Below are 56768 nucleotides of genomic sequence, written 5' to 3' on the forward strand. Positions count from 1 at the left end.
CACGACATATGTTTGAAGAAATCTTTGCCGCACACCCTGATGTCGACACGGTGCACTCCGATAACGGGGCAGCGATGACCAGTCGCAGCCTTGGCAGACTTTTTGATGCCCACCAGGTCAAACGCTCCTTCAGCAGGCCGTCGATTAGTAACGATAATCCGCATATGGAGTCGTTGTTTCACACCATGAAAGGTATGGCCTACTACCCGAGGGCTTTTGCCAGCATTAAACATGCAGCGGCCTGGGTTGATGAGTTTACAACGTTGTATAACCACCGGCCCCACAGTGGGATTAATGGGTACACACCGCAAAGCGTGCTAGACGGCACGTGGCAAAAGCTGGAGGCTAACCGGCGAAGTGCCGTCGAGCAAGCCCTTGCTGATGGGGTAATTACCGCGCGACCGAAAACACCGATTGGGTTGCCTGAGAAAGTCACAATTATCCGCACAACAACTAAGACAGCGCCGATGCCGCGTGCATTGATGATGCATTGTTAACCATGAATCTGGCCCACAACCACTTGACACAGAGCGTTCGAGCAGGCGCTGAGGCGTTTCCCCAGGTCGCGAAAATCCAATGAGGGAATTTGGTGTCACCCCAACCGGGCCGAGTGCCAAAGGACGCAACCGCTTATTTGCGACCTGGGCTTTTCCCGAGTTCCTCGGAACGAATTGCGTCCTTTGGCACTGGCTCCTAGAGCGCTAGCGGCAACCTACCTGAGGCGCTCCTTGCGCAGCTGGTCCACCTCGGGCAACGCGAGTGGGGTGAGTTCCTGGGCGTGGATGCCGAGGGCGCGGGCGAGGAGGAGGTCGGCAAGTTCGGGGTTGCGGGCCAGGGCGGGGCCGTGCATGTAGGTGGCGATGACACTGCCCTGCACAACGCCCTCAACGCCAGCCCGAGAACCAGCACCCACGTTGTTGCCCACGCCGCGTTTCACCTGGCCGAGTGGGGAGGCGTCGGGGCCGAGGGTGGTGCCGCCCATGTGGTTTTCGAATCCGGTGAGGGGGGCGGAGAGGCCGTCGAGAAGTGGGTGGGATTGGACTTCCCCGATGGCGCGCTCCGACATGGGGGAGGTGCGGACGTCGAGGACGCCGATGCCGGCGACTTCCTCGCCGTGGGCGGTGAAGCTGTGGCCGAGGACCTGCATGCCGGCGCAGACGGCGAAGACGGGGCGGCCGGCGTCGATGGCGCGCTGCAGGCCGGGGGATGCTTGCAGGCGGGAGGCCGCAATGATTTGGGCGGAGTCCTCGCCGCCGCCGAGGGTGTAGATGTCGCAGTCGGAGGGGATGTCCTCGGTGAGGGGGATGGGTCGGATGTGGGTGTCGATGCCTCGCATGCGGGCGCGTTGGCGCAGGACGAGTGCGTTGCCGTCGTCGCCGTAGGTGCCGAGTACGTCGGGCAGCAGCAGGCCGATGGTCAAAGTGTTAGTCACGGTCCAGCTCCTTGTGTAGGTCCTTTTTGAGGTCGCGGAAGGCGGTGTAGTTGGCCAGCACTTCGACGCGGCCGGGTGGGCAGGCGCGGATGGCGTCGACGCAGTTGTGGATCAGTTCGTGTTCGATGTCGGCGTAGAGCAGGCGCACGGCGAGGTCGGTGCCGCGTTCGCCGGCGGCTTTGACGGCGATGCCGTGGAAGTCTTCGAACTTGACGTCCCAGAGCCAGGAGAGGTCTTCGCCGTCGGCGACTTGGCCGTTGACGGCGATGACGAGGCCGTCGGCGGTGCGGTCCACCATGGAGAGGGCCTCTTGCCAGCCTGCCGGGTTCTTGGCCAGCAGGAGGCGGACTTCGTGGTCGCCGAAGTGGATGGTGGAGTAGCGCCCGGCGACGTCTTGGACGTCGGCGACGGCGGCGAGCGCGGAGGCGAGTGGTACACCGAAGACGTCGACGGCGCAGGCTACGGCCTGTGCGGCGTTGCCGCGGTTGGCCCGCCCGGGTAGCGCCAGGTCAAGCGTGACGACGCCCCCATCCGGGCAGCGCAGGCCGTCGTCGGTGACGGCGTAGGTGGGGGTAGGGCGTCGAAACTCGGAGCCATCGGGGAGGGGCTCGACGGCGTACCAGTCGTCCTCGGTGCGTACGACGTGGCCGCCGCTGCGGGGGTTGGTGACGGAGTCTCCGAGCCAGCCAGCGCCCGCGGAAACCCAGATGACGTTGGGGTGGTCCCAGGCGACGGAGGTCATCAGCACGTCGTCGCAGTTAGCGATGACGGTGGCCTCCGGGTGGGCGTTGACGGCGCCGCGGAGGGCGCGCTCGATCTTGTTGATCTCGCCGACGCGGTCCAGCTGGTCGCGCGACAGGTTGAGCAGCACGAACGCCTTCGGCTGCAGCCGGTCGGCGACGTGGGGGACGTGCAGCTCGTCGACCTCGAGGGCGATCGTGGAGGCGTCCTTGCCCGCCATGAGCGCGGAGATGATGCCGGCGTCCATGTTGTCGCCGCCGTCGTTGGTGGCCACGGTCCTGGTGGAGCGCAGCGCCGCCACCAGCATCTTTGTGGTGGTGGACTTGCCGTTCGTGCCCGTCACCAGCACGGCCGGGCGCCCCTTGGACAGGCCTGCCATGATGTTCGGGTCGATCGCGTTGGCAACGAGCCCGCCGATCATGCCGCCGGCGCCGCGGCCGGTGGCGCGCGACGCGAACGTGGCGGCCTTCGCGGCGGCCAGCGCAACAGAGGTACGCAGTTGTGAGAGCATGCCTCTACGTTAGTCGCGCGCTACGGCCTGGAGAAACTCCTGCGCGCTGAGCACCGGGATGTTTTTGCGGTGCGCGTGCATCGCTTTGCCACGCAGTTCTGCGCCGCGGGAGGGGGCGTCGGATACTACGAGGGATGCGGTGCGTGTGAGCTTTTCTTGGTAGTTCAGCCCGGCGTCGAGCGCGGCCTGGATGAGCTCGTCGGGGTCGACGGCGACGTCGTCGGAGATGGAGATCTCCATGCCTGGCTTGAGGCCCGCACCCGTGTAGACGCCCAGATTATCGACGTCCCCTTCGCGCTTATGCGCGTCCACCCGCAGTGCGGAGCGCTGCAGGCCGAAGCGGTCCGCCTTGAGGTCCTCCGGGTCAATGCTGGTCAGCGTGCCGTTTTCGCGCAGCTGCAGGTACACCGCGACGAGCTTCAGTGTGGCCGCCCGGGAAAGTTCCTCCTCGGGGACGCTGGCGCGTTCGACGGTGGCGGTGGCCGGTTCGGAGAGCACGCCGACTTGGTTGGCCACGGCGTTGAGTCGCTCGTCGATGAGGATGTGGCCCTGGCGGCGCGCGCTGCCGAGGATGTCCACGATTGCTTCGGGGCGCGGGATGTGGCCGACGCGCTGGCGGCGCCGGTTGTGTTTGCGGGCGCGTTGGCGGTTGGCGCGGGCGGCGGCGTTCATGGCGCGGCGCGACTCGGAGACGAGGTACCCCCACTCCGTGGGGCTGTCGAGCACGATGAGGGTGCGGTCGTCGATAAGCTTGTTGAGTGTCTTGAGGTGCCGCGCGAACCGTGGCGCCTGAGCGAAGTCGCTCTTCTCCAGGTTGTGCAGGTGGCGTGGGCCGGCGTCTTTGACCGGGTTGAATACGGCGTGGAAGTCCTCGCCGACCTCGCCGTTTTCGTCGAACGTGACCGCATCGAGGGTGAGCAAACGCCCCGTGGAGGGGTGGATGCTTGTCGAAAGGGCGCTTACCGCGACGAACGGAAAGAGCTCGTGGTCAGGTGTTGTCATCACTCTGATAGTAGCTATGGCCACTGCACGCGGTGTAATGGCCCGCCGAGCGGCGTGTCTGACTGGATCTGCAGGCCGCCGAAATTGTACTGGTAGTCGGGGGCAGGCGCTGGTGCAGGGGCCGGCGCGGGCTGTTCCTGCACGGGAGCGGGCTGCTGCACAGGCGCTGGTGCAGGCGCAGGGGCGGGCACGGGCGCAGGCGTTGGGGCCTGCCACACCGGGGCCGGCTGTGCTGGCATCTGGTACGCCGGTTCCTGTTGCGCCGGGGCTGGCGCCGAGGCCGGCTCAGACGCGGGCTCCGAAGAAGGCGGTGTGGTCTCCTCGGTGGTCTGTTCCGTCGACCGCTTCGAAGGTTCCGGCTTCTGGCCGGACTTGCTCGGGGAGTGCGCAGGCTCCGTCATGTACGTGGAAACTGTGTCCGGCGAGCCGCTCCACTGCTCGCTGAACGCCACCGAGCCGATCAGTGCGATCAGCAGCGCGCCGATGACAGCGGCTACCCAGCGCATCGGGTGGATCGGCTGGTTCTTCTTCGGCTGCGCCTCCGGGGCCTTCTCGTCCGCCGGGGTCTCCACGGCGGGGAACTCCTCCGAATCAGCCTTCGCTGCGGCGGACTTGGCCACCGCGTCGGCGCTGTCTTCCAGCTCCTCTGGGCGTACCACGGGGATCACGGTGGTCGCCGACATCGCCGAGGTATCCGGGTGGCGCGGGTGGACCTGCACCGGCGGAATCGGGGAGAGGGGCGGAAGCACGTCCGGGGCGAGTGGGCCAACGGTCACGCTCAACGACGGCTTGCCACCCAGCGGCGCGAGGTAGCCGTGAGCTACCGCCAGCAGGCCACGCTCGCTGAGGGACTGCAGCGTCGGCAGCAGCGCGGTGGCCACTGGCCCCACCAGGGTGCCGACGGCCCGATCCCCAATCGCGACCTGCACAGTATCTTCGGCAGCATCCTCAGTGGCGCTCAGCGTGAGCAGGTAATGCTTCCGGTCCAGCACCGAAACTTCCTGGGCTTCCTGCGCGTCCGGGAGGAAGGAGACGTCGTAGGTGCGGGTGTCGTCGAGAAACACCCACGGCTCGGTCGGGGGCTGGTTGGTGGGGATGCACAGGCCGGGGCGTGGCAGGCGGAGGACGGTTTGCAGGGAGCCGTCCGCAAGGCGGGTGGCGCGCACCGTGACCTGCGGGATCATCGAGGCTTCCACGATCCAGGACAGCTCCGCGTACTCGCGCGCGTCCGAGGCGCTCATGCTGCCGAGCACCGAGTCCTGGAAGTGAATGTCGAACCCGCCGCCCTCAGCGCGCGGGATAAGCAGCGCCGCGAGGTCCGCAACGTCCGTATCGGCGGAATCGAGCAGGTGAATGATGTGCTCTTGCTCCGCCTCGTGCACCGGGATGTTGCGAACAGCACCAAGCCCGTGGTCTGGAACCACGTATGTTGTTGCCATTTCGCCCTGCCTTACCCGGTGCTGCCTCGCCAGTAGATAAATCTCCGAGCAATGAGTATAAGGCGCGCACCTGGGTAAACACATGTCGACCTGTGGAGGCGTGTGACACGTCACGTTCGTACGCAGCGCGGATTCTTATTCGCTGAGAGAGGCGTAAGAGAAGCGAGCGCGCTTTATCACTCGCATCTCAGTCCGCCAGGCAGAACGACCCCCCTAACGGGGGTGGTGTTACGCGACCGTCGAACGGTTCACCGCGGACACGATGGCCTGCATCGACGCCAACGTCGTCGATCCTGCCACGCCAGCGCCCCACGCACACTTGCCGTCGACATCCGCGTAGATGTAGCAGGCCGCGTCGGCGTCGTCACCCGCGGAGCGGGCGCGCTGCGAGTAGTCCTGCACCTCGACGTTGATGCCGATGTGCTCCAGCGCGTTCGCGAATGCCGCGATCGGGCCGTTGCCGACACCCGTGACTTCGTGGTCCTGGCCGTTGTAGGTCACGCGCGCGCGGATCCCGGTCGTCGTGGCGTCCGTGCCCTCCTCATCCGACGTGCGGAAGGAGTGCAGCTCCAGTGGCGAATCTGGGTCCAGGTAGGTCGTGGCGAAGATGTCCCACATGTTCTTCGAGTTGACCTCGCCGCCCTCGTTGTCGGTGATGTTCTGCACCACCGCGGAGAACTCCGGCTGCATCGCCTTCGGCATATCGATGCCGTGGTCCGTCTTCATGATGTAGGCAACGCCACCCTTGCCGGACTGGGAGTTGACGCGGATGACAGCCTCGTAGTCGCGGCCCACATCCTTCGGGTCGATCGGCAGGTATGGGACCTCCCAGACCGTCTCGCGCAGCTCTTCCCACTGCACCTCAGTGGAGTTCGCGCCGGGGCGCACCTTGCTCGCCAGTGCGTCCAGGCCTTTATTAATAGCGTCCTGGTGCGAGCCGGAGAACGCCGTGAAGACCAGGTCGCCGCCGTATGGGTGGCGCTCGGGGACGCGCAGCTGGTTGCAGTACTCCACGACGTCGCGGATGCGCTGGATATCAGAGAAGTCGATCTGCGGGTCGACGCCCTGCGTCAGCATGTTCAGGCCCAGTGTGACCAGGTCGACGTTGCCGGTGCGCTCACCGTTGCCGAACAGGCAGCCTTCGATGCGGTCCGCGCCCGCCATGTAGCCCAGCTCGGCCGCGGCGATGCCTTCGCCGCGGTCGTTGTGGGGGTGCAGCGACAGGATGATGGAGTCGCGGCGCTTCAGGTTGCGGTGCATCCACTCCACCGAGTCCGCATACACATTTGGGGTAATCATTTCGACGGTCGCCGGCAGGTTGATGATCATCGGCTGCTCAGGGGTCGCGTCCATGATCTCGACGACGGCGTCGCACACCTCAACCGCAAAGTCCAGCTCAGTGCCGGTGAAGGACTCCGGCGAGTACTGCCAGCGCCAGTTCGTGTCCGGGTAATCCTTCGCGATGCCCTTGATCAGCTCCGCCGCGTCCGTCGCCAGTTTCTTGATCGCCGGGCGGTCTTTCCGGAACACCACTTCGCGCTGCAGCTTCGACGTCGAGTTGTAGAAGTGCACGATCACGTTCTTCGCGCCCGAGCACGCCTCGAACGTGCGATGAATCAGGTGCTCACGGGCCTGCACCAGCACCTGGATGGTGACGTCATCCGGGATCATGTCCTGCTCGATGATCTCGCGCACAAAGTTGAAGTCAGTCTGCGAGGCGGACGGGAAGCCCACCTCGATCTCCTTGTAACCCATCTCCACCAGCAGGTTGAACATGCGGCGCTTGCGCTCCGGGTTCATCGGGTCAATCAGGGCCTGGTTGCCGTCGCGCAGGTCCACCGCGCACCACTGTGGCGCGTGCGTGATGGTGGCGTCTGGCCAGGTGCGATCCGGCAGGCGGATAGGCTCTACCTCCTGCGCAAACGGCAGGTAGCGGTGCGCTGGCATCTTCGATGGCTGCTGCTTATTCCAGGCTGGTTGGGTGGTCATTGTGGCTGTTCTCCTTCGTGGCGAGTTTCACGGTCGGCGTGCACAAACTCCGCGACGGGCGCCGGCCGTGTTACAACGAGGCCTGTATCCCGCCGCGGCAGATTAGGAGCAGCAGCTGATGTGACATGCGCCAAAGCATACACGGTTTGGGCCTATCCCACTTGAATACTGACCCGTGTGAGCATCGCCGCGCTGGCCAGCATCATAATTATCGACGCCACCATCGCTACCCAACCCCCAACACTGGACACGGCGAAGTTCTCCCCAAGCAGCACGATGCCCAAGGTGAGTGCAACCAGCGGCTCAACAACCTTCATGGCCGGCAGCGTGGTGGCCAGCTTGCTGGCGCCGAACGCGAACTGCTGCACTGCCGTGCCCAGCACCGCGCAGGCCAGCATGGCCCAGAACTGCCACGACTCCACAAGTCCAACGACTCCGCCGTGTACGTAGGCGTCCACAGCCACCTTGGAAAACACCGCCAGGTAGCCGAAGATCGCGCCGCACAGGATGCCGTAGGCCAGCGCCTGCGTAGCGGCGCCACGGGTGCGGGCGAACGCGACCGTCCCGACCATCCAGGCCAGCCCAACCCCGATTGCCAGCACCCAGCCGACCATCCCCGGCGGGGCGGTGCCCGGAACCGGGCGGCCCACCAGGATCACCACCGCAACGAAAATGGTCAGCAGCGTCGCCCACGCCGTGCCCTGCGGCGACATTGTGCGGTGCTCCACGCGCGCCGAAAGTAGCAGCGTGAACATCAGTGACAGCACCAGAATCGGCTGGACTACCAGCAGGGATCCGAACGCCAGCGCCAGCGCCTGAAATCCGTACGCGGCCAGCGCAAGGGTGAGCGATGCCCACCAGGCGGGGCGTCGCAAAGAAGAAAGCGGTGAGGGATTGACCTCCGTTGTGGAGCGGCCGGCGCGCAAGATGCGGTGGCGCCACACCGTCCCCACCGCGATGAGCAGCGCAGACGTGAGCGCAAAGCTAATCGCAAGGAAGTCGTTCTGCATGGTCAACGATAATACTAATTTTCTGTGCCATGTCGCCCCATAGTCGTTTTTGGGACGCTATTCTTATAGTGCGGATTTTCACGCGACAGTTTTTACACCGATGGAAGGTTCTACCATGGCATTGATCGTGCAGAAATACGGGGGCTCGTCCCTCGAAAGCGCCGACCGCATACGCGCGGTTGCTGAACGCATCGTTGCCACTAAGAAGCAGGGGCACGATGTCGTGGTGGTGTGTTCCGCAATGGGCGACACCACCGACGAGCTGCTGGACCTCGCCGCCCGCGTCAACCCAACCCCACCCGCCCGCGAGATGGACATGCTGCTCACCGCAGGCGAGCGCATCTCGAACTCGCTGGTCGCGATGGCGGTCGCATCCTTCGGCGCTGATGTGCAGTCCTTCACCGGCTCGCAAGCGGGCGTCATCACCACCGAGCGCCACGGCAACGCCCGCATTATTGAGGTGACGCCGGGCCGCGTCCAAGAAGCTATCGACGCCGGCCGCATCGCCATCGTCGCCGGCTTCCAGGGCGTCAACCGTGACACCAAGGACGTCACCACCCTCGGCCGCGGCGGGTCCGATACCACCGCCGTCGCCCTCGCCGCCGCCCTCGGCGCCGACGAGTGCGAAATCTACTCGGACGTCGACGGCGTCTACACCGCCGACCCACGCATCGTCCACGATGCCCGCAAGCTCGACAAACTCTGCTTCGAAGAGATGCTTGAGCTCGCCGCGTCCGGCTCGAAAATCCTTGTGCTGCGCAGTGTGGAATATGCGCGCGCATTCAACGTACCCATGCGGGTGCGTTCGTCATACAGCAACGATCCCGGCACCCTCGTCGCCGGAGCATTGGAGGATATCCCCATGGAAGAAGCAGTACTGTCCGGCGTTGCCACCGACGCCTCCGAAGCGAAAATCACCATCCTCGGCGTCAAGGACCTGCCAGGGGAGGCCGCCAAGGTGTTCCGCGTCCTCGCCGACAACGAGATCAACATCGACATGGTGCTGCAGAACATCTCCAGCCTCCACAACCTGACCACCGACATCACCTTCACCCTCCCAATTGCCGACGGCCCCCGCGCCATGGAACTGCTCAAGGCCCTCCAGGCGAAAGAAGGCTGGGACAACATCACCTACAACGACCAGATCGGCAAGGTGTCCCTCATCGGTGCAGGCATGAAGACCCACCCGGGCGTCACCGCCGACTTCACCGAAGCACTTCGCGACGCCGGCGTGAACATCGACATGATCACCACCTCCGAAATCCGCATCACTGCCGTTGTACGCGAAATCGACCTTGAGGAAGCCACCCGCGCTATCCACGACAAGTTCGAACTCGGCGGCGACGAACCAGCCATCGTCTACGCTGGCACCGGACGCTAAGAAAGGACACACTTCATGACCACCATCGCAGTAGTAGGTGCAACCGGCCAGGTCGGCCGCGTCATGCGCGAAATCCTCGCCGAACGAGACTTCCCAGCGGACAAAGTGCGCTTCTTCGCATCACCACGCTCCGCGGGTAAGCACCTCGAATACCGCGGCCAGGACGTCGTCGTCGAAGACCTCACCCAGGTCACCGAAGACTCCGTCGCCGACGTCGACATCGCGCTCTTTTCCGCAGGCGGCGGCACCTCCAAGCAGTGGGCCCCAGTCTTCGCAGCCGCCGGCGCCACCGTCGTAGACAACTCCTCCGCGTGGCGCAAGGACGACGACGTCCCCCTCATCGTCTCCGAGGTCAACCCCGACGAAGCCAAGGCGCCAGCCAAGGGCATCATCGCGAACCCGAACTGCACCACCATGGCAATCATGCCCGTGGCCAAGGCACTCCATGACGCCGCCGGCCTTCACACCATGCGCGTAGCCTCCTACCAGGCCGTATCCGGCTCCGGCCTCGCCGGTGTGCAGGCGCTTGCAAATCAGGTCGCCGAAATCGGCGAGCGCAACACCGAACTCGCCCTCGACGGCTCCCTCCTCCAGCCCGAGGAGCTCGGCCCATACGTCGCACCGATCGCCTTCAACGCGCTGCCACTCGCCGGCAACCTCGTCGACGACGGCACCGAAGAAACCGACGAGGAGCAGAAACTCCGCAACGAATCGCGCAAGATCCTCTCCATCCCAGATCTGCGCGTCTCCGGCACCTGCGTCCGCGTCCCAGTGTTCACCGGGCACACCATGGTCGTCCACGCCGAGTTTGAGAAGGAAATCACCCCTGACCAAGCTCGCGCCGTCCTGGAGGCCGCGCCGGGCGTCTCCGTCGTCGACGTACCGACCCCTCTCGCCGCCGCCGGCAAGGACGATTCCCTCGTCGGCCGCATCCGCCAGGACCAGGCCGTCGACGGCAACCGCGGCCTCGTGTTCGTCGTCTCCGGCGACAACCTGCGCAAGGGCGCCGCACTGAACACGATTCAGATTGCGGAGCTGCTTGTGAAGTAGCTTTTCTGGCTTCTTGAGGGCGCTTGAGGGCGCTTGAGGCGGTCCCCTGGGGTTTGTTCCCTGGCGGGGCCGCTTTTTGCTGCGCTTTGAGCGTGTTGCTGGTGGTGGTGGAGACACCACATTCCTTTGAGCAGCGCCAACGACCTGGGGAAACGCTCAGGGCTGCTCCTGAAAGCGGGAATTTGGTGTCGGACCGGGTGGTGGGGACACCACATTCCATCAAGTACTGCCTACGACCTGGGGAAACGTCCCGACCCCTCTCCGAAAAACAGGAATTTGGTGCGCTCACCCTTGTATGAGCCAAAGAAAAAGTGCCAAAGCACGCATCTTGCGTCCCTTGGCACTTGGCGGAGCAGGATTATTTAGCCTGGCTCTCAGCCTCTTCCGTCTCGAGGACTTCTTCCGCTTCGAGGGCCTGCTCGGCCTCTTCGATCATGGCTTCCTTGAAGTCCTTATTTTCCATGACGGACTTCTCGGTAATCTTGTCCAGCTCGCGCTGGTCGTGGCGGGTGAACTTCACGCGCGGATCGAGTTTGTCCTTCATGAGCTCGAGGGCGCGGCGTCGCAGGCTGCCTTCGTGGCGCAGGGTTTCCGAGCCGCGGATGCGGGCTGATGTGACCACGACGATGAGTACCAGGCCCAGGTAGCCCAGGATCGGGTAGACGAACGAGATTAAGTCCTTGAAGCCGACGAAGGACAGGACGAACCCGATCAGGCACGCGGAGATGTAGATGACGCGGAACTTCTGCTGGCGACCGCGTGCCAGGCGCTTGCCTAGGGCGTAGAACATGCCCAACGAGGTGGCGAAAATCATGCCGAAGATCACGAACGTCATGATGAGGCCGAGTGTTGGGTTGATGTTGTTGATGAGGGTGAGCATCGGCATGTCGTGGCCGTTGACGTCGCTGATGCTGACCATGAGGCCCATGCCGAGCAGGAGCAGCATCGCGAGGTAGGCAATGCCGCCGAAGAGGCCGCCGAGGCCGGTTTCGCGCGGATCGAGGTAGTTGCCGCCGATGACGACCGCCATGGACACAACGCAGATGAAGTTCAGGCCGGTGTAGTTCAGTGCGGCGATCCACCAGTTTGGCAGCTCGGTTGCGACGTCCTGGGCTGCGATGTTGATGCTATCCCAGTCTGGCTGCGCGTTGACGATGGTCCAGGTGCAGCCGCCGATCACGAAGATCAGGAGGAATGGGGTGAGGATGCCGATCGCGCCGGTCACCTTATTGACGTCCAGCATGCCAACACCGAGCACCATTGCCAGCATGATGACGGCGCCGATCCAGACCGGGATGCCGAACTGCTGGTTCAGGTTCGCGCCCGCACCTGCGAACATGATGAACCCGATGGAGAACAGCGTGATGATGGTCGAGATGTCGAGCACCCAGCCCATGACCTTGCCCGTGATGTTGCCGAGCACTTCCATGTGTTCAGTCGCCTGGAAGTAGGAGCCAAGCTGGAGGATGGAGATACCGCCGACCAGCATCAGGGCCGAGCTCAAGAGTGCTCCCCAAATGCCTTGCGTGCCGAAGGCTACAAAGTACTGCATCGCTTCCTGCCCGGACGCAAACCCGGCGCCGACAACGATGCCGATGAAGGCAAAGGAGATCGCTATTGCGTTTCGAATCATAAAAGGCAGTGTAGTTGATGGGTTGGGCCTGGTCGGTGAATTCGGAACCTTTTTGGTTTGGTTCCAGGTGGATCATTCGTCCGTGTTGGCGCGCTGCGCTGCGTCCCTTTTGCGTATGAATGCGAAGACGTCGTCGGCGTAGAGGCGCCGGTGCGCCCCGACTTTGTGGCCGGCTAATTGGCCGGTGTCGATGAGCTTCACGACGTGAGGCCTGGACACGTGGAGGAGGTCCGCCGCCTGCTGGGTGGTGAGTTCTTTACGTACGGGCACTATTTCAACCGGCCTGCCCTCCACCTCGTTGGCGAGCACTTCGCGTAGTGCAGAGGCGGCGGATCGTGGAATCCGTAGCGGCTGCTGGGACCCATCGACGACAATGTCGACGCTGCTCGAGTGGGGTTGTGAAAGCGCGATGTCAAGGTCTTCGAGGGCCTGCTGTGCAATAAACGAAAAATGGGATTATGAACTAGGTCTGTTCAGTGAGTCGCATGATGTCTTTTCGGGCGCGGGCGACGCGGGAGCGGATGGTCCCGATGCGCACGCCAGCGATTTTGGCGGCTTCCTCGTAGCTGTAGCCGAGCACTTGCGTGAGGACGATGGCTTCGCGCCTGTCGGGGGCGAGTTCGTTGAGGAGGTTGTGGGCGTCGATAACTTCGGGCCACAGGTTCGGGTCGTCGGTGCTGGGCTGTTGGTTGGCGACGTCGTCGTAGTCACTGTTGGTGGCGCGCGGGCGGCTGCGGTCGTGGCGCACGGAGTCGATCCAGGTGCGGCGCGCGATGGAGAGGAGCCACGTGCGGGCGGTGGAGCGGCCGGCGAAGCGTGGGAGGGCGCCGAGGGCGCGCAGGTAGGTTTCCTGGGTGAGGTCGTCGGCGGCGTCGTGTCCTGCGAGGTGGGCGAGGAGGCGCCAGACGTCGTCTTGGGTGGCGGCGATGAAGTCGGTGAGGGCAGCTTTGTCGCCCCGACCTGCCCGGAGGGCGAGGTCGGTGACGTACTGGCTATCGCTGCTGTTCACGAATAAAAAGGGTACCAGTATTGGAAAAACCCTTGATGCCACTCTGATATTCGCGTACTGTATAAATCGAACCCTAACAATAAGGAGGGACTAACAATGGCAGAGAAGAACGTAGACCACATCCTTTCGAACGGCGAACGTCCAGCGGGCAAGGGTCAAACCACCCAGCTCAGTGGCCAGCCCGTCCCATCGGAAAACGTGAGTGTTACGCAGGGCCGTCAGGGCGCGAATGTCCTGGATGACATTCACCTCATCGAGAAGCTTGCGCACTTCAACCGCGAGAATGTCCCCGAACGTATTCCACACGCGAAGGGCCACGGAGCATTCGGTGAGCTGCACATCACCGAGGACGTGTCCAAGTACACGAAGGCGAAGCTCTTCCAGCCTGGCACCGTCACCCCGATGGCTGCACGCTTCTCCACCGTTGCTGGTGAGGCAGGCTCCCCAGACACTTGGCGTGACGTCCACGGCTTTGCGCTGCGCTTCTACACCGAAGACGGCAACTACGACATTGTCGGCAATAACACCCCGACGTTCTTCCTGCGCGACGGCATCAAGTTCCCGGACTTCATCCACTCCCAGAAGCGCCAGCCGAACTCCGGCCTGCGCGATGACGAGATGCAGTGGGACTTCTGGACCCGCACCCCTGAATCTGCTCACCAGGTGACCTACCTGCTCGGCGACCGCGGCACTCCGAAGACCTCCCGTCACCAGGACGGATTCGGCTCCCACACCTTCCAGTGGATCAACGAGGAAGGCACCCCAGTTTGGGTCAAGTACCACTTCAAGACCCGCCAGGGCTGGGAATGCTTCACCGACGAAGAAGCCACCGAGAAGGCCGGCACGGACCCGGACTTCCAGCGCGAGGACCTCTTCAATGCCATCAAGGAGGGGGACTACCCAATCTGGGACGTCAAGGTCCAGATCATGCCGTTCGAGGAAGCGAAAGACTACCGCTTCAACCCGTTCGACCTCACCAAGACGTGGTCGCAGAAGGACTACCCGCTTATCGACGTCGGCTACTTCGTCCTCAACCGCAACCCGAAGAACTTCCACGCCCAGATCGAGCAGCTGGCACTCGACCCAGCCAACCTGGTCCCAGGCATTGGCCTGTCCCCGGACCGTATGCTGCAGGCTCGCGTCTTTGCGTACGCTGACCAGCAGCGCTACCGCATCGGCGCCAACTACAAGGATCTGCCGGTCAACCGCCCGATCAACGAGGTGAACACCTACGCAGAGCGCGGCTCCATGGCATACTTCTTCAACGAAGAGAACGAACCAAACTACAGCCCGAACTCCTACGAGAAGGGCGCCGGCTACCTCGACGACGGCGAAACCTCCGCGAGCGGCCAGGACCTCGGCCTCGCCGAGAACCTGTACATCAACCCGGACCCGGAGGGCACCGACCTGGTGCGCGCCGCCTACGTCAAGCACGCTGAGGATGACGACTTCGGCCAGGCCGGCACCCTCTACCGCGACGTCTTCGACGACGCCGCCAAGGAACGCTTCGTGCACAACATCACGAACAAGATGATGGCGATCACCAACAAGGAGATCGAGGAGCGCGTCTACGAGTACTGGGGCAAGGTCGACGCTGACCTGGAGACCAAGGTTCGCGAGTCCCTTGCTGCTAAGCGCGCTGCGCAGCAGAAGTAACCCTTAACGATTTAAACCCGCCAGGACGGTGACGTCCCGGCGGGTTTAGGCGTTTTTGGGGTACAGACACGGCACCACCCCAAGCGTTTTGTTCGTGTCGAGGTGTTAACGGAGTGCGATGCTGGTCACCGAAAACCGGCTCGGGCGGGTGAAAATGCGCGACCTGCATCGCACTCCTTTAAGCCCACGCTATGAATGGTTTTGGGCGCCACCCCCCAAAAAACGGAACCTAAATCCGGTAGTTTGGCCGGTTCGGGTGCCGGTCGCGCTTATCGGAGACGGTCACGCCGTAGAGGGTGCGGCCCATGATGAAGGAGCCGACGGAGCCGACGATCCATACGCCGGCGATGGCGATGATGGCGCGGAGGAAGTCGTTGAGGTCGAATCCGGTGGTGGACCAGGACCAGATCAGCTTGGCAACGACCAGGATCGGGAAGGCGAGGCAGACGGTTGGGCCGAGCAGGTTCGCGCGGGTCAGTGCGTCGGGGGCGCGCAGCTGCAGGAGCGCGGTGGCGACCACCAGTAGGGTGGCCACGATGACGAGCGCTGCGACGATGATTTCGATGATGGTCATTAGCGGCGTCCTCTCGTGATGATGCGGGCCATGGAGATGGTCGGGATAACGCCACAGACGAGGCCTGCGAGGATGGCGATTTCGTAGCCGATCATGGTCTGGGTCCAGATGGACCAGACGAGGAAGATGGTGACCATGGCGTAGAAGATGAGGTCGGCCATGACGGCGCGGGAGAGTTCGTCCTTGACCAGGATCAGACCACCGAGGCCGACGAGCAGGCTGAGCGCCATGACGATGACGCAGCCCATGAGGATCGTTTCAAACATGTTCTAGTCCATCCTTTCCGCGGGTGGCAGGGTGTGGTCGTCGGGGTCGCCGAGGTCCACGTAGTGGTCCCACCCGATGGATGCGGGGTCCAGCGGGGTGGCTTTGACTGCCGGGTTGATGCGCTCTTCCATGTCGATGAGGCCGGCGATCTGCTCTAAAGGGTCGCTGCCGAACGCGGCCTGCACCAGCAACACGATCGGGCCGCCTTCCTGGGCGGGGTAGCGCAGTCCGAGGGACAGCGTGCCCGGGGTGACGGTGATGGAGGTGGAGTACCAGAAGATCTGCCAGTCGGTGGTCAGGCGCAGCGGGTAGTAGATGATGATCGGGTCCAGCCCGGTGTTGGGCTTGAACGCGGCGGCGGCTGCGCTGAAGCCGGAGGCGAAGATTTCTTTGATGAGCCAGGCGGTGTAGCCCACGCCGTGTACGAAGCGTTGCAGCATGGTTAGTTACCTCCTTGGAGGGTGTCCACATCGGGGATGCCGATGGCGTCGTCGCCGAGGACGGCGGTGGTGTAGGAGTCGACGTCGAGAAGGCTGTCGACGGCCGCGGTGCTGGCTGCCCAGAGTGGGCCGGCACCGATGAACATGCCGAGGGACATGAACATGAGCAGCGCGGACGGTGCGAGCAGCTTCGCGCGGACGTTGAGGGCCTTCGGGTAGTGCTGCATTGGGCGGCCCCAGAAGACGCGCTTCCAGACGCGCATCATGGACAGCAGCGCACCGAAGGACGCGACGATGATGGTGGTGATTGCCACCCAGGAGCGCCAGTCGCCGGGTGTAGCGGCGGCGAGCACGATGGTGACCTTGCCGAAGAGGCCGGAGAACGGCGGGAAGCCGACGATGGAGAACGCGCCGGCGACGAAGACGGCGGAGGTGAGCGGGTCGCGGCGTGCGAGGCCGGACAGCTTCGAGATGGTGCCGGTGCCGTAGGTTTCCTCGATGGCACCGACGTTGAGCACGAGTGCTGCGATGGTGATCATGTGGTGCAGCGTGTACATGAGGCCGGCGGCGAGGGCGTAGCGGGCGTCGTCGTTAGTAAAGGCCAGCATGATGAGGATGAACGGCATGCCGTTGACCATCTGGTAGCCCAGGACGCGGCGCATGGTGTGCTCAGCAAGGCCGGCGAAGCCACCGATGAGCATCGAGATCACCATGATGACGATGATCAGTGCGTTCCAGCGCGCGTCCATGTCGAAGATGACCACCCAGATGCGGAAGAGCATGTAGACGGCCACCTTGGTGTGCAGGCCGGAGAACAGGCCCATGACGGCGGCACTGGTGGAGGGGTAGGTGCGTGGCAGCCAGGTATGGACCGGGAAGACGCCGGCTTTGGCGGCGATGGCGATGACGACCAGGCCGGTGGCCACGGTGATCGGTCCGTTGCCGGCCGCGGCGCCGCGCAGGGCGGCGATGTTGACGGCGCCGGCAACACCGTAGATGTAGCCCACGCCCATCACGAGCAGTGTCGACGCCGCCAGGTTCACCAGCACGAACGTGCGGGCGGACAGCAGGCGGTTGCGGGTGCCGGTCATGGCGATGAGGCCGTAGGACGGCAGCAGCATGACCTCGATCATGACGAAGAAGTTGAACAGGTCCGCGGTGAGCAGTGCGCCGGAGACACCGGTGATAAGCACCAGGGTCAGCGGCGTGAAGTAGCGCGCCTGGGTTTCACCGGCCACGCTGGCGAACCAGTTGGAGGTCAGCGCCACGATCATGGTGGTGATCAGCATGATGGCCGAGAACTGGTCGGCGGCGAAGGAGATGCCGACGCCGCCCTGGTACAGGCCGATGACGTGGGAGATGGTGCCGTGCTCGGCGGTGTAGCTGTACAGCCAAATGGCCAGGCCGAGGTTGATGGCGGGGATGATGAGGCCCAGGGCGTCGTTGCCGCGCTTCCAGGGACTGAGCGTTGTCACCGCCGCCATGATGAGTGGCAGCGCGACGAAGACTGGGAGGATTGCGTCCGCACTCATGCGCGTGGTGCTCCTTCCGTGTTGTTCATCTTTTTCGGGTTGAGGCGCGCGGTGCGGCCTGCGGTGGATAGCGCGGACGGGCTCAGGCGCATCAGGTCGTAGGTGCCTGCGACGCCGGTCGGGTTATCCATGGTGTCGTCATCCTTGCCGAGTGAGGCCAGCATGAGCAGGATCGTGGTCGTCGCCATGGCGATGACGATGGCGGTGAGCACGAAGGCCTGCGGGAGTGGGTCGGACAAGTCGGCGAATTCGGTGCGGGAGGGGAATGCCTCGCCGCGCCAGGCGCCGACACCGGTGGCAAGCAGCGTCAGGTTGGAGGCGTGCCCGAACAGGGACATGCCGAAGATGATGCGGACCATGCCGCGCTGCAGGATCATGTAGACGGACCCTGCAACCAGGACCGCGATGGTAAGTGCCATGACCATGTGGTTTACAGCTCCTTCGTGGTAACTGGGCGCGGGTTTTCCGCGGGGTTGAGTGGGGCTGGGTGGGCGTCGACAGGCTCGGCGGGCGCCTCTGGCTCTGGCACGTCCGGCAGCGGGTTCTCGCCGCCGCGGGTGTAGGTGAGGTCGGAAATCTCGGTGCCGGGGCGTAGGTAGCCGCCGAGCGCGTTGAGCGCCTGCGTGACCATGCCGAGCACGGCGAGGTAGATGCCGAAGTCGAAGATGAGGGACGTCGTCATGTGCTCCCCAGCGATGGTGCCGTGGATGGCGTACATGAAGCCGCCTTCGAGGAACCCGAGGAAGCCGGAGCTGATGGCGATGATGATGCCCCAGCCCGTCAGCCTGATCGGGGTGAGTTGCTTGACGACGTACGCGTCCGCGCCACGGGACAGGTAGTTGAGGCCGAACGCGGTGGCCAGTACGAGCGCTGCGACGAAGCCGCCGCCGGGCGCGGTGTGGCCACGGAAGAAGATGAGGACGGACAGCAGCGCCAGGATCGGTACGACGAGCGCAGACGCCTTGCGCAGTGGCAGCGAGTTGAGCTGCGACTGGCCGAATGGGCGTGGGCGGGTGCCGGCCTCGAACATGTGGCGTGGCATGGACTGGACGACGGCCGCGATGACCACTGCCGCCATGCCGAGCACGGAGAGCTCGCCGAGGGTATCGAAGCCACGGAACTCAACGATGATGACGGCGACGATGTTGTCGGCGCTGGTCATCTTTCCTCCCTCGGTGAGGTACCACAGTGCCAGGTCGGAGCGGTCGTGGCGGCCCAGCAGGGCGTAGACGCCGAGGAAGGCGACCACGCCGGCGATGGCAGCGACGACGGCCGCGAAGACCTTGCGTGAGGTCGGGGTCTTGGGGAAGGTGCGTGGCTGGTAGCGCAGCACCACCATGATGATCACGACGGTCAGCGACTCGACGAGGAACTGGGTCAGCGCCACGTCGGGTGCGCCGAGCATGAGCATCTGCAGTGTCATGCCCACGCCGGTGGTGCCCAGCAGTACCGCCGCGGCGAGGCGGGAGCGGGTGCGCACCAGGCCGATGACGGACAGGGCGATGATGGCGAATGGGATGAGGTCCCACCACACGTCGATGCCCTCGGCGCGTGGGGCGAGCGGCATGCCGTCGACACCCTGGGTGAGCACGGCGGTGCTGACGCCCAGGACGAGGATGCACAGCACGAGTGGCAGCAGGTGGCGCGACGGGTTGAACGTGTCCGCCATCGCGCCGAGCCAGCGGCCCACCTTGGAAAGCCCGCGGACCATGGCGTTGAGTAGGTCATTGCCGCTGGTTGGCAGCAGCTGCTTGTTCTCGACGGCCGCGAAGAACGGTTTGCGCACGAAGAGGACGAAGCAAACACCCAGCACGAGCACGATGAGCGAGACGATGAATGGCGCGTTCAGGCCGTGCCACAGTGCCAGGTGCGAGTGGAACTCGGTGTCGCCAGTGATGGTGCGCACGCCCGCGTTGATCGGGTTGTCTACCCAGCCGAGCGTGAACGGCAGGACCAGGGAGGTCAGGCCGGGCAGCGCGGCTGGCAGCCAGAGCGCGACGGGCGCTTCGGTGACGTGCGGCATGGGCTTGGTGCCGTCGATAAATGCGCCGAAGACGATCTTCGCCGAGTAGATGAAGGTCAGTAGGGCGGCAAGACCCGCGACGGCGAGCAGCAGCGGGCCGAAGCTTGTGGCGTCGAACGCTGTGAGGATGGATTCCTTCGAAATGAAGCCGAACAGTGGCGGGATGGCGGCCATGGAGGCCGCGGCCACACAGGTGGAGGCGAAGGTGAACGGCAGCTGCTTGTACAGCTGGCCGAGGCGGCGGATGTCGCGGGAGCCGGCCTGGTGGTCAATGACGCCGATGAGCATGAACAGGGAGGACTTGAACAGCGCGTGGGCCAGCGTGTGCACCATCGCGGCGGCGAGCGCCGCCGGGGTGCCGATGCCGATCGCCGCGACGATCCAACCCAGGTGGGAAACCGTGGAGTAAGCCGTCAGGTGCTTCAGGTCCGTCTTCGTAATGGCGAAGGCTGCCGACATCAGCGCGGTAAACAGGCCGGTGACCAGCAGCAGCGTGTTCCACGCGGTGACGTCGTGGAAGATGGTGGAGAAGCGCAGCAGGACGTAGACGCCCGCCTTGACCACTGCCGCCGCGTGCAGGAACGCGGAGACTGGCGTGGCTGCCGCCATGGCTTCAGGCAGCCAGAAGTGGAAGGGGAACTGCGCGGCCTTGGTGAAGGCGGAGAAGCCGATGAGCAGTGCCACCGTGGTGGTCAGCCCCGGCGACTGCGCCCAGACCGGCGACGCGAGCACTGCGCTGAGCTGCGTCGTTCCTGCCGCGACGGAGACGACCGCCAGGCCCGCCAACAGCGTCAGCCCGCCGAAGAAGGTCAGGATGAGCGTGCGGTAGGAGCCGGCCTCGCCGCCGGAGCCGGAGCGGGCGATGAGCATGAAGGACGCGATCGAGACGAGCTCCCAGCCGATGAAGAGGAGCACGGTGTCGTCCGCAAGCACGAGCAGCAGCACCGAGAGGGTAAACGCCGTCATGATGGTATAGAAGCTGGTGTTGCCCTCGCGCTTCGGCAGGTATGCGGCCGAATATATAAGGACAATGCCGCCAATGACGAGCGCGAGCAACGCAAAGAAGATGCTCAGGCCGTCCGCGCGCAGTGAGAACGCGATTTCGGTGCCGGGCCCGAGGATGTCGTTGGCCCACGTAAGGGACCACGTTTCCACGTTGCCTTGGGAAATGTTAGGAAATTCGCGGCCCAGCGTGACCGCTGCGGCGAACAGCAGGAGCGCCAGCGGCCAGCCTGCTTTCCTGTCGAAAACTCGCACGAGCAGCGGCGATAGCGGAACTGTCGCGGCCACGAATGCGAGCACGAGAGGTAGTGCCATGGTGAACCCTCTCTGAGTTTGGGATTTGAAAACTGTCAGTTGCTTTAAAGGGTAGCAACAAGCTTGGACAAGGCCACAACATCTTTGGGAGCGTGCGGTGTGCCTTCCAGCATTCATGCAGTTGCAGGGGTTACATTGTGCACCATGAAGTGGCGCGTGTTGTGTGTGTTGTTGGTGTGTATTGTTGCGGCGTTCCTGCCGTTGAGCCCGGTGAGTACTTGGATGTCCACGCAGGGGGATGCCAGCGCGCCGCAGTTGCCGTCGGATCAGGGCAACCCGAACGAGGCGCGCCGCGCGGCGGGGGAGGCCAACACGCAGGCGGGCTTTCTCACGCAGGGCACCAAAGAGCTTGTCGACGGCACCTCCCAACTCACCGGCGGCGCCGACGAACTCGTCGCCGCGATCTCCCAGGCGCAGGCTGGTGCGCAGGAGTTGTCGGCAGGGATGGTGCAGCTACAGGCGGCGACGGGCCAGCTCGGGGGTGGCGCGACGGAGGTCGCGGACGCGATTGGCCAGGTGGTTGAGCAGGCCACGGCCTTCGACGCGGTGCGTGGCCAGGTCACCGCTGCCATCGACCGCGCCCTCGTATCGACGAAGGCCTCCAAGGACCCGGACGTCATCGCTGCACGCGAGCAGCTTCAACAACTGAAGGTCCAGGCGGACAATGCCCAGTTGCCGCCGGAGGTTGTCGCGCAGATGAACAAGCTGCGCGACGGCTCCCGCGAGGTAGCCAACCAGCTAGCGGTGCCGGGCTACGCCTACCACGACGGCGTCTACACGGCCACGAACGGCGCCCAGCAGCTGGCGAGTGGACTGACTCAGCTCAATAACGAGGCGCAGGGCGCGGTCGGCGGTATCGCTCAGCTTGATGAGGGCGTCGCAAAGATTGACCACATGGCGAACCTGACCGCTGACCAGATCCGGGCGGTGCGTGGCGCGCTCCCGGCGCCGGCGGCGGCCCAGGCGGGTGCGGAGGCGCAGGAGCCGCAGGAGTCCTCGCTGGCACCGGTCGCGGCGATGCTGGTCGCGGCGCTCGTGGGGCTGGGCGGTGTTGGCGTCGCCGCGGCGGCGTGGCTGTCCCGCACGAGGCGCTGGCTGGCGCTGGCGCTGGGCGTCGTGCTCCTGGCGGTTGCTGGCTGGGTGCTGGTGTTCATCCTCGGCCACAACCTGAGCCCGGCCGCTCTGGGGATCGCGGCTCTCGCGCTGCTGTGCGGTGCGGCCGCCTCCGTTGGTGTGACGACGGCGCTCGCGGCGCTGTTTGGCCGCGGATGGGGGAGTCTGGTTGCCGCAATCCTGATAATTCTTCAGATGGGGGTAGTCGGGTGGGTTTGGAAAGCCGCCGCGGCTGCCCCTGTTAGTGGGGTCCTCGAGGCGCTTTCTTCGGCGATGCCGATGCACTGGCTGGCCGCGTCGCTCTCGAGCGCGGGCAATAACGGCTCTGCGCAGGCACTATGGATTGGTATCGCTATGAGCACGCTCGTCGCGGCGGTCGGGCTGCTGGGCGGAGTACCGCAGCGACGTGACGTTGCGGTTCACGTGGAGGAATAATCCGAGCACACGGACATGGTTCCTACTTTCGGATGGGTTTGTGTTAATCTAGCGATGCTCATTTCAAGTAATAGGGGCTTGGATTGAGTGGTCTCCTTTCGCCCATTGTGGGCAAGAAAGGGGTTAGGGATGGGGAAGGCCCCGTCGGCTTCGGCTGGCGGGGCCTTCACTTATTGCCACTTATGCAACGTTAAGAGTGTACGTAGCGCACAGCGCGAATTACGCTATTACTCACCAAGCGTTGTGAAAAAATCGTTGTGAAAAGTGAAGGACTGCCACATGCAAGGCACATTTCCGGGCGCGGGGCGTCGGAATGTACGTGTTGGAGTTACCGTAACGTCTGCGATCGCGCTCGCGTTGGGGAGTGCCGCCGTGGTCGCGCCTACCCCTGTCGCGCATGCCCAGGAGAACCTGGCATACACCGGTGCGGTGATCGACGCTGAGCAGCAGGCGAAGTCAGAGGGGCTGGGCGATGATGCCTGCCGAGTGGTGCTGGAGAAGGCCGATGACGGCAAGGACGTTGCAGGTTTCAGGTTTGACGCGCTCAACCCTGGTGAGCACTCCGAGAGCGCAACTGAGTTCGGCATCCAGCTGCACTTCAACGCGGACAAGCAGCGCACCTTCACAGATACAGGGTTTAGCGACAGCGGGCCTGTTCCAGTCGAAGTCGGCGAGCTAGGAGTTGTTCCCGCGGGTGAGAAGCTCGATGGCGGTAACCCGTTCACGGTGAACAACACTGCTGAGTCCGCGGAGATTACCGCTTCCCGAATTCAGCGCAACTTGAACGGCGCGTTTCCCTTCACGGAACAGTTCCAGCAACAAGCCCTGAGCCCGGAAGGCCTCACCTTTGCGTGGAAAGGGTCCTACACAAAGGAAGACTCTGACCACCGGTTTTTCGAAAGCCAAAACTTTCAAGCGGACGCGAACGCCAACCCCTGGCCGAGCGAGACAGACGAATGCGTCCCCCTCAAACTTGATTGGGAACACATTTCGAAAGCTGTGATCAAGCCGGGGGAGAAGGTCAAAATCGCCTCCGCCGGTGGGATGTTCACGGAACGCGACCTGGATCGTCTGCGCATACAGGTCGCGGACGGCAGCGGCAAGGTGCTCGAGCACGTCACCATCACGCGCGATGGCTCCGACTTCTTCCTTACCTGGCCGAAGTTCGCCGACGACGCCGAGCTCGACGGCCTCCAGGGCCTCACGTTTACCGCGGTTGCGCTGCCGCGCAGTGTCGAGGAGCTCGAGGCTATCGCTCAGAACCACGCGTACGAAGATACAAGGGTTGGGGTAACGGCCAGCTCCATTGCGCTGCCACGCTACAACACCGCCAACGAGCTCAGCTCGCACGCGATCAGCGTGGATGACACGCTTTACCACGATCCGCAGTTCACCAGGTCTGAGGTCAACATCACCTCCGGGATCTCAAAGGATGCGATTGTCTTCGAGGAGCTTCCCGACGCAAACGGGCACACCCTCGCCGACCTGAAAGAGAAGTTCGACGCCACCATCGCCCTCGACGAGAGCCTCGTCTACGACGGCTGGACCGCCAAGTTCGCCGACGAGGAAAAGGGCGACTACAGGGTGATCATGACGGCGCCGGAGGGCGTCGATAAGCCGACCCCTGGGACGTTTGCGCAGCCTGTGGTGCATGTACGCTACTCGAACGGCTCCAAGGACGCCATCCCGCTGCTCGTGGTCGTCGAACCGAATCACACGCAGCAGACCAACCTCGAGTACCCCGCGGAGCCAGTGCAGGGCGCCCAAAACACAACACTTACCGCCAAGGCGAGCCTGACACGGGTGCTGGGCAAGGGGGACGTCATCAAGCCGAAGAAATTCGAGCTTATCGACGCCCCCTCCGACAAAGACGGCTGGAACGTCACAGTCGATAAGGAAGGCACCGTCACCGCGAAGGCGAAGGCAACCGTGCCGAACTTCACCACCATCAAACCCGTGGTGAAGGCGACCTACCCGGACGGTACGACCGACGAAGCTCCGGTGTCCTTCCAGGTGTTCTCGGACGTGAAAGTGCCGTCGTATGGCTCGGCCTCGGGTGAGGTGGCAGACCGCATGACGCTCACGCCGACCGTGCCGAAGGTTGGCCTCGGCGGCAACGCGCACGACGAAACGCCGAACCGCTACACCTTCCCTAATGGCTCCCAACAGTACAAAGTCGGCGACTGGAACGTCACCCTCGACGCCACCACCGGCGAGCTGACCGTCACCATCCCGGACACCGCGCTGCCGGGCGCCTACATCACGGTGCCGGTGCGTACCCACTACGCCAGCGGCGCTGTGCCGCAGGAAACCACCGCCACCATCAACGTGATCGGCGACGGTACGGGCACCGACGTTGCGAACTACCCGCAGAGCTTCACCAAGCCCGGGCTGCCGGTCTCCTCGATGATCAGCACCCTGCTGGCGGACCCGATGAAGGCGAAGTACAGCCTGCCGGAGCAACTCCCGGACGGCTGGACGTTCGACGTGTCGAAGAAGGGCGTGGTCACGGCGACTCCGCCGAAGGATGCGCGGCCCGGTGACCAGGCGATCATCGACATCCACGTCCGCTACCCGGACGGCTCCGAGGCGGACGTCCCGGCGGCGTTCACCGTCGTCGGCGACGACAAGGGCATGAACAACCCGCGGTACCAGACCAAGTCGGGCAAGCCGGGCACCACGGTCACGAGCAAGCTGGACACTGGAAGCGTCCGGGACATCTCGGAGCCGAAGTTCGCCCTGATCACGGACCCGAAGGACAAGCACTACATCGCTCCGCCGCGCAACCTGCGGTGGGAGCAGGTCAAGATCGACCCGAAGACGGGTACCATCACCACCCCGGTCAGCGAGCGCGCCGTACCGGGCAGCTCCGCGGACATCCCGGTGCGCGTGACCTATAAGGACGGCACGACCGCCATCATCGTCGCCACCGTGGTCGTCCTCGGTGAGCAGCGCGCCGTCTACGAGCCGCGATACGAGCAGCAGGAGGCGAAGCCGGGCGTCGACAAGCGATCTGAGATCACCGAGCCCACCCGCATCCCTGCCCGCGACCTCGCGGAAAAGACGCCGTTCAGCGTGCCCGCGAGCCTCGACGGCTGGAAGCTCCGCGTCGACGACGCGGGCGTTGTCACCGCGACCCCGCCGAAGGACGCCGAGTCTGGCGACCACCTCAACGTCCCCGTCCCCGTCACCTACCAGGACGGCTCGAAAGACGTGGTCACCGCCGCGTTCGTCGTGGTCAGGGAGCCCGCGCCTGACGTCTCCTTCGACATCAACACCGAGTACGAAGTCATCGTGCCGTTTGAGACGCAGATCGTCTTCGACCCCACACTCGACGTAGGCACGCAGGTCGTCGACGCCGAACACCCCGGCGTGCTCGGCACCGACAAAGTGAACACGACCAGGACCATCACGAACTCCGAGGTGGTCAGCACACGCATCGAGCAGACGCGCATCGCGGACCCGCAGGACCGCATCGTGCGCGTTGGCACCAAGGAAAGGCCGGGCGTCACGCCGGAAATCCACTGGTCTGAAGAGACGCCGTACCGCGTCATCATCCGGGAAGACCCGACGCTCGAGGCCGGCACCCACAAGGTCGCACAGCGCGGCAAGGTGGGCAGGATCTCCTACAAAATTATCGACGGCATCGCGCAGAAACCACAGGTCGTGGACGCCGAGGACCAGGTCATCTTGGTCGGCACCAAGAAGGAATCCAAGCAGACAGAGCTACGCGAGACCATCCACACCCCCGTGCCGTTCGAGACCGAAATCCGCCAGGTAGACAGCCTGCCCGCCGGCGTGGTCAAGACCATCCAGGAAGGCTCCTACGGCCAAACCATCACGGAGAAGACCTGGCAGCTTGTCGACGGCCACGTCGTCGGCAACCCAGTCGAACACACCACGACAACCAAGACCCCGGTCAAGCGCATCATCGAGGTCGGCGTCGGCCACATCGTGCCAACCTACGGCAAGGTCGTCCAGGAACCGGGCGCAACCGACGAGGTCCCTCTCCACGAGGGCTCCAAGGTTCCTTCCGACGCCACCTTCGAAATCGACCCCGAGTGGAAGCCAACCATCCCGGGCTGGACCGCCACCGTCGACGAGCACGGCCGCGTCTTCTCGACGCCACCAGCCGACGCCAAGCCCGGCGACTCCATCCTCATCCCCGTTCAGGTCACCTACACCGACGGAGCCATCCTGGTCGTTCCGGCATTCGCGGCCATCAAGGAAACCGACGAATCCCCGCACGTCAGCTACGCCTCCGCCTCCGTCCTACCCGGCGAGACGAGTACTCAGCCTGCAACCAACGCCACCGACGGCAACCGCTACTCGGTACCCGACCGGGTCAATGGCTGGAAGGTCAGCGTCGACGAGCACGGCACCGTTACCGCGACCGCGCCGAAGTCCGCCACCCCAGGCGCCTGGATCCGCGTCCCTGTCACCGTCACCCCAGCCCACGGCGAGGCCTACACCACCCAGGCCGTCTTCACCGTGGCCAACGTGCCGACCGGGCCAGTTGAACCTACTTCTTCCGCGACTGCGGCGCCGGAGCCGTCCCCGACTGCCACTCCGACTGCTCCTTCTGTACCTATCGCGCCAGCACCGTCGTACCCGCCGGCCATCACCGCGCCGGGCGTGCCGACGTCCATCAAGATCAGCGGCCACACCGACGGCAACACCTACAAGCTCGGCGCCCTGCCGACCGGGTGGCGGGCCTCCGTGTCCGCCTCGGGTGATCTGCTGGTCACCCCACCCGCCTCCGCCGAAGTTGGCGAGAAGGTTGACATTCCAGTCACCGTCACCACCGCCACGGGCGCAACGTACGAGGTGAAAACAGTCGTGGGGGTCATCGCGAAGGGTGGCACTACCACGAGTCCGACAACGCCTGCGCCTTCTACGCCTACTCCCGCTCCCGCCGATTCATCTGCCGACGGCTTCAAGCGCTGCATGTCCAACATGTTCGCGCTCAACAGCCCGATCCTCTGGCTGCTGCCAATCGGGCTCGCCGCCGCAGTTGGCATTGGCGTTGCGAACACGATGCAGACCCAGATCAACGCCGCTCTTGGGCAGTTCAACGACTCCCTGCGCCACGTAGGCCGCGGGTTCGAGGGCCAGATTGCCGCCATTAACAGGCAGTTCGGCGTCGACGCCCGTCAGCTGCAGCCCGTTGCTATCGCGTTTGGAGCCATCGCAGTCGGCGGCCTGGCGATCTCCCTGATCGTCCAGGCATGCCAGTCCGAGGGCTTCGACCACGGCATGACCGTCCTCGGATCCTCCAAGGATGGTGAGCCAGTGCCAAAGGACGCATCTTCCAAAAAGTAGGCCTTTTTGGACCTGCAGGTTTATACGTCTAATCCAAATTGCGTTGCGTCCTTTGGCACTCGCCCCGGTTGGGGGGACACCAAATTCCCACCCTGCCCCTTGGCGACCTGGGGAAACGCCGACGGTGCTTCCCAAAAACAAGGAATGTGGTGCGCGGGTCCCAAGCCCACCTGAGCAACGCGAAACCCCGCCGCGAAAGCGGCGGGGTTTCTATTGGTCGGGATAACAGGATTTGAACCTGCGACCTCTTCGTCCCGAACGAAGCGCGCTACCAAGCTGCGCCATATCCCGTGGGCACCTGGTTACTTTACTCCTGTGCCCGCGAAAAACAAAAGCCGTGGTCAGGGCCGCTCCGTGATGTGGAGGAGTGCTGCGGATGGCGGGCAGAAGATCCGTACGGGGGCGTACTTGGAGGTGCCCAGCCCGTTGGAGACTTCCATCCACATGCGGCCGAAGCGGTGGAGGCCGGAGGCGCGCTCGCGGTCGATGTCGGCGTTGGTGACGATGGCGCGCTCGCCAGGTAGGCAGATCTGGCCGCCGTGGGTGTGGCCGGATAGCGCCAGTTGGTAGCCGTCGCGCTCGAAGGCGTCGAGGACTTCCCGGTAGGGGGCGTGGAGGAGCGCGATGGCGAGGTCGGCGTCGGGGTTGGGGGCGCCGGCGATGGTGGAGTAGTCGTGCAGGTTGTGGTGTGGGTCGTCGACGCCTGCGAGGGCGAGGCGGACGTCGTTAATTTTGAACTCGAGCCTGCGGTGTGTGGCGTCGTGCCAGCCGTGCTCCTGGAATGCGGCGCGCATGCCTTCCCAGGGGAGGTCGACGTAGGAGGGCTCGCGCTTCGTGCCAAGCAAGTACTTGAAGGGGTTGACGGGGCGGGGCGCCCAGTAGTCGTTGGTGCCGAAGACGAACGCACCCGGGATCTCGAGGAGCGGGCCGAGGGCCTGGAAGACCCAGGGCACGCCCTTGGGGTCGGAGAGGTTGTCGCCGGTGTTGATCACCAGGTCGGGTTGGAGTTCGGCGAGGCTGGAGACCCAGGCGACTTTGGCGCGTTGGCCTGGGATCATGTGGAGGTCGCTGACGTGGAGGATGTCGAAGGAGTCGCGTCCTTTGAGGGTGCCGGGCGGGAGGAGGGGGAGGGTGTATTCCTTCAGGCGGTAGTTGTTCAGCTGGCTCACGCCGTACGCGGCGGTGGCCATGCCGGTCGCAGCGATGACGCCGGCGGCACGCGTGAGGCGTTTGAGGGAAGTATTCACGCGTCCTAGCGTACAGATGGACTACGCTTTCCCACATGAGTGAATTGAAAGCACAGCTGCGCGCAGACCTGAAGACCGCGATGAAGGCGAAGGAGAAGGAACGCACCGGCACGATCCGTATGTTGCTGGCCGCCATCCAGACCGCTGAGACCGAGGGTTCGAAGCACGAGGTGGATGATGCGGAGATCTTGAAGATTATTGCTCGCGAGGTGAAGAAGCGCCGCGAGTCCGCGGAGATTTACGCCACGAACGGCCGCCAAGAGCTTGCCGACGCCGAACTCCACGAAGCCGAAATCCTCGAAGCGTACCAGCCTGCCCAGCTCACGGACGAGGAGGTTGACGCCCTGGTGGAGGAGGCCGTCGCCGAGGTCGGCGCCGAGTCCATGGCGCAGATGGGGCAGGTCATGAAGGCTGCGAACGCGAAAGCCGCCGGCCGTGTTGACGGCAAGCGGCTTTCCACGGCGGTCAAGGCCCGCCTGAGCTAGGGCTAGTTAGCCTTATTGGAAGACGTTCGTGAGCGCATCGCGGGCGTCGTTAAGTGATTGCTGGATGCCGTCGAAGTCGACGGCGGGGGCCTGCGTGCTGGTCGGCGGGGGTGTGGACGCCGACGGTGACGCGGTGGGGGCGGCGGCGCTGCCGTCGGACACGTTGAGGGTCACCATGGTGCCCTGCGTGAGCGCGGGGTTGGCGGGGATCGCTGCGATGACGTTGCCGGCGGGCGCCCCGTTGCCGAAGACGGTTTGGGTGGTCACGTTGAACCCTTGCGCCTGGAGCTGCTGCTTCGCGGTGGCGGCCGGGAGGCCGACGACGGCGTCGAGCGCCGACTGCTTCGTGCCGCGCGTGTAGGTCGCACTGGTCGGTGGCAGGCCCGCTGCCGCGGCGCCGGGCACGCCGTGGGCGGCCTGGAACCAGGTGCGCGCGGCCTCGTTGCCGCCGAACAGGTTGCCTACGGAGCACTGACGCACTGGGCCGGTGCACAGCGGGGTGGTTTGGGTGCCGTCGTTGAAAATGTACGGCGCGCCGGCCATCCCGCGGGTGAACCCGAGGAACGCGGAGGACTGGTGGGACTCCGTGGTGCCGGTCTTGGCAGCGACGGGTGCGGTCCACCGGGAGGCGGCGGCTGCGTCCTTGGCGGTGCCGTCGATAGTGTCGTGTGACATGCCGAGGGCGAGCGCGCCGGCGATGTCTGGGTCGATGACCTGCTCGCACGGCGGGCGCTGGATGAACACTTCCTGCCCGTGCTTATCCACGACGCTCTTGATCGGGTTCGGCTCGCACCAGCGGCCGCCGGCAGCGAGTGTGGCGCCCACGTTGGACAGCTCGAGCGGGTTCACGGCGGTTGGACCCAGCACGAAGGAGCCCATGTTCTCTTCCTTCGCGGCTTGGGCGACGGAGCGGCCGTTGCCAAACGTATTGGGTTCGGTGTAGGAGCGAAGGCCCAGGCGCACCGCCATATCCACTGTTGGGGTGACGCCGACGCTCTGGATGAGCTCGATGAACGAGGTGTTCGGGGACTGAGCTAAGGCGTCGCGTAGCGTCATCTGTGGCGGGTAGACGCCGGCGTTCTCCACGCAGTAGGCGCCCGGCGGGCAGCCGGCGGCACCGCCCTTGCCCATGCCGTAGACCACGGAGCGCGCCGGGGTGTTCAGCATGGAGTCGAGGCCGTAGCCCTGCTCGAGCGCTGCAGCCGCCGTGAAAATCTTGAACACGGAACCGGCGCCGTTGCCCACCATGGAGGTCGGCTGCGGCATGATCGTCTGGTGCTTCTCCAGCTCGAGGCCGTAGTAGCGCGAGGATGCCATCGCGAGGATGTCGCGGGAGTCCGTGCCGGGCCGGATCACGTTGAGGACCTCGGCCACGCCGTGGGTGGCTGGGTTGACGTTGTTGCGTACCGCCTGCACCGTCGAGGCCTGCACCGCCGGGTCGAGGGTGGTGGTGATGGTGTAGGAGCCGCGCTCGATCTCGTCGATGCTCAGGCCCTTGCTTTCCAAGTACTGCAGGGCGTAGTCGCACATAAAGCCTGCGTCACCGGCGGTGATGCAGCCGTCCGGCAGGCCTTTCGGCTTGTCCACCACACCCAGCGGGGACGCCGCGTAACGGTCCGCTTCCGCCTGTGTGAGGTGGCCTTCGTTCACCATGTTCTGTAGCACGGTGTTGCGGCGCTGCGTCGCGCCCTCCGGGTTCGTGTACGGGTTCAGGTACTCCACGGACTGCAGCAGCCCCACCAGCAGCGCCGCCTGTGGCGGGTTCAGTTCAGCGGCCGGGATGTCGAAGTAGATGCGGGCCGCGGCCTCGATGCCGTAGGCGTGGTTTCCGAAGGAAACAAGGTTGAGGTAGCGAGTGAGGATCTCGTCCTTCGTCAGCGTCTTGTCCAGATCGGAGGCCATGCGCATTTCGCGCAGCTTCCTCGGGATCGACTGCTCGGTCGCCGCCTGCGCCTCCTCATCATTGCCTGCCTCAACCAACCACAGGTAGTTCTTCACGTACTGCTGATTAATTGTCGACGCCCCCTGCTCGACCCCACCCGCCAGCACATTGGTCACCATGGCCCTCGCAAAGCCCTGCATATCAACGCCGTCGTGCATATAAAAGCGTCGATCCTCTGTGGAAACCAGCGCATGTTTTACATGCGCTGAAATTTTTTCGCTCGGAACCTCGTATCTACGCTGTTTGTATAACCACGCAATGGGGGTGCCGTTGACGTCCGTAACGGTCGTGACACCGGGGACATCGCCGTGTGTCAGGTCGAGCAGATTCGACTGCATTGTATTCGCGGTGCGCGCAATCGCGAGGCCCGTCAGGCCTGCGACCGGCGCCAAACACAGGGCAATCGCCAGAGCAACGGCGCAAAGGCCGAGCAGGAGGTTTCCAAAGGAACGAAGTGCAGTCACACCGTTACCTTAAATGAAACGCGGGGGAGAGTGAATAGGACGCCCCCACCTTTCATGTGATGCATTTTACAAGGTGCATACCCTGTGAATACACTTACAAGCGCTTAATGGGTCTAAGTATTATACTTTGCCTCCGCTTGAAAGGAGACCGATTCATGACTGCCACTCTTGGAACCGCGACGTACGAGGACACCCGCGCCATTCCGCGCCGTGTGAACTCTGCTGGGGATCTTGTGTTTGACCGTGGGGAGTGGATTACTCGTGCAATCTGTCGCACAGGTGACCCAGACGCTCTCTTCGTGCAAGGTGCCGAGCAGCGCAAGGCCGCAGAAATTTGTCGACGCTGCCCCGTCCAACTCGAGTGCCTCGCCGAGGCCCTCGAAAACCGGGTCGAGTTCGGCGTGTGGGGCGGCCTGACCGAGCGTCAGCGCCGCGCCGTCCTGCGCAAGAACCCACAGGTCAACGACTGGGGCGAGCACCTCGTCGCCGGCCGCGAGATTATCGGCCTCTAGAATTCGTCTAGGGTAGAGGCCATGACGAAATGGGAATACGCAACGGTTCCGTTGCTCACGCACGCCACGAAGCAAATCCTGGACACCTGGGGTGAAGACGGCTGGGAACTGGTCACCGTCACCCCAGGGCCGACGCCGGACAGCGTCGTCGCCTACATGAAGCGCCCGCTGGAGTAGGCCATGGCACACACTGATTGGGCCGCGCGCCTTACCGAACTCGGCATCACCCTGCCCGCCGTCGCCGCGCCCGTCGCGGCCTACGTTCCCGCGGTGCAGACCGGCAACCACGTGCACACCTCCGGGCAGCTCCCATTTATCGACGGCACCCTGCCCGCCACCGGCAAAGTCGGCGCGGACGTCTCTGCCGAGGACGCCTACGGCTACGCCCGGCAGGCCGCCCTCAACGCGTTAGCTGCCGTCGATAATTTGGTGGGCCTCGAGCGCATCAAGCGCGTGGTGAAAGTCGTGGGCTTCGTCGCCTCCGACCCGGCCTTCACCGGCCAGCCCGGCGTGATCAACGGCGCCTCCGACGTCATCGGCGACATTTTTGGCGACGCCGGCGCCCACGCCCGCTCCGCCGTCGGCGTTGCCGTGCTGCCGCTCGACAGCCCAGTCGAAGTGGAGCTCGTCGTCGAGCTGCAGTGATACCGCGCGGTGCCCCTAAGCGGGGGAATCGCGTTGTTTCGCAGCAAAATCCGCGTGCAAGGCGGTAGGGTGGGTGGCATGCAGCATCCCGCTTATAGTCAGTTGCGTCCTGTAACGGCATCCGTCGCGGTCGTTCTAGCGCCCAATCCAAGCTACGCGGCGCTCGAAGGCACAAACTCCTGGGTTGTGCGCGACCCCGAAGACGAGTACAGCATCGTCGTCGACCCGGGCCCAGAAGACGAAGGCCACCTCAACGTCCTGCAGTCTAAAGCGAACAAGGTTGCCCTCATCCTCCTGACTCACCGCCACCACGACCACGCCGACGGCGCCCGCCGCTTCTCGCAGCTCACCGGCGCCCCAATCCGTGCTCTTGACGCCCGCTACACCCACGGCGCCGAGCCACTCACCGATGGCGAAATCATCTCCATCGAAGGCGTCTCCCCCAAGATCCAGGTCGTTGCGACCCCGGGCCACACCGCGGACTCTACCTGCTTCTTCGTCTACACCCACGACGTCGAAGATGACCAGCTCGAAGGCATCATTACCGGCGATACCATCGCCGGCCGCCACACCACCATGATCTCCGAAACCGACGGCGACTTGGCCCAATACCTGGAAACGCTGTCCATGCTGGAGCGCCGCGGCAAGAACATCCCGCTGCTCCCAGGCCACGGCCCCGACGCCCCGGACCTCTCTGCTTTCGCCCGCAAGTACATCGACCGCCGCGAGCAGCGCCTCGACCAAATCCGTGAGGCTCTGAAGAAGTACGGCGAGGACGTAGACATCAACACCCTTGTCGACGCCATCTACGACGACGTCGACCCAGTCCTCCGCGGCGCCGCCGAACAGTCCACGCGCGTCGCCCTGCGTTACCTGAAGGAACACTAGTTCCTGGTGTTTTGAGTTCTAGAGCCCTAGTTGCCTGAGTCGTGGATGCTGGCAGCTAGGGCTTTTGTGTTGCCTTTTGCATGGCTGGCGCTGCACCAAATTCCAGGGTTTCGGGATCGAGTTTTGCGTTTCACCAGTTCGTAGGGTTTTAGCGTGGGAATTTGGTGCTTGGACCAATCTGCGTGGCACCAAATTCCCCCATTTCCAACAGGGGTGGTCTGGAAAAGCCCAGGTCGCAGATTGCCGACGATGGAATTTGGTGCGTCTCCTTGAGGCGTCAGTGACAAAAGGCGCACCGTTTTATATCTAACCCTTTTCGTACCTGCATGTTTATATGTGCAGTCCATTGGGCGATGTGTCCTATGTAGCTCGAGTCGGCCGGAGTGGCACCACATTCCTGCACGTGGCGCCAGCGACCTGGGGAAACGCTGGCAGCGTTCCCCAAAACCAGAAATTTGGTGTCCAGGAACCTGCGCGCAGCCAGACCTACCCCCAAGCAGGCAGAAGAAAACCCCCGGGGAAGGCCCGGGGGCTCACAAAACAGGCAAAAACTAGAACAGCAGCTTACCGCGCGCGGCGGGCGAGGTGCTCCGTGTTCACGATGACCACGGACTTGCCTTCGAGGCGGATCCAGTCGCGGTGGGCGAAGGTTGCCAGGGCTTTGTTGACGGTCTCGCGGGAGGCGCCGACAAGCTGGGCGATTTCCTCTTGGGTGAGGTCGTGGTTGACGCGGAGGACGCCGCCTTCCTGGGTGCCGAACCGGTTCGCCAGCTGGAGGAGGGTTTTGGCAACGCGGCCGGGGACGTCGGTGAAGATGAGGTCGGCGAGGGACGCGTTGGTGCGGCGGAGACGGCGGGCCAGGACGCGGAGGAGCTGCTGGGAGATTTCTGGGTGGTTGTCGATCCACTTCTTCAGCAGCGTGGAGTCCATGGTGGCCGCGGTGACTTCGGTGACGCACACTGCGGAGGAGGTGCGTGGTCCTGGGTCGAAGATGGACAGTTCGCCGAACATGTCGGAGGGGCCCATGACGGAGAGGAGGTTTTCGCGTCCGTCGGGGGCGTGGCGGGCGAGCTTCACTTTGCCGCTGATGATGATGTAGAGGCGGTTGCCGGGTTCACCTTCGTCGAAAATGGTGGTGCCGCGGTTGAATGTGACTGTTTCCATGTCTTGGATCAGTGCTGCGACGGCCGCGGGATCCACGCCTTGAAATATGCCCGCGCGGGCGAGAATTTCGTGTGCGCCTTCCATGAATCCTCCTTGTGGACGGGTGTGACAGTCCCGTGTCGGTTGTCACGTTAGCTCTTGAAGTGTGCGTGAGTCACACCACACTGGAACTGTACCACTAGTCGACGACTGCGGACTCTAGGTGTTCCATTCCTATGGTGAACAGCCCGAGAATGAGGGGAATCGCGACGACTAAGAGTACTGCCATGCGTCCATCGTATCGCTTACCCCGTTAAGGTGAGAAAGCATGTCTGGTTCGTTGACGCCGCAGCAGCGGCGGGTCCCTGGTAAGCATCCGGTGTTGAAGGGGGAGGAGTCGCCGTTGGCGCGGAAGCGTCGTGCGCGGAGGATTAATCGTACGCTGGCGAAAGCGTTCCCTGATGCCCATGCGGAGTTGGATTTTTCGAACCCGCTGGAGCTGCTGGTGGCGACGGTGTTGTCGGCGCAGACGACGGATGTGCGGGTGAATCAGGTCACCCCCGCGCTGTTCCGGGCGTACCCGACGGCGGCGGATTATGCGGCGGCGTCGCAGGCGGAGGTAGAGGAGATCATTCGCCCGACGGGCTTCTTCCGCGCGAAGGCTGCGAACTTGATTGGGTTGGGGCAGAAGTTGGTGTCGGATTTTGGGGGTGAGGTGCCGGTCGCGTTGGAGGACTTGGTGAGCTTGCCGGGTGTGGGGCGCAAGACGGCGCACGTTGTGCGGGGGAATGCGTTTGGGAGGCCGGGGCTGACCGTCGATACGCATTTTCAGCGTTTGATGCACAGGCTGAAGCTTATCGACGCCTCCTTGGGCTCGAACGCGGTGAAGATTGAGCATGCTGTGGCGGAGTTGATTGAGCCTTCGGAGTGGACGATGTTTTCGCATCGGATCATTTTTGAGGGCCGGAGGGTCTGTCATGCCAAGTCGCCGGCGTGTGGTGTCTGCCCTATCGCGTACGATTGTCCCAGCTTTGGTCTGGAGGGTCCGACGGATCCTGCTGAGGCGGCGAAACGTGTCAAGGGCGAGATGGAGCAGGTGTGAGCGCGAGTAGGTCGGTGGTTGCGAGCGTCGCTGCGATTGTGGTGGTGTCGGCGCTGGTGGTTGGGGGTGCGTGGCAGTTGTTGCAACCTGGGGAACCGGCGCAGCCGGATAACCAGCCCGCCACGACGGCGCAGGTGGCGCAGCGCCCGGATTGCCCGGGCCCGACTGTGGCCGGCGTCGCGTTGCCGTGTTTGGGTGGGGAGTCGGGCCAGGAGTCGGAGTCGGGCTTGACGGTGGTGAACGTGTGGGCGTGGTGGTGCGAGCCGTGCCGCGCGGAGTTGCCGTTGTTTGACGCGCTGGCGAAGGCGCACCCGGACGTGCGTGTGGTGGGTGTGCACGCGGATGGCAACGCTGCGAATGGGGCGGCGTTGTTGGGGGATCTGGGTGTCGATGTGCCGAGTTACCAGGACAGTGAGAATGCATTCGCGGGCGCGTTGGGGCTGCCTGCGGTGGTGCCGTTGACGTTGGTGTTGCGCGATGGGCGGCAGGTTGGGTTGTTCCCGAAGGAGTTCGGCTCGCTGGAGGAGCTTGAGGAAGCGGTGGGGCTCTAGTGCTTATCGACGTCCTCATCCTCATCATCGTGCTCGCCGCCTGTGTGAGTGGTTGGCGGCGCGGTGCGTTTTCGGCGGTGCTGTCGGCCCTGGGGATCGTGGCTGGCCTGACGCTCGCGGTGGTGGGGGTGCCGCCGTTGATTCAGCGCGCGGAAGCGCAGTGGGTGCGCGTGGCGGTGCTTATTGTGGTGGTTGTCCTGGTGGTCTGCCTGGGGTCCTTCGCGGGATCGACGGTGGGTGACTGGGTGCATGACCGGTTCCGACGGAAGGCGGCGCAGCGTCTCGATTCGCTGTTCGGTGCCCTGTTCCAGGGGGCCGTAGCGGTGGCGTTGGTGTGGTGCGTGTGTATGCCGTTGGCGGCGTCGTTGCCGGGGGCATGGGCGAAGCACCTGCAGAGCTCGCGGGTGCTCACGCAGATTGATGCCGCGATGCCGGCGGCGGGCAAGCAGTTGCCGTCGCAGGTGGCGGCGGTGCTGGCGGATTCGGGCCTGCCGCCGCTGATTTCCCCGTTTGCCTCGGATGGGCACGCGGAGGTCGACGCCCCGGACCCGTCGGTTGCGCGCCCCGAGCTTGTCGACGCCGTCCGCGCCTCCGTGGTGCACGTGATGGGGGACGCGGAGTCCTGCAGTCGGCGGCTGATGGGCTCCGGATTCGTGATCGAGGACGGTTACGTGCTCACCAACGCGCACGTGGTGGCGGGTACGGAGACGGTGTCCCTGGACACGGTGCTTGGGGTGAAGAAGGCAAAAGTGGTCTTCTACGACTCGGAGGCGGACATCGCGGTGCTGCACGCGGAGGCGCTGGGGATCGCGCCGCTGCGCTGGGCGGAGGGCACGCTGCGCACCGGCGACAGCGCCCTGGTGATGGGTTTCCCGGAGTCCGGCCCGTTTGAGGCGATGCCGGTGCGGGTGCGCAACCAAGTCAGCCTGTCTGGCCCCGATATTTACGCGAAGCGGCACGTGCAACGCCAGGTGTACACGATCCGCGGCAATATCCGTCAGGGCAACTCGGGTGGGCCGATGCTGACCCCGTCCGGCGGTGTCGCGGGCATGGTGTTCGGTGCCTCTGTGGACGCCACGGAGACCGGTTACGTGCTCACCGCGCAGCAGATCCTGGAGCGTACGGGCGAGATCGCTGGGCTGCGTGAGCAGGTTGGTACGGGGGCGTGCGTCGGGCGCTAGCTACATGCGGGCTTCGATGCGCGCGAGCTCCAGAATGTAGGGCAGCGCGTTGGTGATGTGGGTGCCGTCCCGGCGCAGGCGCAGGTGGTCGGCGGTGGCGTCCTCGGGTTGGTTGCGTAGCAGGTCACGCAGCCACAGTTGGTCGAAGAGGGCCGGGAAGTGGCGGTAGAGGGGCGTCGGCACAAAGGCGGCTTTGCTGCCGGTCCATGGTGCTGAGGTGTGGCGCGTGACCAGGTGCGGGGACCGCTCCCGCAGCGTGTTCGTGATCACGGTGGAGGCGCCCGCGCTGATCACCTCCGCGGAGTCGTGGCCCAGCGTGTGGATCGCGCCCTTCAGGTCACCGGCGTGCAGCAGGAGGGCGTCGCCGCTGCGGCGCACCGGCTTGTCGGACAGACCGCAGCCACGCAGGTCGAGGGCTGCGACGTGATAGCCGGAATCGGCAAAGTCGGCGATGCGGTTGCGGTAGTCATACCAGCCGCCGAACGCGCTGTGCAGCAGCAACAGCAGGGGATTCGTAGGGTCGCCCGCGACGGCCGCATGCAGACGCAACCCACGAGTGTGCAACCACTCGTGGGTGAAGGGACCAGGTAGGTCGATGGCCGAAGGGGACGTCGAAAAGTCTGGCACGCCCTAGTTCGAGCCCGTGTAGAGCCCCGAGCTGTCCTTGGCAAGGTTCTTCTGCGCCTGGCCTGGGCGCAGGTTCTTCAGCTCGTTGACGGAATCGATGGTCTTCTTCGGCGCGCGGATCTTCTTCAGGCTCTTCACGCCGACCAGCGCCAGAATGCCCGCCAGGGCGATCATGATGGCGAAGACAATCAGGAACGCCCAACCCCGGTGCATCCAGGAGGACAGCATCTCGGCGAACGCGAAGAAGAGGAAGAAGGAGGAGTACAGGGCGATGACACCCGCGACGCCCAGGAGGCCGCCGCCGACGGCGCCCTTCTTGGCCTCGCCGATGACCTCGGCCTTGGCCAGCTCAATCTCGCCGCGAACAAGCGTGGAAACCTGCTCGGAGGCGTTCGAAATCAACGTACCGATGGAGTCCTTGCCCGGGTGGGTGACATCGGTGTCGTGCAAAGGAATCGAGTTAACCTTTGCGGACACTGCGGACGTTCCACTGGTGTACAGACCTTCGTTGCTCACTGTATGTTCAACCTTCCTGCGATTATTGAATGCACTCAACCCTAGCAACCATTGATGGGATTTGTCGCACACCCTCAGGGCTTAGGCAGACTTATCTTTCTTAATGGCCTTCGCCAGCAGCGTCCCTGCCACGGCTAACGCGGTCACGCCCGCGATGACGGACGCCCCGATACCGACTTCTTTCGCGTTCGGCATCTGGATCAGCGGCTCCGGGTTCTTGAACGTTTGCACGTCCCAGCCCTCCGCCTGCGCGTGCTTGCGCAGCGCCCGGTCCGGGTTGACTGCGACGGGGTTGCCCACCAGCTCCAGCATGGGGATGTCGGTGGCGGAGTCGGAGTAGGCGTAGCTGCGCTCCAGGTCGTAGCCGTGTTCGGCGACGAATTCGCGGATGGCTTCGGCTTTGGCGTCGCCTTTGAGGTAGCGGGTGATGCGGCCGGTGAGGGTGCCGTCGACAACCTCGACCTCGCTGGCGACAATCATGTCGATGCCCAGCTCCTTCGCAATCGGCGCGACCAGGATATTTGCCGACGCCGAAATAATAATGACGTCGTGGCCGAGCTCGCGGTGCGCCTCGATGAGCTCGCGGGCCTCCGAGTAGATCGCCGGGGTGATCACGTTGTGCATGGTCTCGGTGGTCACAGCGGTGACATCCTCGACGCTCCAGCCGGTGATCATGTTGGCCAGGTTGTCGCGGGTGGTGTCCATCTTTTCGCTGCTCTGCCCGATGAGCATGTAGGCGGCCTTGGTCAGGTACAAGTCCAGCGCTTCCTGGCGCGTGATCATGCCGTTGTTCAGGAACTCTTTGCCGAACGCGAACACGGACGAGGTGGCGATGATCGTCTTATCCAGATCAAAAAACGCCGCTACCGGTGCCGAGTTCGAAGCCATGAGGCACATTCTAACGCCACATACACGAACGCGTTTGGGTGTGCAGAATGTTATCCACAAATCAGGGTCGAGCGTTCAGGCAGCACGGGAGTTATCCACAGGCGCATTCCAAACCGTTGAGGGGCGGTTGTGGCGTGGGTGATGCTCGAAGCCATGAGCACGCACAACATCACCATCGCTGTCAGCGACGCGGCACTACACCCAGAGGCGATGCACCTCGCGGCGGCAACGGGGATGCCCGTCACCGACCTCAGTAGCGCCGAGCCGGCGGAGGTCGCCCGCCGCTGTGAGCAGGCCTTCGCCATACTTATCGACGCCCACTTCGCCACCCACCTGCCACCCGCGGTACTGCGCCGCCCGAACTGTTTTGAGCTCGGCCAGCAGCGCGGCGCCTACGACGTCCCGGATCAGTCCGGGCAGCTGCTGCGCGCGCTGGGTGCGCTGCGGACACCGAAGGACCACGAGAGGGGCCGGGTGATCGGTGTAGTCGGCGCGTCCGGCGGGGTGGGGGCCTCAACATTCGCGGCGGCGTGCGCCAGGGCCGCGGCGCCGTCGACCCTGGTGGATGGGCACGCCCACTCGGGCGGGCTGGACCTGCTGCTCGGCATTGAAGAGGAGATCGGTGCGCGCTGGGGCGAGATCGCCATCGGGGAGGGTGCGGTCGCCCGCGAGGACGTGCGCCGCGCGCTGCCCGCCACCCCGGACGGCGTGGCGGTGATGACGTGTAGCAGGGAGGTCTCCGGCGCTGGTTTCGGGGCTGATGTGGGAGATCTTGAGGCGCTGGTGGAGGTGCTCGGCACCGGCGGGGTGACCGTGGTGGACGCCCCGTGTTCGCAGCTGCCCGCGCGCTGCGACGTAGTGGCGATCCTGGTCGCCCCGCAGGTCAGGGCGGTGTCTGCGGCGGCGCAACTGGTCGCCCAGTGCGAGCGAGCCGGGCTGCGGCACGTGCTGGTGGTCAGGGACATCGGGTGGGCCGGCATCGGCGTGGACGAGATCGCCGCCATTGCGGGCTCGCGGGTGGTGGCCACCATCGGCCAGGTACGCGGGCTGACGAAGCGCGTCGAGCAGTGCGGCCTACCGTCGCGCTTGCCCGCGGGGCTTGCGAAGGCGGCGAAGGCTGTGCTCGAGGAGGTGGCCTCATGAGCCTCATCGACCGCGACTTGCTGCTGCGCGTGCAACGCCGCATGGCCGACGAGCCCGGGGAGGTCGACGCCACCCGGCTTGCAGCGCTGATCCGCGAAGAGGCCGTCGTCATCAGTGACGTGGACGTGCTGGCAGCGATGCGCCAACTTCGCGACGATACCTCCGGCGCTGGACCCCTGGAACCGCTGCTCGCCAGCGGGGACGTGACCGACATTTGCGTCAACGCCCCCGATCGCGTGTTCGTGGACCGCGGGCACGGGCTGGAGCGCAGCGAGATCCGCTTCGACTCCGAGGAGTCCGTGCGCCGCCTGGCCACGCGCCTGGCGCTGCGCTGCGGGCGCCGCCTTGACGACGCCCAACCCTACTGCGACGGCCATTTCCGCAGGCCGGACGGCTCGATTATCCGCTTCCACGCGGTGCTGGCACCCACGGCTGTGGCGGGCACGTGCCTGTCGCTGCGCGTGCTGCGCACCACCACCGCCACCCTCGACGAGCTGGTGGCCAGCGGCACGATGGACGAGGAACGCGCCGAGATGCTGCGTGAAATCGTGCGGGTCCGGCGCGCCTTCGTCATCGTGGGCGGGACCGGTTCGGGCAAGACGACGTTGCTCTCCGCGATGCTCGCAGAGGTGGCGCCGCACGAGCGGATCCTGGCGATCGAGGACACCCTGGAGCTGACCCCGAACCACCCGCACGTGCTGAACCTGAATACGCGGGCAGTGAACACGGAGGGCGCCGGCCAGGTCACGATTGCGGACCTGGTGCGGCAGTCGCTGCGGATGCGCCCGGACCGGATCGTGGTGGGGGAGATCCGTGGTGCGGAGGTGACGGACCTCCTCGCGGCGCTGAACACCGGTCACGAGGGCGGTGCTGGCACCTTGCACGCCAACGCGATCGAGGAGGTCCCGGCCCGGTTTGAGGCGCTCGCCGCGCTCGGCGGGATGGGGCGCGACGCCCTGCACGCGCAGCTCGCGCCAGCCCTGGACACGGTGATTGTGATGCAGCGCCGCCCCGACGGCCGCCGCGTCCTGCACCAGATCGGTGCCCTGGAGGGCAACCCGGTGACCACACGAGTGATCTGGCAGCGGCCATGACGTACCTGTTCGCATTCGCGGCCTGTGTGGCCTGGACGGGAGGGGTGCCAGCGCGTCGGATTCGCCCGCGCGCGGTGTCCTGGGGGTGGGTGCCGCCGGTGGCGCTCGCCGTGGCGCTGCTGGTCATCGTGACGGATCGCGCGGCGGTGGTTATCGCTGCCGCGCTCGCCGGGGCGACGGTGCTCTACGCCTACTCGCGGCGCCGCGCCGAGCAGGCGTTGGTGCGGCGCCAGGAGGCGGCCTCGCAGTTTCTCGGCCACATCAGCGCCAGCCTGCAGGCAGGTTCCTCGCTTCTCGACGCCACCCTTCGCGCCACCGACCAACTCCCCGACACCACCCCCACCGACCTACGTGCCGACGCCTCCCTGTTCTGCCACGTGCTACGCACCGGCGACGCCGCGGGGCTTCGCACCCCGGAGCTGTCCCGGGTGGAGGCGCTGTGGCGGGTCGGGGTGCAACGCGGCGTGCCGATCGCCTCCCTGGTCACCGCCGCACGCGAGGAGATCGACGCCGCGCTGCGCCACCGCGCCGCCACCGCCGCAGCGCTGGCCGGGCCGAAGACGAGCGCGGTGGTGCTCTCCCTGCTCCCGCTGGCCGGGATCGGTATGGGTGCTGCGATGGGGGCGCGCCCGCTGCACTTTTTGGCCGCCACCAACTTGGGCGGGGTGCTGCTCATTGTCGGCACTGCGCTGGTGGGGGCCGGTTTCTGTACGTCACAACGCATCATCGAAAGGGCAACCCAATGAGTTCGTTTGTTACCGCTTTGTGTATCGCTGGCGCGATGGCCGTCGCCGGGCACAGCCCGCGCGGCAGAGTGGGCCGCGATGTGCCGCGTGCGCCGAAAACCCCGCGGGACGGGCCGTCGCCAAGCCCCGGCAGGAGCGCAACCGACATCCGGCTCTTCGCGGCGTGCTGCCGCGCAGGCCTGCCCGTTGCAGCCGCCGCGGGCGCAGTGGCCGACACCCACGGCGAGGACCCAAGCCCATGGCACACCGTGGCAGCGCTCAGCGCGCTCGGGGCCGACCCGGCACGCGCCTGGGCGGAGCTACACGCGGTGCCGGGCGGGGAGGAGCTCGCGCACCTGGTGGCCTTATCTAACGCCACGGGTGCAACCCTCGCCGCGGGTTGCGAGCGCATCGCGGTCAGCCTGACCGCGGACGCCGCCGACCACGCCACCGCCCGCGCCGAGCGAGCCGGGGTGCTCATCGCACTCCCCCTGACCGCCTTCTTCCTGCCGGCGTTCTTCGTCCTCGGCCTGGCGCCCGTGGTGGTCAGCCTGGGCCAAACCCTGTTTTAAAACACCAACAACCAATAAGGAGATTTCAATGTCTATGAATCTTGTTCACGCTGCCGCTGCCCGAATTATCACGCGTATGCAGGCGAAACTATCCAACGACGACGGTTTGTCCACCATCGAATACGCCTTTGGTACTTTGGCTGCCGCGGCGCTTGCCGGGGTGCTCTACATGGTGGTCACCAGCAACGGCGTCTCGGACGCCATCGAAGGCGTGATCACCGACGCCCTGACCAACAAGCCGGGCTAGCCGATGAACACCATCGAGGCAGCGCTCTCCCTGAGTGCTTTGGTGGTCGTCGCCGGTGCGATCGTCGCGGCGCTGGCCACGATGGGCGCCTACATCTCCGCGGTGGACATCGCCGGGGCGGCAGCCCGCGCGCACGCCATCGGCCTGGACTACGACCCGCCCGTCGGGCGCGTGAGCACCCAGGAACGCGGCGGCATGGTCACCGTGACCGCCCGAGTACGCGGCATGGAGGCCACCGCCGTCTTCCCAACCGAGTTCGGAGGCTAGCCATGCTTGGTCAACTCCGAAGCGACGAAGGCTCCGCATCTGTCACCACGGCGGGCATCATCGCCGCGGTGACCGCGCTGGCTCTTGCGGTTGCGGCGGTGGTTGCCGGGGTGGCGAACACCCATCGGGCGCGCGTCGCCGCCGACCTTTCGGCCGTCGCCGCGGCCACCGCCCTCTACCAAGGTATCGACGCCTGCTCTACCGCCAACGACACCGCCCAAGCCAACGGTGGAAGCGTCGAAATGTGCGAAGTCGACGAGTCGGACGTGCAGGTCAGCGTGCGCGTCGGCCGGGCCGTGCAGAAGGCGCGCGCCGGGCCGGTCTAGCAGGTGAGTGGCGTCTCGTCGTGAGCATCTCAGTGCGCGTGTGGTCTGTGCGCCAGTTAGACGGACGCGAGTTTTTGATTGACTAGTGCGTTGAGAGAAATTCCCTCTGTTTTAGCGGCGATAACCAACCGCCGATGCAGCGACGGAGACGTGCGCACGTTGAACTTCCCCGAATAGTTACGACTCCCCAATGGCACGGGAACCACCTCGCCGGAGGCCTCCATGTCTTCGACAACCTCAGTCACAAGATCAATCAAACCGCGCTCGGCCTGGTGCCGATCTGCATCCAGCCAAGACAATGAGGGGAACTCAGCCACGGTCGCCACGTACTCCTGATCTTCTTCCGACCAGGAGACTTGATAGGTGTACTTATTGATGTCCATGCTGGCTACTCCGATTCACTCTTCTGCGTGCCTAGTTTCTCAATTGCTTCGAGAACCTGGTTCACTTGATATGGCTTGGCCTTGCCCTTCGCATTTTGAATATTGACACGAGGGTCACCCGGCCACGGGGTCTTGTAGGTTTGAACATCGATTATTTTATGAGGAAAAGCATATATCGGCGCGGGTAAGAAGCCCTTGAACTTATTTAGGTTTTGGTTCGCAATATTTGTCCCAGACGGCGCGATCCACAATTCTTCATTATTCCCGACATTCCTTGATGGACACGTACCCTTCCCGTTCGTCCCCGGGAAGGCATAGTGGCTGCTTTCCGAAATTCTCTCTTCGCTCATTGATGGAAAAAACAAATTGCGAAAACCGGGGAATGATCTGCGTCGATGGGAATGAATCTCTCAAGGCGTACGTGATATCCCAGCCCGCGTCATACCATTGAAATCTATCGAATTGGTCTTTCCAGCGCGGGCGCTGATGAAAGCTATCGGGTTTCTCGAGAAAATTATCCTGAAATTCCCTCGTCCACTCAAGGATTTCGTTTCCTAAAGCTGGCTTAATCCCTATCTCCTCAGGAAGATAGAACCCTAGGTTTTTAGGCTCAGAGACTACTAGTTCTTTAGACGGCCATAAAGAGCTTGGATGGCTATACTCTGGACGAAGCAGAATTTTTCGAGAGGACATAAACTACAGTATCCCAGCTTTACCGCCAGAGAAGCGGAAGATCTGTGATACACCCTGCTCAATCTGGTCAGGCGCCGCTCTATCCGGTGAGCAGCACCCCAAGTGCCGCGAGCGCCGCCAGGATGCACGGCACAACCTCCGCCTTGCCGATGTCCTTGACAGTCCACCGCTTTCCGCGACGCGCGCTCAGCGGGAAGTACAGTGCGCGGGCCAGTGCCAACACCAGTACCGCGACCATCCACCAACCGAACCCAACAAGGGCGGCATATACGACCATCACCACGATTGCCACCACGTGGTAGCCGATACTGAACGCCAGCATGGCGCTGCTGCCGCGGTCACGCACCATTGTCTTGACCAGCGGCACCGTCCCGGTGAAGTAGAGCGCCAAAAACGTCGTCGCGACGATCGCCGGGCTGGACCAATCAGTCGGCAACCCGGCTAGGTGCGCGATCACCGCGACCAGTAGTGCGGAGGCGACCGTCGTCGCTGCGCCACTGGCCAGCGAGCGCGGTCTGCGTTGCAGTGTTTCCCACACAGCGATGCCGACCAGTGGGGCGTAGCACCACGCCCACCTGAGCACCGACGGATCCTGCATGACCACGATCGCTACCGCGACCAGGGAGATCGCTCCGTAGGTGAGTACTGGTGGCATGTACTGGCGGCGCCGCTCCACAGTGCGTGCCCGGGCCGCCTGGCCGAACGTGAAGAACGCGCAGTATCCGATAAACCACGCAATCAACAACCACACGATCGCGGCCGGGAAGCGCTCGGTGCCGAACGCGACGCCGAGGGTCCCCACAATGGCGGGGGTGAGCGCCATTGCCCACGCGCCGTGCTGGTTTGGGATCCACATGCGGAGTGTGCGTTTATCCATGCCCCGCAGTGTATCAATCAAAAGGACTATGATTAAGCTGAAAACCAGTAACCCCGGCGATTTACTCCTACTTTCGTAGTGCAGGGATCGTTCCGGGGCTTTCGAGGTAAAGGATAGCATTTCCGCTCGCTAGGGGCTGTGATGGATTTTGGTGCGTGCTGCGCCAAGGTGTGCACCAAAATCCCGCTTTTCGGGATGGCGCCGTGGCGTTTCCCCAGGTCGCGACCCCTGCGCAAAGGGATTTGGTGTCACCCCAGCAGAACCGAGTGACAAAGGACGCAACCCACTTTTTGCGACCTGGGCTTTTGCCGGATTCGGCCGACCGGATTGCGTCCTTTGTCACTCGCTCCCCGATCTATGCACCAAATTCCCGGTTTTCTGCGTCCACGGATGACGCCTTGCTCAGGAGCCCCAACACCTTCAGCGCCGCCTGCTTATCCAGCGGCTGATTCCCGTTGCCGCACTTTGGAGACTGGATGCAGGACGGGCAGCCGTGCTCGCACGGGCAGGACTCCACTGCGCCGTAGGTGGCGGTGATCCACGTGTGGAAGCGGGCGAAGCCTTCGTCGCTCATGCCGGCGCCGCCGGGGTGGCCGTCGTACACGAACACTGTGGGCAGCAGTGTGTCTTGGTGGAGGGCCGTCGATACGCCGCCGATGTCCCAGCGGTCACACGTGGCGATGAGCGGCAGCAGCCCGATCGCCGCGTGCTCCGCGGCGTGCAGCGCGCCGGGCACCTCGCCCGCGCTGATGCCTAGCGAGTCCAGCACCAGGGGGTCGATCGTGTAGGCCACCGCTCGGGTCTCCAGGTGCTGCGCGGGCAGGTCCAGCGGGATGTGTTCGCTGACCGAGCCGTCCGCCAGGCGGACAACGTAGCCGGTGACGCGGTCGGTGACCTCGACGTCCACGCTGGCCACCCACACGCCCTTCGCCAGCTGGTGGGTCTCGTGGGCCTCGCCCAGGATGCGGATGTCCGTCGTGGAGCGGGCGCGGGTGGTGTAGTCGGGCTGCGCGGGCTCCACGAGCGCAACGTAGTCGTCCAGGTTGAGTTCCTGCACCACGAAGTGCTCACCCTGGTGCACATACACGGCGCCCTCGTGGACCTGGGTGAGGGCGCGGGCGGCATCGATGGTGCCCAAAAGGCGACCGTCGCTGACGTCCACGATCATCACCTCGGCGCCAGCACCGTCGCGGATAGAGACGGTCACCTCCGCGTCAGGTGCGGGGAACCAGCCGCGAGGGCGCTTGCGCAGCAGGCCCTCCTCGCACATTTGCTCCACCACGTCGTGGGCGCCGAAGTCGTCGACGTCCTTCGAGGTCAGCGGGCGCTCGTGTGCTGCGTGGTAGAGGTGGCCGCGCAGGATGTACGGGTTCGACGGGTTGAACACGCTGCGCTCCACCGGGCGTCCCAGCAGCGCCGCGGGGTGGTGCACCAGGAAGGCATCCATCGGCTCGTCGCGGGCAACGAGCACCACCAGTGAGCCCTGCCCGCGGCGTCCCGCCCGGCCCGCCTGCTGCCGAAACGACGCCACCGTACCCGGATAGCCCGCCATCACCACGGCGTCGAGCCCGCCGACGTCGATTCCCAGCTCGAGCGCGTTCGTCGTGGCCATGCCCAGGATGTCGCCCTCGTCCAGGGCGCGCTCCAGCGCACGACGGTCCTCCGCCAGATAACCCGCCCGATACGCCGCGATCCGCCGCGCAAAATCTGGCCGCCCCGCAGCGCTCAACTCCTCCTGCGCGCGCATCGCCACAATCTCCGCCGCCGGCCGCGACCGCACAAACGTCAAGGTCCGCGCCCCCTCACGCACCAACCACCCCATTATCGACGCCGCCTCCGTCGTCGCCGCATACCTCACCGGGGCGCCGTGTTCACCCTCCGCGCCCTCGATGAACCCCGGCTCCCACAACACCACCGTGCGCTCACCCGTCGGTGCCGTATCCACATCCACCGCCCGCACCGGCCTGCCACACAACAGCTCCGCGTGCTCCGCCGGGGCCGCCGACGTCGCCGACGCAAACACCAACGTCGGCTCCGAACCGTACGCGCGGGCGAGGCGAAGCAGGCGTCGAAAAACGAGGGACACATTGGCGCCAAACACCCCCCGATAAGTGTGCGACTCATCCACAACAACGAAACGCAGGTGGCGCAACAGGCGCGCCCATCGCTCGTGCGAACCCAGGATGCTCGCGTGCAACATATCCGGATTCGTGAACACGAACCGCGACTGATCCCGGATCGCGCGCCGCGCATCAACCGGCGTATCCCCGTCATACGGCGCCGGCGTAATCCCAGGCAGATCCTTCGTCAGCGCCAACGTCGCCTGCAACTGATCCGACCCCAACGCCTTCGTCGGCGTGATATACAGCGCGCACGCCCGCTCATCCGCCGCCAACGCCGAAAGCACCGGCAGCTGATACCCCAACGACTTACCTGACGACGTCCCCGTCGCCACCACAACGTCCTCACCCCGCCAGGCGGCCTCGGCACACAACTGTTGGTGGCGAAACAGCCGCTGCACACCGCGCTCCTCCAGCGCGTGACGTAGCGCCGGGTGCACCCACTCGGGCCACTCGCCGTACTCCGCCGGGCGCGCCGGAATCTCCTCCACGTGCGTGATCGTGGAGTGGGGGAACTGCTCGCGAAGCCCGCGAACGAGCTCGCCCCCAAAAGAACCAAAATCCTGCTTCATGACACAGCAAAGTATGCCAGTTTGTGGCACACTGGTTGGCAGTAACAAATTTTGTGCGCGCCTTCAACGGTGCTCGCGAGGGATTGTTTACGCGGGCGCCAGGACATCAGCCCTGGTGGACGGCTTCATTTATCCATCTTTTGAAAGGGAACACACCAATGGCTACAGGCATCGTGAAGTGGTTTAACGCAGAAAAGGGCTTCGGCTTCATCGCTCCAGACGACGGCTCCGCCGACGTCTTCGTCCACTACTCCGAGATCCAGGGCAGCGGCTTCCGCACCCTCGAGGAGAACCAGAAGGTCGAGTTCGAAATCGGCGAGGGCGCCAAGGGCCCACAGGCCCAGCAGGTCACCGCTCTCTAATCTATATAGGTGCACACCCCGGCTCCGGCCGGGGTTTTTGCTTTTGAGTTCCATTCACGTGCCAGTGCCAATAGACGCAATTCCTTCCGGGGGATTCGAGAAAAGCCCAGGTCGTGAAAAGCGGGGTGCGTCCTTTGGCACTGGCTCCTGTTTACTAGCACCAAATTCCCTCGCCGAAATTAGCCACCTGGGAAGCACGCGCGCAGCACTCAAGACCTACACGGCGGAGACGCCGCGCCGGACGTCGAAAAGTTCGAAGATGTAGGACTGAATGCGCTGCATGAACCAGCCAACGAGGGCGCCGAGGGCGATGCCGACGATCATGCCGAGGAGGGGGAAGTCGGAAAGGAGGGAGCCGCCGGCGTAGCCGAGGCCGACGGAGAGGCAAGCCCAGATGATGACGCCGATGGTGTCGTAGAGGAAGAAGGCGAACCAGTTGTAGCGCACGCTGCCCAGCACGATCGTGGCAACCCAGCGTGCCCAGGGTAGGAACCTGGCGACGAGGACGGTGATGCCGGCGCCGCGGTTCATGTTGCGGCGCACCCAGTCGATGGCTTGGCCGGCTTTGGAGTTGGGGTCGAGGCGGTCGACGACGTGGATGAGGCGTCCGCCGAGGAGGAAGCAGATGTTGTCGCCGATGATGCCGCCGATGATGGCGGCGGCGATGATGCCCCACGCGTTGGGGACGCCTTGGGATGCGGAGAAGGCGCCGGAGAGGTTGAGGACGGTTTCGGAGGGGATGAGGGGGATCAGCGCGTCGCCGAGGATGAGGAGTACGACGAGTGGGTAGAAGAGGGGTGTGCCCATCAGGGTGTGGAGGAAGCCGATGAGGGAGTCGATCATCTGGGGTTTTACCTCCTTGGGTGCCCGATGGTGCTCATGGGGGTTCAGTGTAGTTGGTGGGGGTGAAAACGAGGAGTTGTAGGGTTGCTATTTAATTGTCTGATACAACTTATGTGAGTTAACGAACATAGTTCTTGAAGTGAGGTGTCACGAAGCGTGGCTGAAGACGGCAAGACCCTCGTCATCGTGGAGTCCGCGACGAAGGCGAAGAAGATCCAGAAGTATCTGGGAAGTGACTACATTGTGGAAGCTTCCGTGGGGCACATTCGTGATCTTCCGGGCCGTGCTGCTGACATCCCTGCGAAGTACAAGAAGGAACCGTGGGCGAAGTTGGGTGTGAATCCGGAGTCTGGGTTTGCACCTATATATGTTGTCAGTCCTGACAAGAAGAAGAAGGTCACCGACCTGAAGGCGAAGTTGAAGCAGGCGGACAGGCTGCTGCTGGCGACAGACCCGGACCGTGAGGGTGAGGCGATCGCGTGGCACTTGCTTGAGACGTTGAAGCCGAAGGTGCCGGTGGAGCGCATGGTGTTCAACGAGATTACGGAGTCGGCGATTCGGGAGGCTGCGGAGAATACCCGTGAGCTGGACATGGATCTTGTCGACGCCCAGGAGACCCGCCGCATTCTGGACCGGTTGTATGGCTACGAGGTCTCTCCGGTGTTGTGGAAGAAGGTCATGCCGAGGCTGTCGGCGGGTCGTGTGCAGTCGGTAGCGACGCGCGTGATCGTGGAACGTGAGCGCGAGCGCATGGCGTTTATCCCGGCGGAGTACTGGGATGTGACCGCGACGTACGGTGGGGGCACCGCATTTGATGCGAAGCTTGTTGCGATTAACGGTTCGCGGATTGCGCAGGGGAAGGACTTTGATGATCGCGGTCGGCTGAAGGAGTCGGCTGAGGGGGTTGTGGTCGTCGATAAGCAGGTGGCGGAGGAGCTTGCTGGGGCGCTGAAGGACACCTCGATGACGGTGAGCGGCGTGGAGGAGAAGCCGTACAGCCGCAAGCCGTACGCACCCTTTATGACGTCCACTCTGCAGCAGGAGGCGGGGCGGAAGCTGCGCTTTACGTCGGCGCGTACGATGCGTATTGCGCAGCGCCTGTACGAGAACGGTCACATTACATATATGCGTACGGATTCGACGTCGCTGTCGCAACAGGGTCTGTCGGCGGCGCGGGCTGCGGCGACGGAGCTCTACGGCGCGGAGTACGTGGCGGACAAGCCGCGTATCTATGACCGGAAGGTGAAGAACTCGCAGGAGGCGCACGAGGCGATCCGCCCTGCTGGTGAGCGGTTTGCTACGCCGGGGCAGTTGTCGAAGGTGCTGGACGCGGAGGAGTTCAAGCTTTACGAGCTGATTTGGCAGCGCACGGTGGCGTCCCAGATGGAGAACGCCCGCGGAAACTCCACGAAGGTGACCGTTGCGGGTGACTTCGATACCGAGTTTGCTGCGACCGGACGCACGATTACGTTCCCGGGCTGGCTGCGTGCCTACTCGGATACGCGTGATAGCGAGACGCACCTGCCGCAGCTCACCGCGGGCGACGAGCTGCCGACCACCGCGATTTCGGCGGATGGGCACTCCACGAACCCGCCGGCGCGCTACACGGAGGCGAGCCTGGTGAAGAAGATGGAGGACCTTGGGATTGGGCGTCCGTCGACGTATGCGTCGATTATTAAGACGATCCAGGACCGCGGTTACGTGTTCTCCCGTGGCAACGCGCTGGTGCCCAGCTGGGTGGCGTTTTCCGTGGTGGGGCTGTTGGAGAACAACTTCGACGCCCTGGTGGATTACGACTTCACGTCCTCGATGGAGGACGAGCTCGACGAGATCGCGCACGGCAACGAGGACCGCACCCGCTGGTTGACCAGCTTCTACTTCGGCGACGCCGACGCCAGCGACAACACCGCCGAGGCGATCGCGCGCCGCGGTGGGCTCAAGCACATCATCGAGGACAACCTCGAGCGTATCGACGCCCGCCAGGTCAACTCCCTGAAACTCTTCGACGACGCGGAAGGCCGCGCCGTCAACGTGCGCGTGGGCCGCTACGGGCCGTACATGGAACGCCAGGTGGGTGTCACCGCCGACGGTGAGCCGGAGTACCAGCGCGCCAACATCCCTGAGGCGACCACACCTGACGAGGTCACCCTGGAACTGGCGGAGAAGCTGTTCGCCACCCCGCAGTCCGGCCGCGAGCTGGGCGTGAACCCAGCCAACGGGCGCATGGTAGTGGCCAAGGAGGGCCGCTTCGGCCCCTACGTCACCGAGAAACTCGGCGACGACGAGCTGGAGAAGGCGCAAGCCCACGCCGAGGAAGTCATCGCCGAGGAGCGCGCCGCCGAGGACAAGCAGCGCGCCGAAGAGGGCAAGCGGAAGAAGAACTGGGACACCAAGACGGCCGCGAAGCAGAAAGAAAAACGCATGACCGAGCTCGTCGAGGAGCAGCTCAAGCCCGCGACGGCGTCCCTGTTCCAGTCGATGGACCCGGCCTCGGTCACGCTTGAGCAGGCGCTGCAGCTGCTGAGCCTGCCGCGCGAGGTGGGCGTCGACGATGGGGAAGTGATCACGGCGCAGAACGGACGCTACGGCCCGTACCTGAAGAAGGGCTCCGACTCGCGCTCCCTGGCCAGCGAGGAGCAGATCTTCAGCATCACGCTGGAGGAGGCGCGCCGCATCTACTCGGAGCCGAAGCGCCGTGGTCGCGGGGCTGCGAAGGCGCCGTTGAAGTTGCTCGGGGACAACGACGTCTCCGGCAAGCCGATGTCCATTAAGGACGGCCGCTTCGGCCCGTACGTCACCGACGGCACCACGAACGCGTCTCTCCAGCGCGGCGATACCCCGGAGACCATGACGGACGAGCGCGCGAACGAGCTGCTGTCCGCGCGCCGGGCCCGCGAGGCAGAGAACCCGAAGCCAGCCAAGAAGGCCGCGCGCAAGACCACGCGGAAGAAGGCAACGAAGAAGACGACGCGCAAGAAGGCGACGAAGAAGGCCGCGAAGCGCTCGTAAGCGGGGCGGCTAGTAGCGGTCCGCCAGAGTGGAGCGCACCGGGCGGGCCAGCTGCGTCATGCGGTTGCGCCCGCGCAGCTCCACGGACTTCATGAGCGTCCAGCGCTGCTGCTCGACCTCGTTGGCGGCGCGCAGGGTTGCGGCGTTGGTGAGCACGCAGCCCGGGGTGTCCTTGGCCAGCTCGGTGAGGCGGGCGGCGGCGTTGACGGCGTCGCCGATCACGGTGTATTCGAAGCGGTCGGAGCCGCCGATGTGGCCGGCGACCACGTGCCCGGAGGCCACCCCGATGCCTGCCTGCAGTTCCAGGCCCGCCAGTTCGCGGCGGAGTTCGCGGGCGGCCTGGAGGGCGTGGGAGGCGGCGTCGTGGATGGAGACGGGCGCACCGAACACGGCCAGCGCGGCGTCGCCCTGGAACTTGTTGATCACGCCCTTGTTGCGGTGCACCACCTCAACGACGATCTCGAAGAAGTTGTTCAGCGCGGCCACGACCTGCTCCGGGGTGTGGTTGACGGCGAAGGTGGTGGAGCCGATCACGTCGATGAATACGACGGCCACGCGGCGGTCCTCCCCGCCGAGCTCCGGCTTCTCCTCGAGCGCCTTCTGGGCGACCTCGGTGCCGACGTAGCGGCCGAAGATGTCTCGGACGCGCTGGCGCTCGTTGAGGCCGCGCATCATCTCGTTGAACCCGGCTTGTAGTACGCCGATTTCGGAGCCGTCGTAAATGTCGACCTGGGTGTTACGCTCCCCGCGGCGCACCTTATTGATGGCTTCCTGCAGCTCCTTGATGGGGTCCACCACGCTCATGATGGCGAACGCAGTGCCGATGAAGCCGGTGGCCAGTGCGGTGAGCGTCAGCGCGAGCACGGCAGGCATGAGCTCGCCGGGGCGGTTGTAGAAGAAGCCGTGGCGCTGCGCGAAGAACAGGGCGAGCACTCCGAACATTGGCACGGCGGAGGTGGTGAACCACGTCAGGTATAGGCGGTGCTTGATCGGCGGCTCCAGGGTGGAGTCCTCGAAGCGCCGCGCGAGTGCCGACGCCGCCACCGGCCGCACCAGGCGCTCTGCCTGCAGATATGTCATCACGGCAGTGACGAAGCACGCCAGCGACGTAGACCCTAAGGTCACGATTGCCAGCTGGTGGTCGATGCGCCAGGCGGCCACAGTGATGATCATGATGCCGATGGCCCACACCCCGACCACGATCACGGTCTGCAGCACCGGGATGCGCATGACCAGGTTGCGCACCATGTTTGGGTCGTGGTCATCGGGACTGAGCTGCCACTCCAGCACCGGCCGGAACAGGAAGAAGGTGACCACGATGCCCACGAAGATGGCAAAGCAGAAGTAGGCCGCGCCGAGGAAGCCGAGGCTTTCGTCGTGAATGTTGAGTTGCTGCACCTCCCGCATGGGGATGAGGAAGCGCACGAACAGCATGATCAGCACGGCGCCGAGCACGTTGGTTCCGAGCACAGTTGCGGCGTAGAGGGGCCACGAGGTGCCCCACAGCCATTTGAAACTGCGCCAGAATCGTTCCATGCTGTAACACTTTAGCGGGTTTTCGCCCTGCTGTACGCTTGGGGCTTGTGCCTACCGTGAGTCAATTACTTGCCGACGCCCCCTCCGTCCAGCAGGTCATCATGAACGCTGCCGCGGCCGCCCGGGGGATCGGCGATGCCCGCGCGATGACGCACTCCTGGCTGTTCACGGGGCCTCCCGGTTCGGGGCGTTCCAACGCGGCGCTCGCGTTCGCGGCTGCGCTGGTGTGCACGGACCCTGACGAGATCGGCTGCGGGCGCTGCAAAGGCTGCCGCGACGCGCTGTCCTCCCAGCACACCGACGTCATGCACGTGGTGCCCAAGGAACTCACGATTAAGGTGAAGGAGACCCGCGAGTACATCGCGCAGGCCGCCCGCATGCCGACGGTCGCCCCCTGGCGCGTCCTCATCATCGAGAACGCCGACCGCCTCGGCCAGGACGCCTCCGACGCGCTGCTGAAAACGGTGGAGGAGCCCCCAGCCCACACCGTGATTATCCTGTGCGCGCCGTCGACGGACCCGGAGGACTTCTCCCAGACGCTGCGCTCCCGCTGCCGGCACCTCTATATCCCCGCGCCCTCCGAGGACGAGGTGGTGCGCATCCTCATGCAGGAGGAAGGCGCCACGGAGTCTGACGCCCGCCTCGCCGCCGCCACCACCCTGCGACACGTGGGCCGGGCGCGACGAATGGTCAACGACAAGTCCGTGCAGATCCGCCGCGCCCAGGCGATCAACCTTGCCGAGCTGGTCTTCCACGGCGCCCAGGCCTTTCAGGCCGTGGCCTCCCTGGTAAAGGCCACGGAGAAAACTGCCGTCGAGGACTACGCCGAGGAGGACGCCGAGGAGCGCGCCAAACTCGAGCAGGCCCTCGGTGTCGGCGCGAAGGGCAGGGGAGCGGCGAAGGCGCTGCGCGGGGCGTCCGCCTCCGTCAAAGCGCTCGAGGCGAGCCAGAAAGCGCGCGGCACCCGCCGCAAGCGCGATGTCTTCGACCTCATCCTCGTGGACCTCGCCGGCATCTACCGTGATGCCCTCGCCGTCCAATCCGACGCTAAGGTCTCGCTGACCCACCCCGATTTCCAGCCACTCGCCGCCGAACTCGCCGAGAAGGTCCGCCCCGAAGGACTCGTGGCGTGCCTCGACGCCATCGCCCAGTGCCGACTGCGCCTCCAACAGCAAGTGAGCCCCGTCGTGGCGTTCAACGGGATGCTCGGCCACATCCGCCTCGCCTGCGAAGCCCGCTGACCTGGTAGTTTCGTGGATTCTTGGCGGTGCTGTAATATTGTGCAGCGTTGCCACCTTAGCTCAGTCGGCAGAGCGTCTCACTCGTAATGAGAAGGTCGCGAGTTCGATTCTCGCAGGTGGCTCAGGGAAAACCCCAGCTAGAACACGGTTTTAGCTGGGGTTTTGTTATGCGCGGGTGTCAAAGCCCATCGTCTCCCGTACCAGCGCGTTCGTTGGAATTATTTCAGATGACCACTTCGACGACTTGGTAAAACGTTACGAGAAAGCGCAGAAAGCCTGGGCCGGGACCAAAATAGTTCGCGGAACCGGGAACCTTTTGCAGTCGAACCGGTCAGCGACAGCGTGCCCTGCTACGAAACCTTAGCGTGACTTATATTCATAGGTATAGGGCACATTTAGCGTGCTTTCTGGTGTGTGGTAGGTCTCGCCCATGTATCGCCGCCCTCTTTGCTCACTCCCTGTTTCCACCACTGCAGATGCCAGTCTGGCGAGAAAAATAAACGCACCCCCGCCCGTACGGAAAATGCGAATACGCGGGGTGTTTTTCTGGTTTCATGGACGTTCGCGGTGGGGGTGCTGTGAATTCTATATCGACATCCGTTATACCTATTCACTAGAATAGATAGCTATCTACTGCTGGAAATACCATGTCAGTGGCACTTTTACACCAGATTCAGGAAGCTGGTTGTTT

The 56768-nt window shown here is 64.4% G+C and carries 51 protein-coding genes and 2 tRNA genes; 25 read left to right on the top strand and 28 right to left on the bottom strand.

Going from position 1 to position 56768, the window contains the following annotated elements; genetic code table 11:
* A partial coding sequence (locus BJP06_RS08770; protein ID WP_143110607.1) for an integrase core domain-containing protein occupies positions 1–497 on the top strand: 497 nt, incomplete at its 5' end.
* Between the two features lie 215 nt (positions 498–712).
* Here BJP06_RS08770 and BJP06_RS08775 read toward each other — a convergent pair.
* The 6 genes from BJP06_RS08775 to BJP06_RS08800 form a co-directional block, all read right to left on the bottom strand.
* Entirely contained in the window at positions 713–1432 is a 720-nt protein-coding gene (locus BJP06_RS08775; protein WP_071566422.1) for a type 1 glutamine amidotransferase, read from the bottom strand.
* Positions 1425–2684, bottom strand: coding sequence for a Mur ligase family protein (locus tag BJP06_RS08780; protein WP_070477278.1), 1260 nt, complete (start codon positions 2682–2684; stop codon positions 1425–1427). Before BJP06_RS08780 ends, BJP06_RS08775 begins: the two co-directional genes overlap by 8 nt.
* Positions 2685–2693: 9 nt before the next feature.
* Entirely contained in the window at positions 2694–3686 is a 993-nt protein-coding gene (locus BJP06_RS08785) for a DNA polymerase III subunit epsilon (protein WP_071573597.1), read from the bottom strand.
* A gap of 14 nt (positions 3687–3700) precedes the next feature.
* A complete protein-coding gene (locus BJP06_RS08790) occupies positions 3701–5125 on the bottom strand; it encodes a hypothetical protein (RefSeq protein ID WP_071573598.1) in 1425 nt (474 codons plus the stop codon).
* 228 nt (positions 5126–5353) lie between these two features.
* A complete protein-coding gene (leuA, locus tag BJP06_RS08795; protein ID WP_255365830.1) occupies positions 5354–7114 on the bottom strand; it encodes a 2-isopropylmalate synthase in 1761 nt (586 codons plus the stop codon).
* 152 nt (positions 7115–7266) lie between these two features.
* Positions 7267–8124: a DMT family transporter gene (locus BJP06_RS08800; protein ID WP_071573599.1), complete on the bottom strand. Its 858-nt coding sequence runs from the start codon at positions 8122–8124 to the stop codon at positions 7267–7269.
* 115 nt (positions 8125–8239) lie between these two features.
* Between BJP06_RS08800 and BJP06_RS08805 the strand changes: the two genes are divergently transcribed.
* Positions 8240–9505, top strand: a complete 1266-nt coding sequence (locus BJP06_RS08805; protein WP_070363272.1) for an aspartate kinase — start codon at positions 8240–8242, stop codon at positions 9503–9505.
* A gap of 15 nt (positions 9506–9520) precedes the next feature.
* On the top strand, positions 9521–10555 hold the full coding sequence (locus BJP06_RS08810) for an aspartate-semialdehyde dehydrogenase (RefSeq protein WP_070477284.1): 1035 nt from the start codon (positions 9521–9523) through the stop codon (positions 10553–10555).
* Positions 10556–10913: 358 nt separating this feature from the next.
* Here BJP06_RS08810 and BJP06_RS08815 read toward each other — a convergent pair whose 3' ends face one another.
* From BJP06_RS08815 to BJP06_RS08825, 3 genes are all read right to left on the bottom strand, one after another.
* Positions 10914–12188, bottom strand: a complete 1275-nt coding sequence (locus BJP06_RS08815; RefSeq protein WP_070477286.1) for a hypothetical protein — start codon at positions 12186–12188, stop codon at positions 10914–10916.
* Between the two features lie 72 nt (positions 12189–12260).
* Complete coding sequence (locus BJP06_RS12330; RefSeq protein ID WP_177224298.1) at positions 12261–12458, bottom strand: helix-turn-helix domain-containing protein; 198 nt, start codon at positions 12456–12458, stop codon at positions 12261–12263.
* Positions 12459–12651: 193 nt separating this feature from the next.
* A complete protein-coding gene (locus tag BJP06_RS08825) occupies positions 12652–13197 on the bottom strand; it encodes an RNA polymerase sigma factor (protein ID WP_070363268.1) in 546 nt (181 codons plus the stop codon).
* A gap of 96 nt (positions 13198–13293) precedes the next feature.
* Here BJP06_RS08825 and BJP06_RS08830 point away from each other — a divergent pair, with 96 nt between their 5' ends.
* Positions 13294–14853 (top strand): catalase, encoded by a 1560-nt coding sequence (locus tag BJP06_RS08830; RefSeq protein WP_071573601.1) that lies wholly within the window; start codon positions 13294–13296, stop codon positions 14851–14853.
* A gap of 229 nt (positions 14854–15082) precedes the next feature.
* Here the strand turns inward: BJP06_RS08830 and BJP06_RS08835 are convergent, their stop codons facing one another.
* Genes BJP06_RS08835 through BJP06_RS08860 form a run of 6 tightly spaced genes read right to left on the bottom strand, consistent with a single transcriptional unit; the run spans position 15083 to position 21006 of the window.
* Positions 15083–15427, bottom strand: a complete 345-nt coding sequence (locus tag BJP06_RS08835) for a Na+/H+ antiporter subunit G (protein ID WP_070363266.1) — start codon at positions 15425–15427, stop codon at positions 15083–15085.
* Positions 15427–15693 carry a cation:proton antiporter gene (locus BJP06_RS08840; protein WP_071573602.1) on the bottom strand — a complete coding sequence of 89 codons (267 nt, stop codon included), beginning with the start codon at positions 15691–15693 and terminating at the stop codon, positions 15427–15429. The genes BJP06_RS08835 and BJP06_RS08840 overlap by 1 nt, the downstream gene beginning before the upstream one ends.
* A 3-nt stretch (positions 15694–15696) precedes the next feature.
* Positions 15697–16134: a monovalent cation/H+ antiporter subunit E gene (locus tag BJP06_RS08845; protein ID WP_083433255.1), complete on the bottom strand. Its 438-nt coding sequence runs from the start codon at positions 16132–16134 to the stop codon at positions 15697–15699.
* A 2-nt stretch (positions 16135–16136) separates the two neighbouring features.
* Positions 16137–17666: a monovalent cation/H+ antiporter subunit D family protein gene (locus tag BJP06_RS08850; protein ID WP_070477295.1), complete on the bottom strand. Its 1530-nt coding sequence runs from the start codon at positions 17664–17666 to the stop codon at positions 16137–16139.
* Positions 17663–18091 (bottom strand): cation:proton antiporter subunit C, encoded by a 429-nt coding sequence (locus tag BJP06_RS08855; RefSeq protein ID WP_071573603.1) that lies wholly within the window; start codon positions 18089–18091, stop codon positions 17663–17665. Before BJP06_RS08855 ends, BJP06_RS08850 begins: the two co-directional genes overlap by 4 nt.
* Positions 18092–18096: 5 nt before the next feature.
* On the bottom strand, positions 18097–21006 hold the full coding sequence (locus BJP06_RS08860; RefSeq protein ID WP_071573604.1) for a DUF4040 family protein: 2910 nt from the start codon (positions 21004–21006) through the stop codon (positions 18097–18099).
* A 144-nt stretch (positions 21007–21150) separates the two neighbouring features.
* Here BJP06_RS08860 and BJP06_RS08865 point away from each other — a divergent pair, with 144 nt between their 5' ends.
* Together BJP06_RS08865 and BJP06_RS08870 are read left to right on the top strand one after the other, a co-directional pair.
* Positions 21151–22554 carry a hypothetical protein gene (locus tag BJP06_RS08865; protein WP_071573605.1) on the top strand — a complete coding sequence of 468 codons (1404 nt, stop codon included), beginning with the start codon at positions 21151–21153 and terminating at the stop codon, positions 22552–22554.
* 279 nt (positions 22555–22833) lie between these two features.
* Complete coding sequence (locus tag BJP06_RS08870) at positions 22834–27876, top strand: YPDG domain-containing protein (RefSeq protein ID WP_071573606.1); 5043 nt, start codon at positions 22834–22836, stop codon at positions 27874–27876.
* A 214-nt stretch (positions 27877–28090) separates the two neighbouring features.
* Here the strand turns inward: BJP06_RS08870 and BJP06_RS08875 are convergent.
* Both BJP06_RS08875 and BJP06_RS08880 read right to left on the bottom strand, forming a co-directional pair.
* A tRNA-Pro gene (locus tag BJP06_RS08875) sits at positions 28091–28167 on the bottom strand.
* 50 nt (positions 28168–28217) lie between these two features.
* Positions 28218–29066 (bottom strand): metallophosphoesterase, encoded by an 849-nt coding sequence (locus tag BJP06_RS08880; RefSeq protein ID WP_071573641.1) that lies wholly within the window; start codon positions 29064–29066, stop codon positions 28218–28220.
* A gap of 92 nt (positions 29067–29158) precedes the next feature.
* Here BJP06_RS08880 and BJP06_RS08885 point away from each other — a divergent pair, with 92 nt between their 5' ends.
* Positions 29159–29608 carry a GatB/YqeY domain-containing protein gene (locus tag BJP06_RS08885; RefSeq protein ID WP_071573607.1) on the top strand — a complete coding sequence of 150 codons (450 nt, stop codon included), beginning with the start codon at positions 29159–29161 and terminating at the stop codon, positions 29606–29608.
* Between the two features lie 12 nt (positions 29609–29620).
* Here the strand turns inward: BJP06_RS08885 and BJP06_RS08890 are convergent, their stop codons facing one another.
* Positions 29621–32014 carry a transglycosylase domain-containing protein gene (locus tag BJP06_RS08890; protein WP_071573608.1) on the bottom strand — a complete coding sequence of 798 codons (2394 nt, stop codon included), beginning with the start codon at positions 32012–32014 and terminating at the stop codon, positions 29621–29623.
* Between the two features lie 155 nt (positions 32015–32169).
* Between BJP06_RS08890 and BJP06_RS08895 the strand changes: the two genes are divergently transcribed.
* The 4 genes from BJP06_RS08895 to BJP06_RS08910 all read left to right on the top strand — a co-directional run bounded on the left by BJP06_RS08895 (position 32170) and on the right by BJP06_RS08910 (position 34059).
* Positions 32170–32526: a WhiB family transcriptional regulator gene (locus tag BJP06_RS08895; RefSeq protein WP_083329365.1), complete on the top strand. Its 357-nt coding sequence runs from the start codon at positions 32170–32172 to the stop codon at positions 32524–32526.
* Positions 32527–32547: 21 nt separating this feature from the next.
* Entirely contained in the window at positions 32548–32703 is a 156-nt protein-coding gene (locus tag BJP06_RS11965; protein WP_071566444.1) for a DUF4177 domain-containing protein, read from the top strand.
* A gap of 3 nt (positions 32704–32706) precedes the next feature.
* Positions 32707–33171, top strand: coding sequence for a RidA family protein (locus BJP06_RS08905; protein WP_070363257.1), 465 nt, complete (start codon positions 32707–32709; stop codon positions 33169–33171).
* Positions 33172–33249: 78 nt separating this feature from the next.
* The gene (locus tag BJP06_RS08910) at positions 33250–34059 is read left to right on the top strand and encodes an MBL fold metallo-hydrolase (RefSeq protein ID WP_071573642.1); all 810 of its coding nucleotides are present in this window, start codon (positions 33250–33252) and stop codon (positions 34057–34059) included.
* A gap of 564 nt (positions 34060–34623) precedes the next feature.
* On the opposite strand, the gene glxR is transcribed toward BJP06_RS08910, so the two are convergent.
* Complete coding sequence (gene glxR, locus BJP06_RS08915) at positions 34624–35307, bottom strand: CRP-like cAMP-activated global transcriptional regulator GlxR (protein ID WP_070363256.1); 684 nt, start codon at positions 35305–35307, stop codon at positions 34624–34626.
* Positions 35308–35530: 223 nt separating this feature from the next.
* Between glxR and nth the strand changes: the two genes are divergently transcribed.
* Genes nth through BJP06_RS08930 form a run of 3 tightly spaced genes read left to right on the top strand, consistent with a single transcriptional unit; the run spans position 35531 to position 38036 of the window.
* A complete protein-coding gene (gene nth / locus BJP06_RS08920) occupies positions 35531–36304 on the top strand; it encodes an endonuclease III (RefSeq protein WP_070975165.1) in 774 nt (257 codons plus the stop codon).
* Positions 36301–36855, top strand: a complete 555-nt coding sequence (locus BJP06_RS08925; RefSeq protein WP_070477311.1) for a TlpA disulfide reductase family protein — start codon at positions 36301–36303, stop codon at positions 36853–36855. The genes nth and BJP06_RS08925 overlap by 4 nt, the downstream gene beginning before the upstream one ends.
* Positions 36855–38036 (top strand): MarP family serine protease, encoded by a 1182-nt coding sequence (locus tag BJP06_RS08930; protein ID WP_070477313.1) that lies wholly within the window; start codon positions 36855–36857, stop codon positions 38034–38036. Before BJP06_RS08925 ends, BJP06_RS08930 begins: the two co-directional genes overlap by 1 nt.
* On the opposite strand, the gene BJP06_RS08935 is transcribed toward BJP06_RS08930, so the two are convergent.
* From BJP06_RS08935 to BJP06_RS08945, 3 genes are all read right to left on the bottom strand, one after another.
* Positions 38037–38663: an alpha/beta fold hydrolase gene (locus BJP06_RS08935; protein WP_071573609.1), complete on the bottom strand. Its 627-nt coding sequence runs from the start codon at positions 38661–38663 to the stop codon at positions 38037–38039.
* Between the two features lie 3 nt (positions 38664–38666).
* Positions 38667–39179: a phage holin family protein gene (locus BJP06_RS08940; protein WP_070363251.1), complete on the bottom strand. Its 513-nt coding sequence runs from the start codon at positions 39177–39179 to the stop codon at positions 38667–38669.
* Between the two features lie 81 nt (positions 39180–39260).
* Entirely contained in the window at positions 39261–40067 is an 807-nt protein-coding gene (locus BJP06_RS08945) for an HAD family phosphatase (protein ID WP_070477314.1), read from the bottom strand.
* A 153-nt stretch (positions 40068–40220) separates the two neighbouring features.
* On the opposite strand from BJP06_RS08945, the gene BJP06_RS08950 reads away from it, so the two are divergent.
* Genes BJP06_RS08950 through BJP06_RS08980 form a run of 7 tightly spaced genes read left to right on the top strand, consistent with a single transcriptional unit; the run spans position 40221 to position 44441 of the window.
* Positions 40221–41210, top strand: a complete 990-nt coding sequence (locus tag BJP06_RS08950) for a hypothetical protein (protein WP_252931729.1) — start codon at positions 40221–40223, stop codon at positions 41208–41210.
* Positions 41207–42304, top strand: a complete 1098-nt coding sequence (locus BJP06_RS08955; protein ID WP_071573610.1) for a TadA family conjugal transfer-associated ATPase — start codon at positions 41207–41209, stop codon at positions 42302–42304. The genes BJP06_RS08950 and BJP06_RS08955 overlap by 4 nt, the downstream gene beginning before the upstream one ends.
* On the top strand, positions 42301–43050 hold the full coding sequence (locus BJP06_RS08960) for a type II secretion system F family protein (RefSeq protein ID WP_071573611.1): 750 nt from the start codon (positions 42301–42303) through the stop codon (positions 43048–43050). Before BJP06_RS08955 ends, BJP06_RS08960 begins: the two co-directional genes overlap by 4 nt.
* The gene (locus BJP06_RS08965; protein ID WP_071573612.1) at positions 43047–43601 is read left to right on the top strand and encodes a type II secretion system F family protein; all 555 of its coding nucleotides are present in this window, start codon (positions 43047–43049) and stop codon (positions 43599–43601) included. The genes BJP06_RS08960 and BJP06_RS08965 overlap by 4 nt, the downstream gene beginning before the upstream one ends.
* A gap of 34 nt (positions 43602–43635) precedes the next feature.
* The gene (locus tag BJP06_RS08970; protein ID WP_070363246.1) at positions 43636–43848 is read left to right on the top strand and encodes a DUF4244 domain-containing protein; all 213 of its coding nucleotides are present in this window, start codon (positions 43636–43638) and stop codon (positions 43846–43848) included.
* Between the two features lie 3 nt (positions 43849–43851).
* Entirely contained in the window at positions 43852–44115 is a 264-nt protein-coding gene (locus tag BJP06_RS08975) for a hypothetical protein (protein WP_071573613.1), read from the top strand.
* Positions 44116–44117: 2 nt separating this feature from the next.
* Entirely contained in the window at positions 44118–44441 is a 324-nt protein-coding gene (locus BJP06_RS08980; protein WP_071573614.1) for an Rv3654c family TadE-like protein, read from the top strand.
* A gap of 56 nt (positions 44442–44497) precedes the next feature.
* Here the strand turns inward: BJP06_RS08980 and BJP06_RS08985 are convergent, their stop codons facing one another.
* From BJP06_RS08985 to BJP06_RS09005, 4 genes are all read right to left on the bottom strand, one after another.
* Positions 44498–44824, bottom strand: a complete 327-nt coding sequence (locus tag BJP06_RS08985) for a type II toxin-antitoxin system HicB family antitoxin (RefSeq protein WP_070363243.1) — start codon at positions 44822–44824, stop codon at positions 44498–44500.
* Positions 44825–44829: 5 nt separating this feature from the next.
* Positions 44830–45174: a hypothetical protein gene (locus BJP06_RS12335; RefSeq protein ID WP_240492752.1), complete on the bottom strand. Its 345-nt coding sequence runs from the start codon at positions 45172–45174 to the stop codon at positions 44830–44832.
* A 422-nt stretch (positions 45175–45596) separates the two neighbouring features.
* Positions 45597–46394 (bottom strand): YwiC-like family protein, encoded by a 798-nt coding sequence (locus BJP06_RS09000; protein ID WP_071573615.1) that lies wholly within the window; start codon positions 46392–46394, stop codon positions 45597–45599.
* A gap of 355 nt (positions 46395–46749) precedes the next feature.
* Complete coding sequence (locus BJP06_RS09005; RefSeq protein WP_071573616.1) at positions 46750–49086, bottom strand: DEAD/DEAH box helicase; 2337 nt, start codon at positions 49084–49086, stop codon at positions 46750–46752.
* Between the two features lie 158 nt (positions 49087–49244).
* Here BJP06_RS09005 and BJP06_RS09010 point away from each other — a divergent pair, with 158 nt between their 5' ends.
* Complete coding sequence (locus BJP06_RS09010) at positions 49245–49448, top strand: cold-shock protein (protein ID WP_070363240.1); 204 nt, start codon at positions 49245–49247, stop codon at positions 49446–49448.
* A gap of 216 nt (positions 49449–49664) precedes the next feature.
* Here the strand turns inward: BJP06_RS09010 and BJP06_RS09015 are convergent, their stop codons facing one another.
* Positions 49665–50291: a DedA family protein gene (locus BJP06_RS09015; RefSeq protein ID WP_071573617.1), complete on the bottom strand. Its 627-nt coding sequence runs from the start codon at positions 50289–50291 to the stop codon at positions 49665–49667.
* Between the two features lie 156 nt (positions 50292–50447).
* On the opposite strand from BJP06_RS09015, the gene topA reads away from it, so the two are divergent.
* The gene (topA, locus tag BJP06_RS09020) at positions 50448–53300 is read left to right on the top strand and encodes a type I DNA topoisomerase (RefSeq protein WP_071573618.1); all 2853 of its coding nucleotides are present in this window, start codon (positions 50448–50450) and stop codon (positions 53298–53300) included.
* A gap of 9 nt (positions 53301–53309) precedes the next feature.
* Here the strand turns inward: topA and BJP06_RS09025 are convergent, their stop codons facing one another.
* Positions 53310–54836: an adenylate/guanylate cyclase domain-containing protein gene (locus tag BJP06_RS09025; protein ID WP_070975175.1), complete on the bottom strand. Its 1527-nt coding sequence runs from the start codon at positions 54834–54836 to the stop codon at positions 53310–53312.
* Between the two features lie 47 nt (positions 54837–54883).
* Between BJP06_RS09025 and BJP06_RS09030 the strand changes: the two genes are divergently transcribed.
* The gene (locus tag BJP06_RS09030; RefSeq protein ID WP_255365833.1) at positions 54884–56077 is read left to right on the top strand and encodes a DNA polymerase III subunit delta'; all 1194 of its coding nucleotides are present in this window, start codon (positions 54884–54886) and stop codon (positions 56075–56077) included.
* A 49-nt stretch (positions 56078–56126) separates the two neighbouring features.
* Positions 56127–56199 (top strand) — tRNA-Thr (locus BJP06_RS09035).
* Positions 56200–56768 lie beyond the last annotated feature (569 nt).

This window comes from Corynebacterium sp. NML120713 (assembly GCF_001875735.1).
Taxonomy (GTDB): domain Bacteria; phylum Actinomycetota; class Actinomycetes; order Mycobacteriales; family Mycobacteriaceae; genus Corynebacterium; species Corynebacterium pseudogenitalium.

Excerpts from the sequence above, each read along its gene's own strand:
- glxR (WP_070363256.1), bottom strand. The coding sequence starts at position 35,307 with ATGGAAGGCGCACACGAAATTCTCGCCCGCGCGGGCATATTTCAAGGC.
- BJP06_RS08860 (WP_071573604.1), bottom strand. The coding sequence starts at position 21,006 with ATGGCACTACCTCTCGTGCTCGCATTCGTGGCCGCGACAGTTCCGCTA.
- BJP06_RS08840 (WP_071573602.1), bottom strand. The coding sequence starts at position 15,693 with ATGTTTGAAACGATCCTCATGGGCTGCGTCATCGTCATGGCGCTCAGC.
- BJP06_RS08865 (WP_071573605.1), top strand. The coding sequence starts at position 21,151 with ATGAAGTGGCGCGTGTTGTGTGTGTTGTTGGTGTGTATTGTTGCGGCG.
- BJP06_RS08895 (WP_083329365.1), top strand. The coding sequence starts at position 32,170 with ATGACTGCCACTCTTGGAACCGCGACGTACGAGGACACCCGCGCCATT.
- BJP06_RS09015 (WP_071573617.1), bottom strand. The coding sequence starts at position 50,291 with ATGATCGACTCCCTCATCGGCTTCCTCCACACCCTGATGGGCACACCC.
- BJP06_RS08910 (WP_071573642.1), top strand. The coding sequence starts at position 33,250 with ATGCAGCATCCCGCTTATAGTCAGTTGCGTCCTGTAACGGCATCCGTC.
- BJP06_RS08785 (WP_071573597.1), bottom strand. The coding sequence starts at position 3,686 with ATGACAACACCTGACCACGAGCTCTTTCCGTTCGTCGCGGTAAGCGCC.
- nth (WP_070975165.1), top strand. The coding sequence starts at position 35,531 with ATGTCTGGTTCGTTGACGCCGCAGCAGCGGCGGGTCCCTGGTAAGCAT.
- BJP06_RS08830 (WP_071573601.1), top strand. The coding sequence starts at position 13,294 with ATGGCAGAGAAGAACGTAGACCACATCCTTTCGAACGGCGAACGTCCA.
- BJP06_RS08950 (WP_252931729.1), top strand. The coding sequence starts at position 40,221 with ATGAGCACGCACAACATCACCATCGCTGTCAGCGACGCGGCACTACAC.
- BJP06_RS08855 (WP_071573603.1), bottom strand. The coding sequence starts at position 18,091 with ATGGTCATGGCACTTACCATCGCGGTCCTGGTTGCAGGGTCCGTCTAC.
- BJP06_RS08885 (WP_071573607.1), top strand. The coding sequence starts at position 29,159 with ATGAGTGAATTGAAAGCACAGCTGCGCGCAGACCTGAAGACCGCGATG.
- BJP06_RS09010 (WP_070363240.1), top strand. The coding sequence starts at position 49,245 with ATGGCTACAGGCATCGTGAAGTGGTTTAACGCAGAAAAGGGCTTCGGC.
- BJP06_RS08815 (WP_070477286.1), bottom strand. The coding sequence starts at position 12,188 with ATGATTCGAAACGCAATAGCGATCTCCTTTGCCTTCATCGGCATCGTT.
- BJP06_RS08945 (WP_070477314.1), bottom strand. The coding sequence starts at position 40,067 with ATGGCTTCGAACTCGGCACCGGTAGCGGCGTTTTTTGATCTGGATAAG.
- BJP06_RS08970 (WP_070363246.1), top strand. The coding sequence starts at position 43,636 with ATGAATCTTGTTCACGCTGCCGCTGCCCGAATTATCACGCGTATGCAG.
- leuA (WP_255365830.1), bottom strand. The coding sequence starts at position 7,114 with ATGACCACCCAACCAGCCTGGAATAAGCAGCAGCCATCGAAGATGCCA.
- BJP06_RS08805 (WP_070363272.1), top strand. The coding sequence starts at position 8,240 with ATGGCATTGATCGTGCAGAAATACGGGGGCTCGTCCCTCGAAAGCGCC.
- BJP06_RS08960 (WP_071573611.1), top strand. The coding sequence starts at position 42,301 with ATGACGTACCTGTTCGCATTCGCGGCCTGTGTGGCCTGGACGGGAGGG.
- BJP06_RS08980 (WP_071573614.1), top strand. The coding sequence starts at position 44,118 with ATGCTTGGTCAACTCCGAAGCGACGAAGGCTCCGCATCTGTCACCACG.
- BJP06_RS11965 (WP_071566444.1), top strand. The coding sequence starts at position 32,548 with ATGACGAAATGGGAATACGCAACGGTTCCGTTGCTCACGCACGCCACG.
- BJP06_RS08870 (WP_071573606.1), top strand. The coding sequence starts at position 22,834 with ATGCAAGGCACATTTCCGGGCGCGGGGCGTCGGAATGTACGTGTTGGA.
- BJP06_RS08835 (WP_070363266.1), bottom strand. The coding sequence starts at position 15,427 with ATGACCATCATCGAAATCATCGTCGCAGCGCTCGTCATCGTGGCCACC.
- BJP06_RS08790 (WP_071573598.1), bottom strand. The coding sequence starts at position 5,125 with ATGGCAACAACATACGTGGTTCCAGACCACGGGCTTGGTGCTGTTCGC.
- BJP06_RS08850 (WP_070477295.1), bottom strand. The coding sequence starts at position 17,666 with ATGAGTGCGGACGCAATCCTCCCAGTCTTCGTCGCGCTGCCACTCATC.
- BJP06_RS12335 (WP_240492752.1), bottom strand. The coding sequence starts at position 45,174 with ATGAGCGAAGAGAGAATTTCGGAAAGCAGCCACTATGCCTTCCCGGGG.
- BJP06_RS09005 (WP_071573616.1), bottom strand. The coding sequence starts at position 49,086 with ATGAAGCAGGATTTTGGTTCTTTTGGGGGCGAGCTCGTTCGCGGGCTT.
- BJP06_RS08975 (WP_071573613.1), top strand. The coding sequence starts at position 43,852 with ATGAACACCATCGAGGCAGCGCTCTCCCTGAGTGCTTTGGTGGTCGTC.
- BJP06_RS08810 (WP_070477284.1), top strand. The coding sequence starts at position 9,521 with ATGACCACCATCGCAGTAGTAGGTGCAACCGGCCAGGTCGGCCGCGTC.
- BJP06_RS09000 (WP_071573615.1), bottom strand. The coding sequence starts at position 46,394 with ATGGATAAACGCACACTCCGCATGTGGATCCCAAACCAGCACGGCGCG.
- BJP06_RS08800 (WP_071573599.1), bottom strand. The coding sequence starts at position 8,124 with ATGCAGAACGACTTCCTTGCGATTAGCTTTGCGCTCACGTCTGCGCTG.
- BJP06_RS09025 (WP_070975175.1), bottom strand. The coding sequence starts at position 54,836 with ATGGAACGATTCTGGCGCAGTTTCAAATGGCTGTGGGGCACCTCGTGG.
- BJP06_RS08985 (WP_070363243.1), bottom strand. The coding sequence starts at position 44,824 with ATGGACATCAATAAGTACACCTATCAAGTCTCCTGGTCGGAAGAAGAT.
- BJP06_RS08845 (WP_083433255.1), bottom strand. The coding sequence starts at position 16,134 with ATGCTGCAACGCTTCGTACACGGCGTGGGCTACACCGCCTGGCTCATC.
- BJP06_RS08880 (WP_071573641.1), bottom strand. The coding sequence starts at position 29,066 with ATGGCCACCGCCGCGTACGGCGTGAGCCAGCTGAACAACTACCGCCTG.
- BJP06_RS08905 (WP_070363257.1), top strand. The coding sequence starts at position 32,707 with ATGGCACACACTGATTGGGCCGCGCGCCTTACCGAACTCGGCATCACC.
- BJP06_RS08965 (WP_071573612.1), top strand. The coding sequence starts at position 43,047 with ATGAGTTCGTTTGTTACCGCTTTGTGTATCGCTGGCGCGATGGCCGTC.
- BJP06_RS08955 (WP_071573610.1), top strand. The coding sequence starts at position 41,207 with ATGAGCCTCATCGACCGCGACTTGCTGCTGCGCGTGCAACGCCGCATG.
- BJP06_RS08780 (WP_070477278.1), bottom strand. The coding sequence starts at position 2,684 with ATGCTCTCACAACTGCGTACCTCTGTTGCGCTGGCCGCCGCGAAGGCC.